The sequence below is a fragment of the Microbulbifer mixtoriginis (SeqCode) genome (genome assembly GCF_052467945.1).
In genome coordinates this window covers 521,543-579,213 of record NZ_CP174328.1, presented here as the reverse complement: position 1 = coordinate 579,213, position 57,671 = coordinate 521,543, and the positions used below count along the sequence as shown (strand labels likewise).

The following is a 57,671-nucleotide window of genomic DNA, read 5'->3' as shown; positions in this document are numbered from 1 at the left end:
GGGCAATGACCTGATCAGTACCCCATTAGGGGAAGTAAATATGCCAACAGCTGCATACGAAAATGGAGATAGGCTCGAACTGTTTGTGCGCAGTGAGGATATTGCCGCAGGCGAACATCCCGGTGCGGTTATGGCCCAGGTTGTGGAAAAGAATTTTCTCGGCAATCAGGTGAGCTATCGCTTCCAGTTAGCCGCAGGGGAAACTGTCGAGGCCGCTTTGAATGCCAATGTTCAAGCCGCTCCCGGTGATAAACTTCCCCTACGTCTCTCCTCTGCGCTGGTGTTTGACCAGGCCCGATAGCAGCTATCAAGACAGGGCGGGCGCTTCAGAGCTCGCCAGGGCTGTGCGCTCCTCACCTCTGCGCCACCCAATGGAACGACTCAGCAAAATCACCGGGATTAATCCCACCAGGACAATCAATAAAGCCCCCAGGGCTGAGCGTTCCAGCATCTCATCAGAAGCAAACTGGTAAACATAAGTCGCCAGGGTGTCAAAGCCGAAGGGGCGCAGAAGCAAAGTCGCCGGCAGTTCTTTCATACAATCCACAAAGACCACCAAACCACCCGTTAGCAACCCTGTACGCACCAAGGGGAGGTGCACGGCCCACAGGGTTTGCCAGCTATTGCGCCCCAGAGAGCGGGCAGCCCTATCCATTGATGGGGTTACCTTCTCCAGGCTGGATTCTATGGCTCCCGTAGATACCGCCAGGAAGCGCACCGTGTAGGCAAAAATAATGGCAAAAATACTACCGCTTAACAGTAGCCCTATGGAGATATCGAAGTGCTCACGTAAAAAAGCGTCGACGGCATTATCAAATGCGGCCAGTGGAATCAGGACTCCAATCGCCAATACCGCCCCGGGCATTGCATAACCCAGCTTGGAAAAGCCGACCAAGAGCCGTACGGACCTTTTGGGTTGCAGTCGCTTACCGTATGCCAATAGCAAGCCCAGCAGTACAGAGACCAGTGCTGCTGCAATAGACAGTAACAAGCTATTGCTGGCGATCTGTATAAAATCTTCGCTCCAATAGCTGGAAAAGTTACTAAGTGCGTATCCACCCAAAACCAGCAGGGGAATAATAAAACCGGCCACCAACAGTAGCCCACAGAACAACAGGGCTACACCAGCCCGCCAACCGCACAATACATAACGTTCACGCTGGGAATTTGGCGACTGTACAAAGTGCTTCTGCCTCGCCCGCCCCATTCGCTCCAACGAAATTAACAGAACAACAAAAATCAGAGTGCTACAGGCAATTTGTGCCGCCCCCCCTAAATTACCGCGGCTCAGCCAGGTATCGTAAATCCCAACACTCAAGGTGCGCACCGCAAAGAAGTCGACAGTGCCGAAGTCATTCAGGGTTTCCATCAGCACCAGTGACAAGCCCACCGCAATTGCCGGGCGTGCCATTGGCAGGGATACGCGCAAGAAGCTCTGCCAGGGCGTGCAGCCCAGTGACCGACTCGCGGCACGTATACTGCCGCACTGTTCGATAAACGCTGCGCGCGCGAGCATATACACATAGGGGAAGAGCACCAGTGACAGCATGGCAATCGCCCCACCCATACTGCGGATCTCAGGGAACCAGTAATCCCTGGCCGTCTGCCAACCAAACCAAGCCCGCAAGGACTTTTGCACTGGGCCCGCGTACTCCAGCAAATCTGTATAGACGTAGGCAATCACATAGGCGGGAACTGCAAACGGCAGTAGCAACGCCCACTCGAACAACCGGCGCCCGGGGAACTGGCACATACTCACCAGCCAAGCGCTGCCAACGCCAGCTATCAACGTTACTAAACCGACACCACCAGCCAGAATCAATGTGGAGGACACATAGTGAAACAGCACCGTGTCTAACAGGTGCGGCCAGATATTTTCTTCAGGGAAAAATGCCAACCAAAAGATAGATAGAACTGGCAGGGCTACCAGTAGGGAAATAGTAGCTACCAGTAGCAGCCAGCGGGACGCTGATAAATTCGCTCGGTTTAGCATGAATTAAGAAATCAAAAGCTCATTATAAAAGAACGGCCCTGGTCTCTCGACAGGGCCGTTCGAATAAGGCTGAGATAGTGCTGCCAATAGGCTGGGCAGCAACTCCCATTCAGTTAATCATTCTAAAAGTCAAAGCGTACTTCATCAACCATACGGGAAGCCGCCGGAACGTAGGAACCGATTTCCGTGAGGCTCAGATCGTCTTCTTTAAACTCACCCATATATTCCTTGATCAACTCAGAGCGAGCAGTACCGGGGCGTACAGGGAACTCAAAATTTTTCTCAGCGTAAGCGTATTGAGCATCGGCACCACTGAGGAATTCCAGCAGCTTAACGGCGTTTTCACGGTTGGGGGCATGCTTGGTCAGCGCCGCGCCGGAAATAAACATATGGGTACCGCGATCCTTCTGGTTAGGGAAGACCAGGTTTACAGACTTGGCCCAATCCACCTGCTCCGGCTGCTCCTTATTGGTAATCATTTTACCGAAGTAGTAGCTGTTACCCAGGGAGAGGTCGCAGACACCTTCGCTAATGGCTTTCACCTGTGCACGGTCATTGCCCTGCGGCTTACGCGCCAGATTCGCTTTCACGCCTTGCAACCACTCTTTGGTTTCTGCTTCACCGTGGTGGGCGATCATGGAGGCGATCAAGGACAGGGTGTAGGGGTGCTTGCCGCTGCGGGTACAGATTCGGCCCTTCCACTTAGGCTCTACCAGCTCTTCGTAGCGAGTGATCTCACCGGGCTTAACGCGGTCTTTGGAGGCGTAAATTAAACGCGCTCGGGTTGTCAGGCCGAACCAGTTACCGGCCTTATCACGGAATTGCGCCGGGATATTGTCTTCCAGGATTTCACTGCTTACCGGTTGGGTCAGCTGCTTATTAAGCAGGTCCATCAGACTACTGGTATTGGAAGTCAGAACCAGATCGGCAGGGCTGTTGCGCCCTTCCCTTTGCAGCCGCTCGTTCAAGCCTTTGCTGGCGTAGACCACTTTGGTCTCAATACCGGTTTTCTCGGTGAACTCCTGCAAGATCGGCTCAATCAGGAAAGGTTGTCGGTAGGAGTAAATATTTACTTGCTCAGCGGCATTGGCCCCAATGGCACCAATCAAACCAACAGTTGCAATCGCTTTTTGAAATAGAGATCTGGTAAACATGGGAGTCCTATCACCCTGGGGTTAATTTGAGAAGCATTCTCATTTGGAAAGGTATTAATGTCAACCTGGAACTTCTCTACCCAGCAAAGTCGCAAAATCCCTCCTATGCTTAGATTCAAACCAGTCACCTGCAGAGGCTCTATGCATTACCTTATTCTGCCACTCGCTCTGGTTTTTGCCTTATCCGGCTGCGACCGCAAGGGTGAGCCACATAAGGCCCAACCATCGAGTAGTGAAGTAACCGCTGGTCAAACAGCCAGCGAGGCAATGAAACAGCCGATTAAGCGAAACGCGAGCAGCACGGCGGAAGACCCCACCAATCAGCTACAGGCTACCGCTTCGGGTAGTGAAACCATTTGTACACCGGGCTGGTTTACCTGGGTACAGCGGCAAGTGATGGCCCAACAAGATGGCGACCTGAAAAAAATGTACCCATCAGGTCTACCCCCCATTGGCAGTGCAGAGTGGTTTGATGCAATCACCAAGCTGACGGGCGGCAACCTGGCCGATGTAAAGCCCGGCAGCCCGGAGTGGTGTCTAGCAGTTCAGAAACGTCTCAGTCACCCCGGTGACCAGGGCCTGTAAGGCAATCAAAAGGCCAAGTATCTTGCTGAGTAAAAGCGAGATGTAAACCTTCTATTACCCGGTCAATTTTTCAACCGGGTCCGCAAGCGAGGTAGTGAAAAATGAAGTTCTTCAGCAGAATGTTGCTGGCACTAATCGCCGCAACCACGCTACAAGTCGCCATCGCCGACGAGAAACCCCCTCCCGGGGCTATGGCACTCTCTATGGTGCTCACAAAGTTAGAGCAACAGGGTTACACCCCTATTGTGGAGGTAGACCTGGAAAGAGGACGCTGGAAAGTGGAGGCCTACAAGGGCGATCAGAAATACGACCTGATTGTGGATCCTAATTCAGCAGAGGTCCAATCCGAAAAACCCGATAACAGCTGACTCGCATAGTCTGCGATCATTCCTACCAGCCCTCCCCGGATTAGGGATACTCTAGGGAGGGCCTGAATTCATCACAGTTTTTACCAATGTGGTGGCAACTCACGTAACCACAGTGATTATGTCTATTCACTGACGTAATTGGTCAAGCAACGCGAGGATGAATGCGTTAGTCTGGTCTAAGACAAACGCCAAAGGATAATAAAATGACCATCCAGACGCTTACTCGGCAGGATGCAGACAAGGCGCTACTCCAGAACCAGCTAGACAACCAGCGCCGAGCCCATCACGCCAACCCTGTTCCCAGCTATCAGCAGCGTGTTCAAGATCTAAAAACCCTGGCACGAATGCTGCGTGAACAGCAGGAAGCCATCATTGAAGCCATATGCTGTGACTACGGTAATCGCTCGCGGGAAGAAACCCTGCTATTGGAGATATATCCTGCCCTTTCCGGCATCAAGGATGCCATAAAGAATATCAAGAAATGGATGAAGCCCAGGCGGCGCCATATCGACTTCAAAGCCTACCCCCTGTCAAAAAATACTGTAGTACCTCAACCCCTGGGAGTAGTTGGGGTAATCGTGCCGTGGAACTTCCCCATTAACCTTAGCTTTTCACCTCTAACCAATATCTTTGCCGCAGGCAATCACGCAATGGTAAAGATGTCTACCAACTCCTGTCGGCTTGCTGAGTTGTTAAAAGAGGTTAGCCCCAAGTATTTTCCAGAGGAGAAACTCTCTTTTATTGCTGACTATGGTGAAATAGGTCCACTATTTTCCAGCCTAAAATTTGACCACCTGATTTTCACCGGCTCCAGCACTACCGGGCGGGCCGTGATGCGCTCCGCTGCAGAAAACCTGACTCCAGTTACGCTAGAGCTTGGAGGGAAGTCCCCCGCGATCATCGCCCCCGATTTTCCCATCGAAAAAGCTGCGGAGCGTCTGATCCACTGGAAAATGGTCAATGCCGGGCAAATATGTGTCAATGTAGATTATCTCTTCATCCCTGAGAACCAACTGGATACCTTTATTGAGCATGCCAAGCGGGTAATAAAAAAGCACTTCCCCAATTGGCAGAGCCCTGACTATACCTCCATTATTGACAACGCAGCCTACCAGCGACTGTGGAAAACACTGGATGATGCCGTCGATAAGGGGGCTAAGGTTTACGACCTGAGTGCCGGAGAACTCAAACGAAATGACAGCCTGCGAAAGTTCCCTCCCCATCTATTAATCAACGTAAATCGGGACATGCTGGCAATGCAGCGGGAAATTTTTGGCCCTCTTCTGCCAATTATGACCTACTCAAGGCCTGAAGAAGTCATTGACTATATCAATGCTCAGCCACGACCACTGGCAATTTATCCCTACACGAACGATAAGAACCTGCAAAATCGCTATATTGAGCAAATTATGTCTGGTGGTGTGTCGATAAATAACTGTGTATTACATGTTGGACAGCACGATATTCCATTTGGAGGGGTTGGGGAAAGTGGCATGGGTCATTACCACGGTTACGAAGGCTTCCTTACCTTCTCCAAATTGCGCCCCATCTACCAACAGGGACCAATCGACCTATTGAAATTAATGCGCCCCCCCTATGGAAAACTTTCCAATAAACTATTGAACCTTATGCTCAAGATGACCCGATAAAATTGGGTACTGGAAAGCATAACCGCATGTAAAAATAATAACCCGGCGAACCCATACGCCGGGTTATTATTTTCGATTCATTCAAACATTTAATTAAAATCACTGGCGTAATGATCATCCACTGTCCACACTAAAAACATGGCTTGGTTGTAGTGTGGAGCCTCGTGTGAGTTTTATTGTAACGGTCATGCTCGTTAGTAATTTGACAAACCCCATTCCCCCAGGGATAGACCCTAACAAACCCGCCCCAATCTACGATAGCCCCGATCTTTACGGAGCAACGCCTTCGGTTATTGCTCTAGATCCATCGACTATTAGGGCAAAACTCTACAGTCTTGGATTTAAGCCTATAACCAGTATGCGCTTCGTGGGGGGGCGCTGGAAGATTCAAGCAGTTTACCAGGGCGAGCTCCGAGCCTTGGAAGTAAACCCAGATAATGGGATTATTTTTGCAGATCGACCAGCCAAATAGGTAACAAGAAAATCCTGAACGAACTTTATGAAAAAAGGAAAAATATTAATACTCGGAGCAGGCTCCATTGGATCATACCTAGCGGCAAAATTTCTTCGGGCAAACTATCATGTAGATGTCATAGGTAGAAAAGCGGATAGAATTGGAGAACACCTCCTCATCAACTCTAAGAGATATGACTTCCCGCCCACCTCAAAAGAGATCAGCACTCAATCAACCTATGACTTTGTTTTTTTAACATGCAAAATCTATGACCTAAAGAAAAACCTCATCAATTTAAGCAAGACAAGCCCAAAATCAAAAATTATTATTCTGTTACAAAACTGCCTTTTTGATATCTCAGAGTTTAAACACACTTATCAGAAAAACTTCACGAGCGTTTTGGTATATGACGGCTTCAATCTGAGCAACAACAAACTGAAGCATACTAAAGGCTCTGGATTCCTCGTTGGAAATGACAAATATTCAGAAAGCTTACTGCAGCTGTTCAAAGACTCACTTATCGAGACCAAAACAACCAGTAACATAGTACAGCATCGTGTTGAAAAGACTATTTTCAATTGCACAACAAATATATTTTCAGCCACCTATTCAAGAACCCTCAGGGAGCTTTTTGCAGACGACAAAATAACCAAGCACATGAAAAATGTACTTTATGAATCCTACGAAGTTCTCTCAAAAGAGATTGAGATCAATCAAGACAAACAAGATATGTGGAAAAAACTCACCCAACAAGCCAAAAATTTGGATCATTATACTTCAACCTACCAGGATGCTAGAGAAAATAAAGTTACTGAGCTTTCCTATTTGAATGGTTTTATTATTAAATTAGGCCGTAAAGTAGGAGTTGCCACTCCTTACACCATTGAGGCCGTGAACAATTTTAAGAGTAAGTATCCTAACTTATATTGAGATTATCCAGCTGTCCGCCCCAAACTCCCAACTGGCCTTATAGTAGAGTATTTAAATAGACCTACGACTTTATACTGACCATGAAGAAGCATATTTAACTACACCGCTAGGGCCCAGTTTAATTTACCTTCAACCTAGTAGCAGCACTAAAACCAAAGATAAATCTGATCAATAAATCGAATTCCGATATTGAAGAGGTGTCACCCCTTTCCACCCTCGGTAAGCGCGTATAAATGAATTAGGCTCCTTAAACCCTAGCATAAAGGAAATTTCTCCCAGATGGAGATTAGACTTAGAGAGATAGTGATCAGCCAAGCTTACCCTAATCTCCTGTAAGACAGACTGAAAAGTGTGATTTTCCTCCCCAAGTTTTCTCTGTAAAGTTCTTTTGCTGATCATTAAACGTTCAGATACAGCCTCGATAGAGCTCTCACCAGCCGGCAATAACTCCATTAACACGGACCCGACCCGCTCTCCCATTGTGGCTTCGCTGCCCAGATCCTTTAGCTGTTGACTCAATTTACCTTCAAAGAAATCCCACATAGGGGCATTGGCAGTCAGAAACGGTTTTTGTGCATCTTGTGCTGAGAAGCAAATTCTCACCCGGTCTGATTTCTTAATTGAGCAACCAAAGAACATCTGATAAGGCGTTTGATCTTCCGGTAACTGCGGTAGAGCCAATTCCAAAGGTTGAATTTTATCCCGGGTTCCCAATCGAGCCAGGCGGATATAGAAAATTAATTCACTCAATCCCAAAGCTGTGGGGATAATTTCATCACTGCCATAGCACTCTAAATTAAGCCTTGTGTACTTATCAGTAATATCCAAGTGCAATTCCATTGGTCCAATCAATGGTTTGTACTGCTGTATCCGCAATAAAGCTTGATTCAGGTTTTCACTGCAAAGGCTCGCAAACACAGGGGGATCAAATGTTTCAGCCGTAAGATGCTCTGCCAACAAGAGCGGCAGTGGCTTATCCTTCGAAGCCTGGTCAATACCACACCAGAAGCGGAAATATTCCACCGGAGTCAGTGTCACAGACTCCCGCTGTAATAAATCCGCAGGTAACCCGGCATAGGCCAGAGCCAGCGCTGTATCGATATTCATATCGTGTAATATCAACTTCCAGCTGGGAGGTACCAAAAATTTAGCTGCACGCCTGATCATTACCGGGCCTTCCTACAATTAAGACTTTTCCATCGTCTGACGGGAAAACTTCAGTAGCATTTTACGAGGCAATAAAGGCATTATCCAATTCAGAAACAACTTTAGCCGCGTCTCATTGAAAGCAACCAGATCTCCACGCTCCATAGCCTGATAACCACATCTGGCAACAGACTCAGCTGAGCGGGCATTCTTCCAAATATCGACACCCTGAAGATCACCTGCCGCGACGAATCCTGTTGCAACAGCGCCGGGGCACAAAGCGGTTACTGTCACACCTGTGCCATTCAGCTCCTCAGCCAATGCCTGGCTGAATGAAGTTACATAGGCTTTAGTTGCGTAGTAAACCGCCTGTAAAGGGCCGGGAATAAAAGAGGCTGTAGATGAGACATTAAGGATATGCCCGCTATTTCGGGCAACCATACCCTTTAAATACAGATGGGTGAGATTGGTAAGGGAAATCATATTTACCTGCATCATACTCTGCTCAGCTTCCAAGTCCCGCTGATGAAAAAGGCCATGACCACCAAAACCCGCATTGTTGATCAGGGTACCAACCTCCACATTCTCACCTTGGGTTCGCTCAAAAATTCTCTGTGCGGACAACGGGTCAGATAGATCTTCAGCAATTACCATTGCTTGGACACCAAACTCTTTCTCCAACTGCTGCTTGAGTGATAAAAGCTTCCCCTCAGACCGAGCAACCAGAACCAGGTTGCCACCTTTAGCCGCATGTATCTTGGCCAACTCCAGGCCAATACCACCAGAGGCTCCTGTGATAAGTGCCGCTTCCATCAAATTGTCTCCCAAGTGTTAATCTTAGAATCAGTATATATACTAAAGACGCCAACCAAGAATCCGATTGTGCCGGTTGGCTATCCAAACATGCCATCGCTCAAAGGGATAGTTTCAACTTATCTAAGATTTTTTCAGAAACGATGAAATAAGCTCGAGATCTCGTTTCTCGTATTAAGGGTATTGAAATCGCAACCCCAGAACTTGAGAGACGCTACTTTTGGGTAAAGACGGAATAATTTCCTAGGGTAGCTTTCACTAGCGGTGACCATTGCCCTCGTATATACCATACCCATTAAAATTCAGTGTATTCAGACTACCGTTACTTATTATTTTTGATGCTGTGACTTTATGGTCGCGTCACTGTCCACTCTGGAGAGTAAGAACCTCTACCTCAATTGAGTCATATACTGTGACTCCGTGAAACCAACGCTCTAACATTCATACACTGATTACACCAGCCTGGGCTTAAACAACAGGGTATTCTCTTGGTACTTGATTTATATAGCATTGATATTACAAGGGGCATGAAGCACACTTAACACACAATTTAAGACGCAGTTTTAGCCTAACAACTGTTTTTTTGCTAGTGTTCTCCACATGCAAAAATCTAGAAAGGCTTCACTACTCCCACCCCTTCAGTAAGGTGTAAAAATAGCATTTATCACTTTTAAATTAATTATGTTCATGTCTAAAAGGCTGAAAGTTCCTGGCAACATTTAGTTACCCTTTAATATTCACCATGCACACATGACTTAGCCTGAGATAAATCAAAAACTTAAAAAATCAATTTAAAGAACTCGATCAACAAGTAACTGGCAACCAAAACTATTTACCAGCTAAAGATATATGCGAATCTTTATAATAGAAGACGACATCAAATTAAGCCATTACCTTCACAAGGGCCTCAACCAGGAAGGGCATAGTGTAGAGCTATGCCATGATGGAAAAACAGGATTAATTCAAGCTAGCACCGAAAATTTTGATGCAATCATCCTTGACCGAATGCTTCCTGGTATGGATGGGCTAAAGCTATTAAGGTCCCTGAGGGGAATGGAAATCAGTACACCGGTTTTAATGCTAAGTAACCTCGGAGACGTTGACCATCGCGTTGAAGGTTTACGTAGTGGATGTGATGACTACCTTTCCAAACCTTTTTCTTTTGCGGAGCTTTTAGCCAGAGTCGAAGTCATTGGTAGGCGCCAACCTCAGTCCAATACCTATGAATCCCTTATTGTTTCAGACCTTGAGCTCAATCTCTTAACAAGAAAGGCACAACGCAGAGGCCGTAGTATTGAGCTATTAACCCAAGAATTCAAACTCCTAGAATATCTTATGAGACATGAAGGTCAAATTATTACAAAAACAATGCTTTTGGAGCAAGTCTGGGACCTTCATTTTGACCCCAAGACCAATGTAGTAGAAGTACACGTAAGCAGACTGAGAAAGAAAGTTGACCAATCCCAGGATAGGCCTCTTATTCACACAGTAAGGGGGGCCGGTTATGTCCTTCATGAAAAAAATTAAGCTACATAAAAGCTCTAGTTTCAGACTGGCAATTATTACATTCAGCTGCGTCTGCCTTAGCTCCAGTATTTCACTGGCAAGCATCTATTTACTCACAAAGCAATCCTTGACAAATCCAACATTTCATAAAGTTGAAAATATAACAAAAGAATCTATTGCGGCAATCAATGAACTAGAGTTTTTTCACCCCGACCTTTTCCCAAACTTCCAAAATGTAAAACCTAGAAATTTTATTAACAACCACGCTTCACCATCAAAATTTACTAGCGATTACACACACCATTTCAAACACCTTTTAAGTAAAAGCAGCTTAAGTCAGCAAGAGAAACTTGCTATTCAAGGGCGATTATTCGCACTGGGAGAGGACATAAATCCCCCTCTAGAAAAGATTCCGGCCAACTTAATCTGGTATCTGCTTAACAGCGAATTTCCCGAAGATTTTCACGATTATGTAGACCAGATTACTGATGAACGATTTAGCCATTGGCCCCAATATCATAAAAAACGTCACATAGATACAACACTACTTACAAAATATTATATTGAAACTGAGTATTTTTTAGATACAGAGGACCTCTGTGTACAGCTTCAAGATAGAAAGGGAAATATTATACTCAGCAATATCGAAGGAACTTCCCCACAAAGCACTAATTATAAGTCTACATACACAGCAACCTACAATCCAGACTCTACATTTTCTCAAGAACATGAACAACACATATGCCTAGCAAAATCCTCTCAACTTAGTGATGGAGGAGAACTCATACTGGGAAGGGATTTCACCCAAGAATTTCACTTATTGAAAAACCTTAACTCAGCTATTTTTTATGGGCTTTTGATCACTACAATTATTAGTCTAATTTGTGGATATCTTGTATCTAGGCAATCAGTCAGAAGAATAAGCGAGATCAACAAAGTGTGCCGCCAAATTATGTCTGGCGATCTGGACAGACGGATCCCATATAATAGTAATGGCGGAGACTATGATCAATTATCTATACATATCAATACAATGCTGGACAAAATTCAACAGTTGATGATGGGGATAAAGCAGGTTTCCGACAACATTGCCCATGACCTAAAGTCCCCACTTTCTCGGCTACGAGGCCAGCTAGAACTATTATTGCATATAGAAAAACCAGATAAAGATACCATCGAAGCCATTATTAATGAAAATGACAAGATCATAGAGTGCTTTAATGCATTACTCAGGATCTCACAAATTGAGCAAGGAACGAAAAGGTCAGAATTTCGACACTTTTCACTACACAAACTCCTTAAAACCCTAATAGAAGTCTATGAACCGACTTTTCATGATCAGGGAATATTTCCATCCATCACTTTAGATGATGAGCAGCATATGATTTTTGGGGATAAAAACCAATGGTCTCAGTCTATTGCAAATCTATTTGATAATATAATTAAGTACGCACCAGGAAGTGGCAATCTGGATATTAGGCTTTCAGCCCAATCTCAGCAGGGTAGAGATTATCTTCGTCTGCAGCTACACGATAGCGGTTCAGGAATTCCAGAAGATGATCAAAAAAAGGTCTTTGAACGATTCTACCGGTTGGAATCCCATAGGCATACAAAAGGCAACGGACTTGGATTAAGTCTTGTTTTAGCTGTTTGTAATTTACACAAAGCCAAGATTCATTTAGCTAACTGCAATGGATTAAAGATACAGATAGATATCCCATCAATCACAGAACCACATTCCGCCCATCCTTTAAATTCTCAAGAAAGCAAGCCCACTGAATTATATTGAGTGTTTATCTGCAAGAGGAAAAAAATTATTTATAGTTAATTTCCACTTACAAAATAGAATTGCCATACTATGGTATGGCAATTCTGCTTATTCTTAAAATATAACAACCAACAATAAGGTTAACGCTCACCAACAGAATCACGAATAATTTCAATGGATGAATCCATGGTCGCCGTTACGGGCAACCATACAATCAAAGTCTGAGATCCATCAGTATCTCTGATAATACCCAATTTTACATCGGATAGTGCTTTGCCATTGAATTTTACTTTCGGAGTTTTACTTGTTCCCCATTGGCGAATAATGAGTGATGGGTTTACCAAAGGACTACTATCATTAGCTTTCACTAGCAAAGAAATATCTCCTGATACCCCATCTGATGTCAGGCTATAGGCTCTTTCATCTGTGATAAAAGTAATTGCATTGTCCTTAACACCTTGAACCGCATCTATCACAGGTGGAGAAATCCATGAACCTGCCAAGTCTTGTAAATCAACCGGTGTTCCCTGAGTAAATCCATACATCATAGATCCAGAACCATATTCAAAGGCCTCTAGATTACCAACCGCAAAGTGAGAAACTCTATCATTGGCAACGGAGAATCGACCATCGGAAGGAATTTGAGCTATTGGCCAATGATTCCAAGGGCCTGCAAACGGAAAAATACCTCCCAGGAAATCTATATGCTCTGAACTCTCCTCATTAGCAGAGGGAAAAAAACCACCTGCCTGACTTACTCCAAAGACCTTCCAGTTTGTTTGGCTATTGAGCACCGCAATATTACCGGGCAAAGGGCTGGGGTCCGCTCCATCACTAGGTCTGTCTAAGGATATAGGATAAATTATATCAGAGGAGTCCCCCTTAAGCCCCGCAATCGAAACTGCATTATAATTCAGGAAGTCCTCAGCCTTTTGACCAGGTCCTAGTAACCATTGGAAGTCCTGGTAAAATTCTACTCCACCTTCATCAGCTGCAGGATGGTAAAAAACATCCCGGATTGCCACCCCATCGGGATAAATTGTGTGCACCTCATCAATATAAGCAGTATCCATAACGAGTAAATCAAATACATCTGCAGCAGCATAACGCCAGTGAACCTTAACCCGCGCAGGAGTATTTTCAATCATGCGAACATGGGTTCGTAGAGCCGCCTTATCAGACATGTGTTCAGCCAAAGAAACAATCGGATTGACTGAAACTGGAGTTTCAGGATCATCTGGATCTGGAATCACTAACTCCACACTTTGATCAGACATCCACCGATTATCCGTCACCAAGTTCATGCCGTGTGATGTTCCTCGCCAATATACATAGCTAATCGGCTTATTATCGAACCGGACTACAATATCTTCGTTGTCCGTAACCCTCCATAGGTTATCCCAAGCATCATGAAAGTCTAACTTTGTATAAATCCCACCAAACTTCTGAGGGTATTTTTCCAAGTCTGGCAATTGCCGCTTTGTAAAACTAGGATCTGGGGCTTTCTTTTGTGCTAATAAAAAACCATTGTAACTATCATAAAAATCCTTAGATGTCAGAGAGTGCTTATAAATGGCAACTTCGTCTATTGCCCCCTCAATACCGAATATACTGGAGAAGTGATTGAATTCATTTAATTCACTCTCCCGAACCCCATCGGTTGCCGGTAAAGGTGAATTATTCATCCCCACAATCATTGGCATATCTGGAGTCGAAAGATTGACATCATAAGATTGACTTTTATCTAAAACACCATTGATATAGAGTGATAAATTCTTTTCTGCAGAAACACCAACATGAACCCACTGATTAACTGGGATTACGCTATCAGAGATTAAAGTTTTTCCATTTACCGTAAAAAGGAGTTTACCGTCAGAACTTACTCCAAAATAATACCCCTCATTTCCCATATTATCTGACTGGTGAATGATAGGGGCATTATTCCATGGATAAGCGGCTAGATTAATCCAGGCTTCAATAGAAAGAGCCTCCTTAAATATGGGTACCTCATCCTGCGCGACCACCACTGCTGATCTATAACCGTCAAAAAAAAGGGCCGAACCAGACACACCAGCGATCCAATCACCTCCGTGGCTGTCAATATATCCAGTCGCTGATTTCAAGCTCTCAACAGTACTCGTGCCCTTACCCTCATCAAACTTCCAATGAGCCACTGGCAAGCCAGGGGGAGTATAATTGACTATCGCATTTCCATTACTCTGAGACACACCTGCCTGTAGCTCTCCAGACTTATTTTGTACATCAGCTATGCCATTTTCCGTGAGACGCATAGTCTGAATAATGGCCCCTCTACGCACATCCCAGTCTGTGATGGTATCAGTGCCTGGCCGGTATAACCTGGTTACATTGCCATCTCGAGTAATCGTATAAATCTCATGGACTACCCCTTCGGGATCTCGCCCCATTGTCGCATTAGCTTTCGGGAAGTAACGCCAATGAATAACAACCTTTTCATCTGACTGCTCTAAGATACGAACATAAGAAAAGTCATTTGATTTATCAAAGCGAGTATTGGCATCACTCGAAATATCAGCCAAATGTGCTACAGGATTAGAATTGTTTCCAAAATGCCAGACAGGCCGGTAACTATGATCACGAGCAAAAACAAGCTTACCTTTCCCTTCAAGGTTCACAATGATGTCAGCATAAGGCCCTGTGATCTTTTCCGGAATATCTACTGAGTTGACACGGGTATAGTGCGCAAAAAAACCAGCCGACGCTTGGCTTAAGTCTACTTGCGAACTCCTGGATTCTAACGCCTGCCCCTCTCCAGAGCCCCCCGAATCCTTGCAGCCTAGTACTGCAAGACAGGCAGCTAGTACAAGATTACCTTTTGATAGCAACATATCTGCTCTTTCCTCCCATTTACTGAAAGGGAAGTCTAAAAGGGCATGCTAACCCTTTGCTGGACTGAACATTAAATATATGTAATGTTTCTCCTCCAAATTAGTATCAATTACTTATATATCGAGTCCTTGCCGACCTATATCATCATCCTTGTTACAATCCAGAAAGTAATAAACAAAAACAATCAGAGAATTATTTTCAAAAGAAAGGGCTATCTCCTCAATTACCTATTTCACCAAATAAGGATATAGATCTTAAACACACTGCACAGAAATAAGCCGAGAGTTAACCTAACCTAAGCGGCAATTGGCCCATTTGAAAGTCTGAAACAATGAATAAACCCGAAAGTTATTTAAAACTAAAAATACTTTTTCTTATCTCTCTATTAGTAGTAGGAACTTTTTTATTAGTAGCGCAAAAGACGCAAACTGATCAAGAACACCAGAAAATTCTCTCCGTGCTTTTTATCGGCAATAGCTACACTCGCCCGCTTCCTACAATGATCCAGTCAATCGCTGAAATTAATGGGACACAAATCACCTATAGATCCTTAACCCCAGGTGGATGGACCTTGCGAAAACATTCTGAGTCTGAAGAGACATTAGAAGCTATTCATGAGAGAAAATGGGACTTCAGGAACAGAGCCAGCTTCCATCTTTTCCTGAAGAACAGAGACGAAAAGAGATTTACCCTTACGCGAAAAAACTGACGGATGAGGTTCGAAAAGCCGGAGCCACCCCTCTGCTCTTTCTAACCTGGGGACGCAAACATGGAGATATTCAAAATATTCCTGACGATACTCGCAGCAAAATGCAAACTCGTCTGCTAGAAGGCTACCAAAATATGGCTAAAACAACATTCTCAGAAATCGTTCCAGTCGGCCTTGCGTGGGAGGCAATTCAATCTTTAGATAAAAACATCGACCTTTACACTCATGATGGAAGCCATCCCAACCGTAAGGGTGTCTATCTATCTTCTCTAGTCTTTGCTTTCCATCTAGTAGGCTTATCGCAGTTAAATACTCCTCCCATCACGGGTATTCCCGAAGAAACAGCAGAGTTACTTGCACAACAAGCTAAGGCACTCACATTGAGTCCATAAACTTTTCCCAAGTCTAACCATCATTGGGAATATCCAGGCATGCTTCGACTCGTCACAGCAGCTATCTAGCATTTTGTTCTGGACAAAAAAAAGCCCCGCAATTGCGGGGCTTTTTAGATAGGCTGTTAGGCCGGCTTACATCATGCCGCCCATACCGCCCATGCCACCCATACCGCTCATGTCAGGAGCAGCCGGCTTGTCTTCCGGGATCTCAGCAACCATAGCTTCGGTGGTGATCATCAGACCAGCAATAGAAGCTGCCGCTTGCAGTGCAGAACGGGTTACTTTAGCAGGGTCCAGGATGCCCATTTCCAGCATGTCACCGTACTCGCCGGTAGCAGCGTTGTAACCGAAGTTGCCTTCGCCTTGCTTGATCTTATCAACAACTACAGAAGCTTCATCACCAGCGTTGGCAACGATTTGACGCAGAGGCATTTCCATAGCGCGCAGGGCTGCAGCGATACCGTGGTTCTGGTCTTCGTTGTCGCCAGTTACAGAGATAGCCTGAGTAGCGCGAACCAAAGCGGTACCACCGCCAGGTACTACACCTTCCTCTACTGCAGCGCGGGTAGCGTGCAGAGCGTCTTCTACGCGAGCTTTCTTCTCTTTCATTTCCACTTCAGTAGCGGCGCCTACTTTGATTACTGCAACACCGCCAGCCAGTTTGGCTACGCGCTCTTGCAGCTTCTCTTTGTCGTAGTCGGAAGAGGACTCTTCGATCTGTGCACGGATCTGGCCAACGCGAGCTTCGATGTCTTTAACATCACCAGCGCCATCAACGATTACAGTGTTTTCTTTGGACAGGGTTACGCGCTTAGCAGTACCCAGGTGCTCCAGAGTAGTACCTTCCAGCTCCAGACCAACTTCTTCAGAAATTACGGTGCCGCCAGTCAGGATAGCGATGTCCTGCAGCATGGCTTTACGACGGTCGCCGAAGCCAGGAGCTTTAACAGCAGCAACTTTAACGATGCCGCGCATGCTGTTTACAACCAGAGTTGCCAGCGCTTCGCCTTCTACGTCTTCAGCGATGATCAGCAGCGGCTTGGAAGCCTTAGCTACTTGCTCCAGCAGGGGCAGCAGGTCGCGGATGTTGGAGATTTTCTTGTCTACCAGCAGGATGAAAGGGCTATCCAGCTCAGCAGTCATGTTTTCTTGGTTGGTGATGAAGTAAGGAGACAGGTAGCCGCGGTCGAACTGCATACCTTCTACTACGTCCAGCTCGTTTTCCAGGCCAGAACCTTCTTCAACAGTGATAACGCCTTCTTTGCCCACTTTTTCCATGGCTTCGGCGATGATGGTACCAACGCTCTCGTCGCTGTTAGCGGAGATAGTACCTACCTGAGCGATAGACTTGGTGTCTGCACAAGGAGTGGACAGACCAGCGATGTGGTTGACCGCTGCGGTTACCGCTTTGTCGATACCGCGCTTCAGATCCATCGGGTTAAAGCCAGCGGCTACGGATTTCAGACCTTCGGTTACGATAGCCTGGGCCAGAACGGTAGCGGTGGTGGTGCCGTCACCGGCAGTGTCAGAAGCTTTGGAAGCAACTTCCTTCACCATCTGCGCGCCCATGTTTTCGAACTTGTCTTTCAGTTCGATTTCTTTTGCTACGGAAACACCGTCTTTGGTTACGGTAGGAGCGCCGAAGGACTTGTCCAGAACTACGTTGCGGCCTTTAGGCCCCAGGGTAGTTTTAACGGCGTCTGCCAGGATGTTTACGCCTTTCAGCATTTTCTGACGAGCGTCGTCACCAAAAATTACGTCTTTAGCTGCCATGATTCTTATTCCTCAAATTCTTTTTGCGAGTAAAGTTAAAGACTTTTCTTAGCCTTCCAACACGCCGTAGATGTCACCTTCGCTCATGATGATCAGCTCTTCGCCGTCCACCTTGAGGGTATTGCTGTCGGCATAGCGACCGAAAACAACAGTGTCACCCACCTTCACAGACAGTGCGCGAACATCGCCATTGTCCAGCTGCTTGCCCTCACCCACGGCTACCACTTCACCTTGGTTCGGCTTTTCTTTGGCAGCGCCTGGCAGCACGATACCGCCAGCTGACATCGCTTCTTCTTCCTTACGGCGTACTACGACGCGGTCGTGTAAAGGACGAATTTTCATGGATAAGTTCTCCATTGAGTCGTTTTTTTAAGGTTTTCAACATCGGCGGCACTGGCTTTATGGGCCGGTAACCTCACCCCTCCCTGATTCCCAGAGGCGGGGCTTAATTCTCAGTTGAACCCTATCTATGGGCGCGAGAATGGATTTCAACACTCTTCAATAAAAAAACTACAAAAGTGCCGGGTGAAGCACAAAATAGTGCACTATTTAACCAGTTCAATCTTTATGATGCTTATGATCTACCTGATCCATAGGTTTTCGCTCATCTCGAGAAAATTCCCCCTCGATAATATCTGGACCGCGTTGGTTGGGGTCCGAGCTGCGGGGGTCACCAGGCCGCACAATGGTGATATGACGCACCAGTCTCCCCAGTAGCAGTTGGCGTAAACCAGGTATTAGGCAGGCAAATCCGAGGGCATCGGTGATAAATCCAGGAGTGAGCAACAATGCCCCGCCCACGGCAAGAAAGATTCCTTCAACCATCTCCTGGGCAGGTATATCGCCTGTTCGCATCTTCTCCTGAGCCCGCATTAGGGTCGATATGCCCTGCCGCCGCAACAGGGTTACGCCAACAATAGCGGTTAAAAATACCAATCCAATCGTGGGCAAGGCGCCGATTTCTCTCCCTACGGTGATTAAAACCCACATTTCAAGTACAGGTAGGACTATAAATAGAAGCAGTAATGGGCGCATTGAGGGAATTCCTAATAAACCAGCTCTACGAAGCTGGGACGATCAAGGTTTTTCAATATGCTGAAGTAAATGGAGTGGGGAGGCAAATTATTCAAGGGCGCCTCAATCAACCCACAGCAACTAGGAGAGAGGGAGGCTTTGATGGCAAGCGAGCAGCAGGACACCATAGAAGTGCCGGCCATTGGCCGCAGTCGCCACTTGGTAGACGAAATATTAGCCGAGGCCGACATCCAGGTGAATGGTGATAGGCCCTGGGATATACAAGTCCACCGCGAGGAGGCCCTAGACGAGATTGTCGCTCGTCACAGTATGGGGCTCGGTGAGACTTATATGCGCGGAGATTGGGATGTCCAAGCGCTGGACCAATTTGTGTACAAAATTCTGGAAGCCGACCTTGGCCGCCATGCCAAGACCTGGCGCTATGCTTGGCGCTACCTGCGCAGTTTCTTAATCAACCTGCAAAGCCGCCGTCGCGCCTTCGAGGTTGGTGAGCACCATTACGATCTCGGAAACGAGTTTTATACAGGTATGCTCGATAACCGCCTTACCTATAGTTGCGGTTATTGGAAGGATGCTCAAACCCTGGACGAAGCTCAAGAAGCCAAGCTCGACCTTATCTGCCGTAAGCTGCAACTAGAACCTGGGATGCGTCTATTGGATATCGGTTGTGGCTGGGGGAGCCTGATCGGCTATGCCGCCCAGAAATACCAGGTAGAGTGTGTCGGAGTAACGATCTCCCGCGAACAAAGAGCCTATGTTTCCGAACGCTATGCCAACCTACCGATTACCGTCTCCCTACAGGATTACCGAATGCTTGATGAGCCTTTCGACCGTATTGCCAGTGTCGGAATGTTTGAACATGTTGGGCGTAAAAATCATCGAGCTTTTATGGAAGTGGCTAAACGCTGCCTAAAGAAAGATGGAACTTTACTGCTCCATACTATCGGTAAAGCAAGACCGGCCAATACCGATCCATGGATTGAAAAATACATTTTCCCCAATGGAGAAATTCCGGCTGCAACGCAGATAACCAAGGCAGCCCAGGACCTTCTCACACTTGAAGATCTGCATAACTTTGGGCCTGACTACGATAAAACCCTGATGGCATGGCATAAAAATTTCGAGGAAAATTGGCCGCGCTTTGCCGATCGTTACGGCAGACGCTTTTATCGTATGTGGCGCTATTACCTGTTGTTCTGCGCCGCTACATTTAGAGTTCGCAGAGTACAGCTCTGGCAATGGATGCTCTCAAAAAATAGGGTTGGCGGTGTGGAGAGAATTTGCTAGATCAAGAAACTTTTGATTAAAGACTTCAAATTCTTCCAACATTGAGAGTTCCAAAAGTCTGGGGGAGCAATTGGTAGCAGCAATTTAGCTTTACTTCTATCAAAGCTTCACCCAGACCATTCTCCTGATAATCAAATCCATTAACTATCGCCATTTGCCTGTAAGCCTTATTAATACTTGCTGCCGCCAGGTCTTTACTAAATGCATTATCTATTCACAACCCCTGAAGGACTAAATCTATTTATAGAGGTTCATACGGTTGCAGCCATCATCTTAACGTTTATTACTATCCCATTAACTCTTCTGATGAAGAAGGGCAGCCGTTACCATCGGATCGGTGGCCTCAGCTCATTGTTGATTGCCATTATCTTTTCCATCAGTGCCCTGCTGATGCTATTCAACCCTTACATCATCCCGCATCTCAAGGCAGATATTCCTAAGTACCAGATCGATATTGCCTATGTCTACAATACCCACCCAGACCTTTTATTACTGGGATTGATCAGTATATTCAGCTACTCCATATTTTCTGCTTACCGAATATGGCCGAGAATCAAGCACTCTAATGATGGCAGAATCACTTCCAATATTATCGATTGGGTATTGGCTGCTATAGCTGCCTGGGTCGCAGTCTTCTATTTCCAGGTTTTTCTTTACGATATTGGTAAACACCCCAATTATGCCAACATTTACTTGGCTCCATCCGCGTTAATGCTGTTTTTTGTTGGACTCGATGTCTATACGTTTTTTTTCCGACCGCAAATAACAGGCCGACCATGGTGGGCCCTGCATATGTGCAAGATGCTGTATGCCTGGTCGGCACTAATCAAAGGTTTTGTGATGCGGGATTTTCACTTATCTTTAGAGCAAACCGTATTTCACGAAGTGGCATCCATCCTGGCCTGGCTCATTATTTCCTTATTTGTATACCTGTTTTATCGAGAGACTCTCAACACGCGATATGCAAGGAAGGGATAGATAAACCTTAGAGTCATTACTGAAAGGCAAATAAAAAAGGGCGAACAAAGTTCACCCTCTTCTGATCGCGCACTGCTTAATTATTAAATACGTGCACCACCATCGATATCCAAAACTCGACCAGTTAGATAATCATTCTCCAGAATAAACGCCACGGTTGAGGCAATTTCCTCTTGCTCACCCAGGCGTCTCAATGGCACTTGCTTAACCAGACTTTCCAGGATTTCCGGGCGCATCTGCGCAACCATATCAGTGCCAATAAAACCTGGAGCAATTGCAGCTACCCGCACACCGTAGCGAGCCAGTTCACGGGCCCAGGTTACGGTCATAGCGGCAACGCCCGCCTTGCTGGCAGAGTAGTTGGTCTGCCCCATATTACCTGCTCGGGAAAGGCTGGAGATATTAACCATCACCCCGCCCTTGCCACTCTCCGCCATAATGCCCGCTGCCGCTCGGCCACAAAGAAAGACACCTGTCAGATTCACATCAATAACAGACTGCCACTGGGCCAGAGACATACGATCGGTAACTTTGCCCTCTTTGCATTTCAACAACATGCCATCGCGCATAATTCCGGCATTATTGATCAGCACCTGCAGGCCACCAAAATCTTCGGCAATTTGCAGAAAGCCCTTATCTACCTCTTCTTCACTGGCTACATTGATAATATAGCTACGAACCTCGGCGCCATGCTTTTCACAAGCGGCAACGCTCTGCTTGAGGCCTTCCTCATTGACATCAATCAATGCCAGCCGTGCTCCGCGTGCAGCCAGGTATTCCCCCATTGCTCGCCCCAAACCCTGGCCTGCGCCAGTAATCGCCACTATGCTGCCGGCAATCTGCATGATGAACTCCTTATTTTTAAATTTTATTGCTGCTGTGCCTTGGCAACCTTCTTAAAAGCAGGTTGCCAGCAAGATACTACCATTCATAACCGACACCCACGGTTACCTTGGTATCCTCTTTTTCACTCTCGAGTGATGGTGTGTTGTCGTACTGCCACTGGTAGCCGATTTCCATCAATATGCCTTCAACCAATGGTGTGCGTACACCCAATTCGGCATTTGTCTGATAATCATCACTGCGGTCAAAAGACTGTAAGATTTCCTGTTTGAAGTAAATTTCCGGGCCAAAAGAAAATTTATAGTCATAATCTAATTTAAGCCGGCCTGCCACATATTGGTCATCCTGGTCTTCACTCAACTCGGTATCGATAAAATCTTCCTGAAGACTACTGACACCACCTGCCAGTGAAAATGCTGTTTTATCTGTATTGTAAAATAGGTAACCGAGACCGAGACCCATAGTGGTCCCCAAATCCAAGTTGCGCGCCTCTTCATGCTCCCACTCAGTGTTAGCCTCGGCAAACCACTTTTCTGCGAAGATCCAGCGCAAGTCATAGGTCAGCTGGTATTTTTCCAGGGCACCATCATCTTCACTATCTTGGTTCTGGTAGAGAGCTCCTATCAGATGATGAAAATCCCCATGACGTACATCCAAATTGAGTTTGGTATCCAGGTCTTTTCGCTCACGGTTACCAGATTCAAAGACACCCCCAGCACTCACGTTGCCTTTGAAAGTCAGTGGGTTACTGACAAAGTGCGGATACGGCTCTGCCCGCTCGACTCCAGGGAAATCAATTAACCAACCATCTCCCTCTGCGCAATAGACTTCCCACTGCTCCTGCCGGTGCCCCGCCAGGGTACAGGGCTCATCGCGCCCGGCAATCTTCAAGTCGGTATCAACGTCCATAGAGACGACTTTGGACTTATCGACTTTGACCTGGCCAAAAGTTTCTGACTTCCAAATTACCTGTTCGCTATCAACCAGCACCAACTCTCCCTGAATACGGTCACCATTCTCAAGGGTGAGCACACCAGCATGGAGTGGCAAAGACGCCAGACAGAGAAGAGTTTGCGTGAAAAACCTAGACAAGCGTGTCGATAGAACCACAGGAGGACCTTAAAGTTTCTGGGTGAACCAACAGTGAAAACCGTTCTAAAAAAACAAAACAAGCTGCAATAATGCCATAACTGTCATTAATCTGGCACGCCGTTACTACCCAACTACTTATGGCAATACATGGGCAAGACTCCTTTAGATGCTCATTTATAGCCTATTCGGCATCAATTGCGGCAAACTGAAGCTAACTTCCGGTAAATGGTTTAGCAGAGAAATTTTGTGAGCAAAGAACAAGCCAGCGATACACTTGCCAGAATATGCCGCGTTCTGGCCTCAATCCCATGTGGCCATGTAGTCACCTATGGGGATCTGGCGGAAATGGCCGGCTTCCCCAGAGCAGCACGACTTGCGGGCCAACAATTGAGGAAGTTACCCAAAGACACAACCCTCCCCTGGCACAGGGTGATTAATGCCCAGGGCCGTATCTCCCTGCCAGAGCCAGGAGCCTCTCGCCAGCGGGAGCGGCTGGAGAGTGAAGGAGTTAGTTTTCTTAGGGGGCGGGTAGATATGGCGAAATATCGCTGGAAACCCTAAATCAGGCATCCTCTGCACAGTCATGGAATGATCTTGCCACTATTAAGCCTCTTCGCCCTCGCCTCGCCAGGGGGCTACGACAAAGAGTAACAGCATCCCCGGCACCGCAAGCGCTGCGCACAACAGGAAGAAGTTGGTCCATCCCATAGACTCTACCAAGTACCCCGTGGAGGCATTGGCAAAAGTTCTGGGCAGGGACGTCAATGCTGTAAAAAGTGCCAGTTGTGTCGCAGTGTGTAATTTACTGGTTGTTCGAGCAATAAAGGCAATAAACACCGCTGTCCCGAGCCCCACCCCTAAGTATTCAAAAGCAATCACCACTGCCAGTAACCAGAGGCTGGGCTTAAAGCCCGGGGTGCCAACCAAGCCCTCATTGGCTTGGGCCAGAATCATAAAGCCGAAGATCGAAACAAGCTGAATAACCCCAAAAATCCACAGGCACTTATTAATACCGATGCGTACGATTAACAGACCGCCTAGAAAGCCGCCAATTACCGCCGGCCAAAGTCCAGCATTTTTAGCGACAATACCAATATCCGTATTGGAGTAGCCCATATCCAGATAGTAGGGCGTCGCCAGGGCTGTTGCCATACTGTCGCCCAGCTTGTAAAGAAACATAAATGCCAATACTAAAATGGCATGCTTAACACCGTTACGAGTGAAGAACTCTACAAATGGCAGGACAATTGCTTCGCGCAAGGACCTAGGCCGCTCCGCTGGATGTTGCGGCTCAGCTACCATCAAAGTCATAAAAACTGCGATCAGCATAAAAGCTGCCGTCACCCAGAAAACCTGTCCCCAGGCCAGATGATCAGAGAGAATCAAGCTGAGAGAGCCCGGCACCAAGCCGGAAATCCGGTATGCGTTGGCATGAAAAGAGTTACCGAGCCCCAACTCCCAGTCCGGTAGAATTTCCCGGCGAAAAGCATCCAGGACAATATCCTGACTTGCACTAAAGAAGGCTACGCCAAAACACAGGGCCGCGATCGTCCAAATATTAAACTGGGGATTGAACATGCCCAATGCGCCAATAAAAAGGATCAGCAGCAGCTGCATCACCAACATCCACCCCCGGCGGCGCCCCAGTATTGGAAACGCGTAGCGCTCCATAAGCGGCGCCCAGATAAACTTCCAGGTATAGGGCAATCCCAACAGGGAGAAGATGCCTATCGTCGCCAGGTCCACCCCTTCAGTTCTCAGCCAGGCAGGTACCAGCTGAATCAGCACAAACAGCGGCATCCCCGAGGAAAAGCCGGTACCGATACAGATCAGCATTCTCCGGTTAAATACCGCTTCCCTGACTGTTTCGTGGGACATAGTTTGTCGCGTTTATTTGTTAACTCTGCAATTGAAAATGTGCGCTCTCCAATTAACACAGCGATAAACCCAAATGCGGGGGGAGTATTAGCGGCGCACAGGAGAGGTAGTGGTTTCCCCTCCACCAACATAGACACAAGCTGACAAAAATGCTCGGTGACTACCGTCACCCAATTCACAAATAGCTGGTAACCAAAAACGCTAAAGGCCACGTTCAGTGGCCAAAAGGAAAATCGATAAGCCTTCGATAGGAAAAACGAAAAGAGAGGGGGCACCCTATGGCCGCGATAAGCCCTTAACCCGGCTGGGGCTGTTCTTCACTCCAGCCGCGTCTCTCCCGCCGCCAAAAATAGATAGAAAGGAATATGGCCGGCAGCCCCATTAGTGCCGCATAAATAAAGAACTGGGCGTAGCCCTGAGCATCCACCACGATACCGGAGAAGCCACTGATAAATTTACCCGGCAGTGTCATGAGTGAGCTGAACAGTGCATATTGGGTGGCTGTATAGGCCTTATTGGCCAGGCTGGAAAGGTAAGCAACGAGCACAGCATTAGCCATACCACCACTGATATTGTCGGCACTAATCACCAGCGCGAGCCATGCCTTGTCCGGTCCTATCAGTGCAAGCTGAGCAAACAAGAGATTGGTACACGCCACCATCACTGCACCGAGTATTAATGGGCGCAGCACACCATAGCGAACAACTAAAACCCCGCCGAGAAAAGAACCGATAATGGTACAGAAAAACCCAAATAGTTTACTGATTTCCGCGATTTCAGTCTTGGTGAAACCCAAATCCAGATAAAACGGATTCGCCATTATCCCCATCGCAATATCGCTGAGACGGAAAATACCGATAAAAACCAATAAAACGAGGGCAAAGCGACCATTGCGCTGAAAGAATTCAACAAAAGGGCACACTACAGCTCGAATAAACCACTGTTTCAGGCGGCCGTGCTCCCCCTTCCCCAACAGGCGTTCTTCCCACTCACTTTGCAGCTTATCTGCCTCTTTGTTCACCTTGCTGTGATCAGGCTCGGAGACAACCAAGCATGTAATCACCCCCACCCCCATGAGGGCTGCCATCACAAGATAAGCACCTGACCAGCTGAAAGCATCCGCAATAAATAACGCCCCGGCTCCGGCAATCAGCATTGCTACTCGGTAACCGAATACGTAGTTAGCCGCCATAGCACCCTGGTAATCTTCATCCATGGCCTCTATTCGGTATGCGTCAATTGCCACATCCTGCGAAGCCGAACAGAAGGCAACCCATAAAGCGAGCAGGGCTACTTCCATCAGTGATTGCTGCGGGTTAACGCTGGCCATACCCACTAGCCCGATAGCAATCCCCACTTGAGATACCAACATCCAACCGCGGCGTTTACCCAACTTATCAGTGAAAAAAGGCAATCGTAGTTGGTCAATAATTGGGGCCCAAAGCACTTTTATCGAAAAGGTAATTCCCACCCAAGCGAAGAAACCAATAGCTGTGCGGCTTACACCAAAATCTCTCAGCCAGGCGGTCAGGGTAGAGAAGACCAATAAGAGCGGAAGGCCGGCAGAAAAGCCAAGAAAAAACATGGTGAGTACACGAGGCTTAAGGTAAGCACCGAGGGCTTGCCCCCATGTCAGTTGCTGCTGCGACATATTCAACCTTTCCCCTTAAACCCCATAATTGGCCTTGGTAAAATAATGCGGGCAACTAGCCCGCACTTGGCCATCAATTTAGAACTGATGCGCTCAGTGACCCCACAGAACCTCGAGCTCGGCCTCCGCCAATTTATTGGCATTTACATTGAAACCCACTTTAGCGGGGGAGGAGTTCTCATCCAATGGCAGCGAGTCTACTTTCAGGGCATAGACTCGAAAACGGTAGCGATGATCGCCGTGCCCCTTTGGTGGACAGGCGCCACCATAACCGGGGTTGCCGTAATCATTGCGCCCCTGAACGGCCTCTGGTACCAAACCATTTTTCAGATCGCCCGCGCCCTCTGGCAAACTGGTTACCTCAGCGGGAATATTGAACATCACCCAGTGCCACCAGCCACTGCCAGTTGGCGCATCGGGGTCGTAAACCATTACCGCATAGCTTTTAGTTCCTTCAGGGGCGCCGCTCCAGCTCAGTTCGGGGGAGAGGTTTTCTCCGCCACATCCACTGTACACATGGGCCAGAGGCATTTTGCCACCGGGTTTTAATGAGCTGGAAGTGAGCGTCAGCTGCCCAGCTTGTGCAGCCATTGCCGCCAGGAAAAGGGCCGATGCCACCAGGCCCGAACTGAGTTTGCAGTAAATAAAGCGGCCAAATCCTAAATTCATATTCAATCGTCCTGTAGTTATTTTTCGGCTCCGGCCAACAAGCTCGAAGCCCGGTCCAAATCCATATTGCCGCCGGTGAGGACAATCGCAACATTCTTATTGCGAAAGCGCGCGCTGTGCTCTAGCACAGCTGCCAGGCCAACTGCCGCAGAGGGCTCAACCAATTGCTTGGTACGCGTCCACAACAGCTCCATTGCCCGCACGATACCATTTTCTGAAACTGTCACAATATCTCGCACCGTGCGCCGAATTACAGAGTAATTTCTGCGCCCCAGTGTGGTGCGTAGGCCATCTGCGATAGTTTGCGGCTGCTGGGTGGTGACATGCACACCACCACGTAGTGATCTCTGAGCGTCATCTGCGCCAGCGGGTTCCGCACCAATTACCAAGACATCTGGTGCCAGGGCTGCCATGGCCAAACCAATTCCGGCGAGTAGCCCTCCGCCCCCCACGGGTGCCAGGAGCACATCCGGAGTAAAACCCTGATCGCGGCATTGCTGTACCACTTCCAGGGCAACGGTACCCTGCCCGGCGATAATACGACTATCGTCAAAAGGCGGAACCACATGGGCTCCCGTCTCCTCTACTACGGCTTGCAGTGCGGTCTCGCGCTCCAATTGAGTAGGACCACAAATAATTATTTGTGCGCCATAACTCTGTACAGCCTCACGCTTAGCCCTGGGCGCCGTCTCGGGCATCACCACAATGCAGGGTAGGCCCAGCTCAGCAGCAGCCCAGGCCAAAGCAGCACCATGATTTCCCGAGGAGTGAGTCGCTACCACTTCAGCTCCAGCGGGCAGATTGGCAAGGGCATTGGTGGCACCGCGGGCTTTGAAGGCACCTACTTTCTGTAGATGTTCACACTTGAACCAGAGGTTAGCGCCCCCCACTTGGTCGAGTAATTGGGAGCGAATTAGCGGTGTTCGGTGGACAGAGTCAGCAATGGTTTGCGCGGCACAAAAAACATCCGCACTGGTGGGTAGGTCATTACGATCCGAGGGCATAGCATTTTTATCTAAATAATTTTTGCTGAATGTACCAATTCAGCCCCCCAAAAAACCAGTAAAATCCCCGCTGCTGGTCACACTTCTCAGTATTTCTACTTCTGCAGCATTCTCAACAAACTGAATTTGCGTTTGCTGTAAGGGGCGTAACGTAAATTAACATCCAAAATATTTTTGCGCTTCATTACCGCTTTATAGTGGCTAAAAGTTTTAAAGCCATGTTCACCGTGATAACAACCCATACCGCTGGCTCCCACCCCACCAAATGGCAGATCTTGGGCCAGCATAAACATCATGCAGTCATTCACACAAGCGTTACCGGAGCTGCAGCTGGAAAGAATCCGTTCGGCCAAGCTATCGCTTTTAGTAAAAATATACAGGGCCAGCGGTTTTTCCCGCTGATTGACAAATCCCTCCACTTTTCCGAAGTCATCCAGTTCGACTACCGGCAGGATTGGCCCGAAGATCTCATCCTGCATCACTGAAGCTTCGAGATCGACGCAGCGCATCAGTGTCGGCGCTATATAGCGGTTGTCGGCATCTACCTCACCGCCATAAATAACATCTCCACCACTGAGAAGATCCGCCAGGCGCAGGGTATGCCGGCTATTGACGATACGTCCATAGTCCGAGCTCTTTTGCGGGTCCTCTCCGAACATTTTTGTCACCGCCTGCTGAATAGCAGGCACCAGGAGATCGGCGGTGTGACGGGTGCACAGCACATAATCCGGTGCGATACAGGTCTGCCCTGCATTGGTAAACTTTCCCCAAGCAATGCGGCGGGCGGCGAGTTCAATATCGGCATCGTCAGCCACAATACAGGGGCTCTTGCCCCCCAGCTCCAATGTAACCGGGGTCAGGTGCTCAACTGCAGCCGCCATAACAATCCTGCCGACTCTAGCACCACCGGTGTACATAATATGATCCCAGCGCTGCTCCAGTAACTTAGAGGTCTCAGCCGCAGCGCCTTCAACACAGGCAAAAGCGTCGTGGTCGAGGTAACGTGGCAGCAGTTCAGCAATCAATTGGGAGATACTGGGAGCCAGCTCCGAGGGTTTCACAACTGCGCAGTTACCCGCAGCAATCGCGGGAACCAATGGCGACAACAACAACTGCAAAGGGTAATTCCAGGCACCAATAATCAGAACCACCCCAAGCGGTTCCGGCTGGATGTAACTGTTTGCGGGCTGGGTCAAAAGTGGTGAGGATACTTTGCGAGGGCGAACCCAGCGCTTCAAGTGTTTCAGAGTATGTTCGATATCAGCGTAGAGGAAAGCAATCTCGGTCAGATAAGCTTCTTGTGGCGCCTTATGTAAATCTTCACCCAAGGCCTGAATAAAGCGGGATTCATTTTCACTGAGCATCTTGCGCAGTTGATTCAACTGCCGGCGTCTCCAGCTCAGTTCCACAGTGGCACCACTACGGAAATAAGCCCTAAGGCCAGCAACCAAAGCTGCGGTATTGCCACCACTTGCCACACTGAGATCTGACAGCATTTGTGCTTCCAGTAATGAAACCTTCAACCCCTACATCCTCCACTAAGTATATGTCGCCCGCAGCCAGGCAAAGAACCTGGATTTTGTAGCGGGCGCAATCTTCTTGGATACTGGTGTTAAGTCAAGTAACTGTTAGCAAATTAATCCCACTTTATAATTTTTTGTGGAACTTTGATTCCAATGGGTGCGAGTGTTCACATTTAGAAAAACAAGACAGTAAGTGCCAGTGCGGTAATCCACAGCAGTAGGGACCTGGATAGTAACGCCTGCAAACCTTCGATCTCCGCACCACTCTGGCGCTGGATATGGGAGAAATCTGCAGAGGCACTGCACTCACTGGCATCAATCCCTCCCAGGGCCCCCTCCAAATAGGATTCGAGAACCTGATCAGTATCCCGTTCCCGGCACATCAGGCACTGCCTCCAGGCCCTGTAACAGCCGGCAAAGTTACCGACAATGGCGAAACTTAGCCCCATCAACCTTACTGGCACCCACTCCAGCAACCACAGCCAGCGCGCGGCCACAGCCTCTCGTTCGGTTCCCCGAGCACGCTCCGCGTAAAGAGCGCTCAGGCGAAACAGCAGCGCCCCCGGAATACCCAGCAGGATAAACCAAAACAAAACGGCAAAAAGTCGCTCGAAAGCGGAATAGGCCGCTCCGCGAAATACCTGCTCATGCAAACGTCCGCCCTCGGCGGCACTCTCGTGAATTTCCCGCAACAGGGGGCGTGCCGCTTCGGCGGCCCCGTTAAAATCACCCCGATACCAGTTGCGCAGATAAGCACTCAAAGTCTCATTAAAATTTCCACGCCCCAGGCAATAGAGCAATAGAGGGACCCCTAGCAAAAGCCCCCCCAAAGCCCCAGCGAAAGATTGGGCAAAAGCCATTGCCAGCGCCGCCACCAGAACCGGCGGCAGGACGCTAAATCCGATTAGCAAGCCTTCTTTTCTCTGTAGCAGGGAAAGCCCCTCGATGTGGGTACTCCAGCGATCGAACCAGTGATCGCGATGTAAAGGCGCGCCCGATCCCCAAATTTGTACCAAACCTAAGGTCAATAAAATAATCAGCAAGGTCATAACGTTGCCGTGATAGTGCGTAAAGAAATTCAGTTACCGGCACAAAAGTGCCGAGATTCGATTGTAAGACTCTATTGATAAATATGCGCCAATAATACCGCTCACAATTACTCGGCGACTTTTTTTACGTGCCCCAGATAGCGCTGCCAGTCAAAGCCTGGGCCCGGGTCTAATTTGCGCCCAGGAGCTATATCAGAATGCCCGGTAATTTTATCGACTCCTATCCCTGGATAAGCCTGCATAATCGCTCGGGTAACTTCTGCCAGCGCCAGATACTGAGCATCGGTATAAATATCCGTATCCAGGCCCTCCAGCTCAATACCAATGGAAAAATCATTGCAGTTGCTGCGCCCCCTAAACTCCGACTTGCCCGCGTGCCAGGCTCGCCGGTCCAAAGGCACATATTGAGTGACGATGCCGTCGCGATCGATAAGCAAGTGGGCAGAAACCTGTAAAGCGGCAATTTCCGTGAAGTAAGGGTGGGCATCAATGTCCAACTGCCCAAGGAAAAACGTATCAATATAAGGGCCACCGTACTGACCAGGGGGCAGGCTTATGCTGTGAATCACCAGTAGGTCTACAGGGCAGTTATCCGGCCGGCTGTTGCAGTGTGGGCTGGGAACACGACGCACCCCTGATAACCAGCCGGAATCCACTTGATATTTCAATCTGCGATCTCCGCTCCAAAAAAACTACCAACCCGAGTAGCCCGGGATTTCAGCAGTAACCATTTTATGGAAGCGTTGATCGATATGCCAATCCGTTTGGAACTGTCTGACGACAGAAGTGGAAACCCGGTCTAGACTGCCGGGTATATGAAATTGCCTTTTTATTCCCTAACGCTGTTCACTGCGTTTTTTACGTACATTACCAATTACTGACTGCAAGGCGCGCTCGAACAGCATGCCGTCATCTAGGGGTAACAACTGTGCTGAGCGCAGGGCATGGGCCAGTTCCAGGCGGGCAAATTCCGCTACTTTGGCACCATTGCGATTTACAAAAATAAACTGGTCGATATCCCGGATCACCGCCGCCAAACGACAGCGGAACTGTTCCTCTTCGGATCGCTTCAGCTCGAACCAGCTTCCCTGAGCCAGGCGGAAGGTCATCTGCCAGTGGGGATCGTCTTCATCGAGTTGTGCCAGTCCCTGCTGCTCCTCAGTAACCGGGGCGACTTCAGCTTGGGCCACCGCCTGCTCTATCTCTTCCATAGGCGGCAGAGCAATTTCCTCCTTGGCTTCGGCACTATCAACCGCTACCCGATCCTCAGCCAAGGCCACTTCAGCTTCTGGCGATTCTGCAACTGCTTCAATCTTGGCTGTTTCAGCCGGTGTTTCCGCCACCACCTCTACGGCAGTAGCCGCTTGAACTTCCCTGGCTACCTGCTCTTTGACTAAGCGCTCGCGCTCCTCTGTTAAGCGTTGTGCCAAGGCGAAGCGCTCGCGATAAATTTCCTTAAGGCCGGCAAACAGACTACGGGCCTCAAAGGCATTGTAGGAAAGCGCCTCAATACCTTCCCTCAGGCGCTCCTGCAAAGTTGGCAGAAGGCTCAAAAGCTGCTTGCGTGCTTCCGGCATCGGCGCCTGCACACTCCAGACCAGGTCTCGAGCGGTGCGCACATCGCGACTCCAGGCCTCACTGTCAGTACCCTCTTTAACGCAGGTGAGGAATAAAACGTTATTCCAAACCTTATTGAGCCAGTCCTGCACAACCGGCGGCAGATCGCGCTCCGCCACCAACGCATCCATAACAGCGGCAACGCGCGCTCGTGCGGCCTGGGTTTTTGCACGGCCATCGGCCTCATCCACCACCCGGCGTTCTAGCATCTCGGCGCGTTTGCGCTCGCGGGCTATAAACTCACGCAGGGACTCCAACAAGGCTGAAAAGATATGAATATCCTGATCAAACTCATTCAGGGCACGCTCAACAATCTGGGAGATTTCCCGGTAAAGAGGGTCGGACTCATAGTTTTCCGGAGCCTGCCAACCCGTGGCTGCATCGGCGAGTTCGTTGAGCAGCTTACGTGCGGGGTGCCCCCCTTTACTAAAGAATGATTTATCGGCGATAGCCACCTTTAGCAAGGGCAGCTGTAAACGACCCAACAAGGATTTAATGGGCGTTGCCAGGCTGCGATCTTCCAGGATAAAGGAGAACAGCATCTCCACCAGCTTGATAACATCACTGTCCACTTTCGCCAGCGATGCCGCTTGGTTTGCCTCTACCAAACGCTGCTGTAATAGCTCACCCACATTGAGCAATTGGGCCGTACCACCGCCCTGGTAATGAGCTCCGCTCTGTAAGGCGCCCAGGTGGCTGAGCAGATCTCCCGCCGGCATGGGGGTCATAGCAGCTGTAGCAGGTACTAGGCCCGGAGCAACGTGGCCGCTAACTGGAACGCCTGAAGCAACCGGCCCCTGCCCCTCAGCCGCAGCATGGCCGGTACCCACTGTAGTCTGGGCACCACCTGACACCGGCGTAGAATGTGCAGCAGGCCGTTGGCGCGCCGCACGCTGTTGCTCCCTCAGAGAGGGCAATACTCCCTGCTCCACCAACAACTGGTTACAAAAATCATAAAACCCCCGCAGCTGTTGCATAACAAGCTGCTCAAACTTTTTCAACAGGGTGAGGCGGGCGCGAATATGTAGATCGAGGGGTTGGATTGCCTCCACAAAGGCGTCGCAAATAACATCGGGCCCCAAGGGGTTGTTCTTGTCGTAAATCTTAACCGAATAAAGGGTATCCAGGCGCAGACACAATTCCGTTAAAGGTTCTGCAAAATCGCGTTTTGCAGAAGCCACCATGGTATCTGCAGCCACCAACTGCTCTAGATCATCGTTGTGGACCAGTGACAGGTTATCTGGAGCAAAGCTGGGTGTGTCCTGAGCCTCCTGGCGAATCTGAAAAGCCTGTTGGACATTGCCGATGAAGTTTTCTGCAATATTGCGGCGCTCAACCCGCAACAGGCGCAAGGCTTGGAACAATCCATCTTGCTCTTCCTGACCATGGGCACGCTCGGCCATGGCAAAAAGTGAGTCATCCACTTTGCCAAACAGTGACTTGACCCGCTCGAATAACTCGGCGCAAGCCTTCTCCTTCAACATTGCAACGGCCGATGGAAGCACCATGGCTTTACCTGCAAGCGCCGTAGATCGCTCTGCGCTTTTCTCTGAAAGGGAAACTACCTTGCTGGATTCACTCATTTCCAAGAGGTCCTTCAAATACCATCCGGCTATTACGTATTTGCTGGCTTAAATCTTGTTGGCCGCACAAGTCGCGGTAAATAACCAAGCCTTACTTTTTACCCACACCACTTCTATCAATCAGTGGCAATAGGTTGGGATACACATCGCCACCACTAATTAAAATTAATCGACATCTTGCTTGAGAAAAACCAATAACCTCTTGATTTTGCTCAGATTTCAAGCTTTTTAATGCAGGTAAATTGAATAGTGAAGACAGGGATAACGTGCACCTACGCCGATACCCATCCGCCTTGGATTTTACCCATGATAACTGCCCTATTGACACAGTTTCGCGACACATTTGAGACACTTGTCACAGCGAAATGTTGGGGCAGCTGCTATCGGGAAAAATACATGCAAAGGAGTGGCATGGACCCCCAGGCAATCCAAATCCCATGGGTTTTGGTAAACTGCCCGCGCGTTTATTTCGAGGTTTGCCAATGCACCCTAAAGACTCCACCATCCCAAACATCATGACCGACCTGCAAAGGGCTGTGCGAACGGCACTGGAGGAGGATATTGGCGATGGCGATATCACCGCCCAGCTGATCCCCGCTGATCGCAGTGCCCGTGCCCGCGTGATCACCCGTGAGGACTGCACCCTGAGCGGGCGCGCCTGGGTTGAGGAGATCTTTCGACAACTAGATCCCGACCTGCAATTAACCTGGCATTTTACTGATGGCGATAGAGTTTCCGCCAATAGCGTGATTTTTGAACTCGAGGGCAATGCCCGCACAATCCTCACCGGCGAGCGCACCGCACTTAACTTTCTGCAAACCCTGTCCGGCACAGCAACCACTGCCGCAGAGTTCGCCGCACGCGCCACCGGTACCGAGGTGAAAATCCTCGACACCCGCAAAACCATTCCAGGCCTACGCAGCGCGCAAAAATATGCCGTACTGTGCGGCGGCTGCCACAATCACCGCATCGGCCTCTACGACGCTTTTCTTATCAAGGAAAATCATATCGCCGCTGCCGGTGGTATCGACAAGGCCGTAGCCCAGGCGAGAACGATTAAACCGGGGGCACTGGTAGAGGTTGAGGTGGAAACTCTCGAAGAACTCCAGCAAGCGCTAGATAGCGGTGCAGATGTAATAATGCTCGATGAATTCAACGATGCGGACACCCGCAGTGCTCTGGATATGGCCAAGGGGCGCGCGCGAATTGAAATTTCTGGCAGTGTAGATCGGGAGCGCATCGCACAGCTGGCGGAACTGGAAGTCGACTACATATCCTCTGGCAGTTTGACCAAGCACCTGCGTGCTGTCGACCTATCGCTGCGTATCGAATTTTAGATTTGATGGGGCACAGTGCTGCTACTGCCGTGCCCCACAAGCCCGCCAACAACAATCAGTGATGATGGTGGTGGCTTTCTTCCTGTGGCTTCTCCTCAACAGATTCCACGGCATTCATAGCACCGTGATTGCTGTGATCTCCGTGCCCCCCATGGCCGAGAGCGCCCCACAATGTCCAAAAGCCAAACAGCATAATCGCGGCGGCAAACCCCAGACGCACCCCTGGCTTCTGCACGAAATTACGCACCTGTACGGCGGCGGCGCCAGTGGCCAACATGGCTGGCAAGGTGCCTAGGCCGAAAGCAAGCATCGCCAACGCTGAGCGTTCCGCACTGCCCTGGGCCAAAGCAAAAGTCAGGGCGCTGTAGACTAAACCGCAGGGCAACCAACCCCACAGAGAACCCAGTGCAATAGCCTGTCCCGCGGAGCGCACCGGCAACAACTTAGCGGAAAGCGGCTGAACATAGCGCCAGAGGTAGCTACCGCCCTTCTCAAGCCACACCAGGCCGCGCCAGATACCCGCTACATAGAGCGCCATCACAATCAACATTATTCCTGCAGCAAACCGCAACGGTGTCAGTGCCGGAATAACGGCAGCCCCCAGGGCACCGGCCAGGCCACCCATCAATGTGTAACTGGCAACGCGCCCCAACTGGTAGGAACCCAGTTGCACCCAGGCGGTCTGCCTACCTGGCACCGCCATGCCCAGCGCGCCAGAAATCCCTCCACACATACCAATACAGTGACTACTACCGAGAAAACCGATGGCGAGCGCAGCCGCCAAAAAACCCCAATCCCCCACGAACTACTACTCCTTTTCCTCAGTCTTTGTGGATGATGCCTGCAGATCATCTTCAAACAAGATTCGTCGTCCCTCCGTCTCCAGATCGTCATATTGGCCGTTATTTACGGCCCAGAAGAAGACTTTTATGGCGAGAGCAACAAATACCACCGCAATAGGAATCAGGAAATAGAGACTGTCCACGCTTCACTCCTCTGTATTAATCCGCCAATCTGGGGCGAATATTGGGCTCTACACGGGTGGTGTCCTCTGTAGAAGGTGCGGCTCGAGACAAGCGCAGTGCATTGATGACCACTACCAGAGAGCTCAGAGACATACCAATAGCGGCGGCCCATGGAGGCACCAGGCCGCACACCGCCAGGGGTAGTGCTATGACGTTATACCCCAGGGCCCAGGCCAGATTTTGACGTACCACCCGGCGACACTTACGCGCCAGAGCGACAGACTGCGCCAACACCCGCAGGTCACCGTTGAGCAGAATTGCATCCGCGCGGGATTGGGCCAGGTCAGCGGCAGACATCATCGCCACCGACGCGTCAGCACCTGACAATACCGGCACATCATTGAGGCCATCACCCACCATCAGGACTTTCTCCCCCGCGTCCTGCCGCTGCTTCATATGGGAGAGCTTGTCTTCGGGCGATGCACCAGCGCGGAAACCTTCGATGCCCGCCTGGGCAGCCAACCGTTTTACTTCAGCGGATTGGTCGCCGCTCAACAATTCAACTGACAGGCCCATTTGGCCCAGCTGCTCAACCGCCTGTGCAGCGGAGTCCCGCAATTTATCGCCAAGCGCGATCCAGGCGATGGCGCCAACCTCATCGGCCAGCAACAGCCACTGCCCCTCTCCCTGTGGAGCTGTAATAGATTGCATGATGACAAAATCGGCTCGGCCCAGGCGGTAGCGGTTGCCCTCTATCTGCCCCTCCAGGCCGCGGCCTGTATGTACCTTGAGCTGGCTTGCAGTCAGGTTGCCACGCCAGGCACGAAATGCCCGTGCCAGTGGATGGTGAGTTTGGGACTCGAGTGCTGCAGCCACATCTTTGACTTTCTGTTCGGTCCAGCCATCACGCAGTAAATCAATATGCAGGATGCGTGGTTCGCCACGGGTCAAGGTACCGGTTTTATCGAACACCACACGACTGATGCGGGGCAAGGTCTCTAAAAGACTGCCGCCAGCAACCAACAAGCCCAGCTCCTGCAGACGCAGAGTTGCTGAGGCCAATGCCGCGGGAGTCGCCAAAGACAAAGCACAGGGACAGGTCACCACCAACACGGACAAGGCCACCCAAAATGCCCTACTCGGGTCCAGTTGCCACCAGACCGCGAAAGCACTCAGGGCTGCAACCAGTACGACTCCGACAAAAATGCCGGCAACCCGATCCGCCAGGGCTACCTGAGCTGGCTTCTCCAGCTGGGCGCGCTCCACAAGACGCTCAATTGCCGACAAGCGCGTGGATTTTCCGGCGGCAGTGACACGCACGGTAAGACTGGAATCGCCGTTGACGCTGCCTGCATACACAGGACTGCCCACGGTCTTTTGCTGTAGCGCGGATTCACCACTGAGTAGCGATTCATCTACGCCACTCTCACCTTCGAGTACCTCACCATCAGCGGGAATCGTATCGCCGGGGCGCAGTAAAATCCGGTCGCCAGCCGCCAGGGCTGCTACGGGGACGTGGGCAACCTCAGTGCCGTCATATCTTGCCGCGGTCATGGGCAACAGCTGCGCGAGCCCACCGCTGGCTAGCCCCGCTCGGTGGCGCGCGCGCATCTCAACAGTGCGCCCCAACAGCAAAAAGAAGGTAAACATGGAGATGGATTCAAAATATACCTCGCCGGTACCGAATACGGTGGCATAGAAACTGGCCCCATAGGCCAGGCCAATAGCGAGGGAAACCGGCACATCCATACTCAAGTGGCGCGTGCGCAGACTGCGCAGGGCCGCGCTAAAGAAAGGCCGCGCGGCATAGAACACTACAGGAGTGGCTACCAGCAGAGAGACCCAGCGGAAGTAACGTTCGAACTCACCCACATCACCGCTGCCGGCACCAAAATAGAGGGCGATGGCGAACATCATCACCTGCATGGTACCGAGACCAGCGACCCCGAGGCGGCGCAGGGCAGCGCGATGCTCACTCTGGATCACACTTTCACGATTGGCAGCAGTCGCCGGCGCAGGGCGGTAGCCGATCTGCTCCAGGGCCTCAAACAGGGCGCTGGGTTGAATCTGCTCTGGATCGAAAACAATTTGCGCGCGCTGGGTACTGGCGTTGACCGAGACTTTCTCGATACCGGCCAATTGCCCCAGATGTTTTTCTATCAACCAGACACAGGCGGCACAAGTAATACCACCGATCAGCAGCGCCGCCATTTGGCGTCCACCGTCCCAGTCGTGCACAAACTGCTGCTGCACTTCGGGAAGATCATAAGCACTCCAGCGATCCTGTGGCTGGTTCTGCTCCGGGCGATCACTTTGTTTTTCCCGATAACGGTAAAAGCCGTCCAATCCCCCGGAGACAATTGCACTCGCCACAGCCTCACACCCCGGGCAGCACATGCTGCGCGGGACACCTTCGATCACAACTGAGTGATTACTGCCAGCGGGAACCGGTAGCCCACAGTGATAACAGGGTGACTTCATTGACTGCCGGGATTCATGGGCGCCGCGTTGCCCAGGTCGAAGTTGATCTCGCCTTTCAAGCGCCACTCGGCTTGCTGGTGTGCACTTGGGTCAAGTTCAGGCATCAGACGCAGGTACCAGCGGCTTTTTAAGGCGCCCGGTACTTCACCGGAATAGCGCCCCACAGAGAGCTGTGACAACTCAATATGCTGGTCCAGATCCTCTTCCATCGGGTGGCTCAGAGTGAGCAGCAGTTTTTCCGGGTAGTCGGTATTGCCATTCAATTCGACAGTAACGCCACCTTCAGTGCGCTGGAACTGCACCAAGGCCGCCAGCCCCAGAGCTTTGGCACGTTGGTCTTGCTCCGCGGAAAAATGGTACATGCGGCTGTCTTTGTAGTAGGTATCGCTGACCTGATCATCAGCAAAACGCACGGCAATGGAGACCGTAATAGAGGAGACTACAACCACCGTAATCAACGGTGCCAAGACCATCCAGGCCCAGAATTCCCGATACCAGGGTTTCGACGTTGGTTCATTCATCGCGTTACCAAAATTACCGTTTTGTGCAGAAAAGCAGAGCCCGCCTGAGCGGGCCCGTACTTTGCAACGGGAACGGCTTCCCGTCTACTGCTTGGGACCAATAAATACCGCTCGATGCTTATTGACCAGCTCCGGGTCATCGACAGCCTGCACCACGATATCAATATCGTGCTTGGTGTCCTTCAGCTGGGTCTCGGGCACACTCACCCGAATCGGTACCGGGTAGATCTCCCCGGCCTTCAGGTAAATATTGCGCGGTTTGCGCACCGAATAGTCATAATTCGGATTGCCCTCAACACGGATCGTGAACTCATGAGCTGCCTGATCCATATTGCTGATCTTCACGGTATACACATTCTGCACCAACCCTTGTGAAACCCGATACATACGGGCACCGCGGTCACGGGTGACTTCCGCCTCGATAGGACTGCGAGTTGCCACCTGATGCGAAAACAATCCTATCATGGCCAGCAAAACGACTGCGTAGCCAAACAGTCGCGGACGTAAAAAGTTCGTCTTGCCAGTCTGTAGCTCGTCTTCAGAGGTGAAGCGAATTAAGCCCTGCTCATAGCCCATCTTATCCATGACGCTGTTACAAGCATCGACACAGAGACCGCAGTTGATACACTCAAACTGCAAGCCATCGCGAATGTCGATATCCACCGGGCAAACCTGTACACACCAATAGCAGTCGATACAGTCACCCATACCTTCGGCTTTGTAGTCCACGTTCTTTTTACGCGGCCCGCGAGTCTCACCACGCTTGGCATCGTAGTAGACCGCAAGGGTATCCTCGTCGTACATCACCGACTGGAAGCGTGCGTAGGGGCACATGTATTTACATACCTGTTCCCGCAAGAAGCCCGCGTTCATGTAAGTGGCAAAGGTAAAGAAGGCTACCCAGAAGACACCTTGCGGATGAGCTTGGAAGGTGGCGAGGTCTACAACCAGCTCACGAATGCCATAGAAGTAGCCAACGAAAGCCAGAGCTGTAGCCAGGGAAATCAACAGCCATAAAGCGTGCGTGCCGCCCTTGCGCAGGACCTTTTCCGCGTTCCACGGGGCCTTATCCAGCTTCATGCGCTTGTTGCGATCACCCTCGCAGATACGCTCTGCCCACATAAACATCATGGTCCATACGGTCTGAGGGCAAGTGAAGCCACACCAGACCCGCCCCATCCAGGTGGTAACAGCAAACAGGGCGAAGGCGGCAATAATCAGCAGCCAAGCCAGTAGGAAGCCGTCCTGGGGGCCAAAGGTTGTCCAGAAAATATGGAATTGTCGGGTGGGGAGATCAAAAAAGACTGACTGGCGCCCGTCGATATTGATCCAGGGAAGAAAGAAGAAAGCCAGCAACAACGGCAGGCCGGTATATTTGCGGATACGGGTGAAAACACCCTTGATATGTCGGATATAAATTTTATCGTCCGACTCATACAGCATGCGATAGCGAACCTCGCCATCACCTTCCTGTTCCTCACGGGTTGGAATTAAATCACTCACACAAACCTCACTCTCGCACGGACACATCTTGTACGCGGGCCAGGTAGCCACTTATTTTGAGGCTTTTTTCTCCGTCCCTGCAGCGCCCGGAGTCCCTTGAAAAAACAAGGCCCAGCAAATGCCGGGCCTCAATAGTAAATTACTGCTGTTCTTCGTCCTGCTGGGACAGGCTGTAGACATAGGCCGCTACCAGGCGGATTTTGTCTTCACGCAGTTTATCTCTCTGCGCGGGCATCATATTGGATCGCCCACTGCGAATGGTGTGCTGGATCTGCTCCCGGCTGCTGCCGTAGAGCCACAGATCGTCGGTCAGGTTGGGAGCACCCAGGGCTTGATTACCCTTGGCGTCCATTCCGTGACAGGCCATACATACAGTGTTAAACACCTTCTGGCCTTCAGCAGCCATCGCCTTGTCGTGGTTTAGGCCATTGAGGGAGAGCACATACTCGGTGGCATTACGCACACCCTCTTCACCAATAATCGGACCCTGTGGAGGCATCATACCCTGACGCCCATTGTATAGGGTCTCAAGGATTTTCTCCGGGGTACCACCATACAGCCAGGCATTATCGGTCAGGTTGGGGAAGCCAAAGTTACCGCCGGCATCGGCACCGTGACACACCGCACAGTTGTTAGCGAAGATTCGAGAACCCATTTTTAGGGCTTCCGGGCTCTGCGCAATCTGCTCAATAGGCATATCGAGGTATTTGCCAAACTGCTCGTCGAACTTTTCCTGGGCCTTAGCCTGGGAAGCTTCCAACGCGCCGACAGATGACCAACCACCAAGACCTTTGAAGTTACCCAGGCCTGGGTAGATCACCAGGTAAACTGCTGAGAACACCAGTGTGGCGATAAACAGCAAGAACCACCACTTAGGCAGAGGATTGTCGTACTCCTCAATACCGTCGTAGACGTGGCCGGTTGTTTTGTTTTCCGGTTCAGCCTGGTCGTCAACCGCTACTTTTCGGTTGGCGAACAACACCCAGGTAATCAACGCCAGATTGGCGAGGGTGAGTACAATTACCCACACACTCCAGAATGTACTCATTACTTATCCTGCCCCTGTTTTCGTTCAGTCCCGGGCTTTTGCCCGGATTTGGATTCGTCCTTCTGAGCAGCCGACGAATCGTCCTTATCGGCTTGCTGCTCATCATCGGCAAATGGCAAATTGGCATCTTCTTCGAAGCGCTTCTTGCGCTTCGGAGAGAAAGCCCACCAGCAAATAGCCAGAAAGGCCAGTGATCCCAGAACCAGTCCGATTTCCCGCAAAGTTTCGATAGTCACGAGTTTCCTTCCTCGCTATTAGCGTTTTTGGGTAACCAGGGTACCCAGCTGTTGCAAGTAAGCGACCAGCGCATCAATTTCTTTCACCTTGCCACCTTTGAAAGGCTCGGCGGCATTGGCGATATCCTCATCGGTGTAGGGCACACCGACCAGGCGCAGCGCTTCCATCTTACGCGCGGTGTAATTACCAGTAACCACATTGTCGAACAACCAGGGGTAGGCCGGCATGATGGATTCAGGCACTACACTGCGCGGGTTGTACAGGTGAGCACGCTGCCATTCATCGGAATAGCGGCCGCCCACACGGGCCAGGTCAGGACCAGTACGCTTGGAGCCCCACAGGAAGGGATGCTCGTACACGGATTCCTGTGCCATGGAATAGTGGCCGTAACGCTCCACCTCGGCGCGCAGCGGGCGCACCATCTGGGTGTGGCATACGTGACAGCCTTCGCGAATATAGATATCGCGGCCTTCCAGCTCTATTGCGGTCAGCGGCTTCTGACCCGGCAGCGGAGTGTAGTTCGCCTTGGTAAAGAACTGCGGGACAATCTCTACCAGAGCACCAAAGCTGATGGCGATAATGGTGAAAAAGATCATCCAGCCGATATTTTTTTCTACGATGTCATGATTCTTCACGATCTAAACTCCTATGCCGCAGGCACTGCGCGAACGGTGTTATCGGCTTCGGCATCATTTACTTTCTCAGTAATCGTGCGGTAGACGTTGTAAGCCATCAGCAGCATACCTACCAGGAACATGGCACCGCCCAACCAGCGCACCACATAGCCTGGGTGGCTCGCAACAACACTTTCCACGAAGCTGTAAGTCAGGGTGCCGTCGGCGTTGAAGGCGCGCCACATCAGACCTTGGGTAATACCGTTTACCCACATCGCAGCGATGTACAGAACCGTACCTACAGTGGCCAACCAGAAGTGCGCGTTGATCAGCTTGGTGCTGTACATTTCGCGACGCTTCCACAGAACCGGAACCAGGTGGTACAGAGCACCGATAGAGATCATCGCAACCCAGCCCAATGCGCCGGAGTGTACGTGACCGATAGTCCAGTCGGTGTTGTGAGACAGAGCGTTCACCGTCTTGATAGACATCATGGGGCCTTCGAAGGTGGACATACCGTAGAAGGACAGGGATACCACCAGGAAGCGCAGGGTAGGATCGGTGCGCAGCTTATGCCAAGCGCCAGACAGGGTCATGATGCCGTTGATCATACCGCCCCAGGAAGGCGCCAACAGGATCAGGGACATTACCATCGCCAGGCTCTGCGCCCAGTCGGGCAGCGCTGAGTAGTGCAGGTGGTGACCACCGGCCCAAACGTACAGGGAAATCAGTGCCCAGAAGTGCACGATAGACAACTGGTAGGAGTAAACCGGACGACCAGCTTGCTTAGGTACGAAGTAGTACATGATGCCGAGGAAGGCTGCAGTCAGGAAGAAGCCTACCGCGTTGTGGCCGTACCACCACTGGATCATCGCATCCTTGGTACCGGAGTAGATGGAGTAAGACTTGAACGGAGCAACCGGAATTTCCAAATTATTAATAATATGGAGTACGGCAATGGTGATGATGTAAGCACCGAAGAACCAGTTGGCAACGTAGATGTGGGAAGTCTTGCGCTTCATGATGGTGCCGAAGAACACCAGTGCGTAAGCCACCCAAACTACGGCGATCAGGATATCGATCGGCCATTCCAGCTCAGCGTATTCCTTGGTGGAGGTGAAGCCCATCGGCAGGGTAATAGCCGCTGCCACGATAACGACCTGCCATCCCCAGAAGGTGAAGGGAATCAGCCAGCCGCCCCAAAGGCGAACCTGGCAGGTGCGCTGCACCACATAGTAGGAGGTGGCAAACAGAACACTACCACCGAATGCGAAGATAACCGCATTCGTGTGCAGTGGCCTCAATCGCCCAAAGTGCGAGAAGGGCTGCCAGAAATCGTTCAGCTCGGGCCAGGCCAGCTGAGCCGCGATCAATACGCCCATGCCCATACCAAAGATGCCCCAGACCACGGACATGATGGTGAACTGGCGCACGATATTGTAGTCATAGTCCGGCACAGGGCCGGTCTTTGCCACCGTTGTCGTCATGTTTTTACTTCCGTTGCTTTTAAAATTCGGTTCCACTGAGCGGGCCTGGCCCACCACTGGGTCTGCAGCAGTCATGTATGAACCCGCTTATAACGTCGAAGGCATACACATAACTGTCACTGTTGGCCAGAAAAGGATTTAAGCGCATCCATTTCCAGCCTTGACTGATCTAAATCAACTAAGCCGACTAAATCAATTTTCTTCCTTTACCGGCGGCGATGCGCAGGCGCAGGGCATTGAGCTTGATAAAGCCCTCTGCATCTTTTTGGTTGTAGGCTCCAGCATCATCCTCGAAGGTTGCGATACGCTCATCGAAGAGGCTATCTACAGAGCGGCGGCCTACTGCACTGACACTACCCTTGTAGAGTTTCAGGCGTACTTCACCATTCACCACTTCCTGGGATTCATCGATAGCGGCCTGCAACATACGGCGCTCAGGCGACCACCAGTAACCGTTGTACACAAGATCCGCGTAGCGCGGCATCAAGGAATCTTTCATATGAGCCACTTCGCGATCCAGCGTAATAGACTCGATAGCACGGTGCGCCTTCATCAAAATTGTTCCACCGGGAGTTTCGTAACAACCGCGGGATTTCATTCCCACGTAGCGGTTTTCCACGATATCCAGACGACCGATACCGTTAGCTCCACCCAACTTGTTCAGTTTTTCCAACAGGGTGGCCGGGCTCAAACGCTCACCGTCGATTGAGACTGGATCACCTTTCTCAAAGCCGATGGTGATGTAAGTCGGCTCTTCTGGTGCGGCCTCCGGGCTCACACTCCAGCGCCACATATCTTCCTCGGCTTCCGCCCAGGGATCTTCGAGGATGCCGCCCTCGTAGGAAATGTGCAGCAGGTTGGCATCCATCGAGTAAGGGGATTTTTTCTTCGTAGAAGAGAAATCCACTGGAATCTTGTGCTGTTCGCAGTACTGCATCAGCTTTTCGCGGGAATTTAAGTCCCATTCGCGCCAGGGCGCGATTACCTGAATACCCGGCTTCAGTGCGTAGGCACCCAGCTCAAAGCGCACCTGGTCGTTGCCTTTACCGGTGGCACCATGGGAAATAGCATCGGCACCAGTTTCGTTGGCAATTTCAATCAAGCGCTTGGCGATCAGCGGACGCGCGATAGAGGTGCCCAGCAGATACTCGCCCTCGTAAATCGCATTGGCACGGAACATCGGGAAAACGAAGTCCCGCACATATTCCTCGCGCAGATCGTCGATATAAATCTCTTTCACACCGAGCGCCTCGGCCTTGGCCCGCGCCGGTTCAACTTCCTCACCCTGGCCAATATCCGCAGTGAACGTCACTACTTCACAGCCGTAAGTATCCTGCAGCCATCGCACAATCACTGAAGTATCCAGTCCGCCGGAATATGCCAGTACTACCTTCTCGATTTTGCTCATTGCTGTCCTCTGCTGCTGGATTTTTGCCGCCACGATCAAAGTGCGGCGATTGGAATCACCTATCTGTGAAGTTTGTTTCGTTCTGGGGGAGGTTATTCTTGGAGGTATGCCCAGGCTCGGTATTTATGGGCACAATTAATACCCACACACTTTATCGGGGCGCGATTGTAGCGCCTCTGCTCGCAATCGACTAGCGCCAAGGTGAGAGTCTATACAATTGATTAACTTTTAACCGGACCGCGCATCGCATTTTGACCCTGCATCGGGTAGCATGCGCGCCGCACAGAGACACTTCTACAGCAATTGATATCCTGGAGTACCATGACGGAGCAAATCACTCTTCGCGCCCCCGACGACTGGCATATTCACCTGCGTGACGGCACTGCCCTGGAACGCACCGTTGGCGATGCCGCCCGACAATTTCACCGCGCAATTGTGATGCCAAACCTGGTACCGCCCGTCACCACCGGTGAAGGCGCAGACGCATATCGCGAGCGCATTCTCGCGCATATCCCAGCCGGCCGAACTTTTGAACCGCTGATGGTGATTTACCTCACCGACAAGACCGATGCCGAAGTGATTCGCCAGGCCCACGCCAGCGGCGTAATCGCAGCAAAACTCTACCCGGCTGGTGCCACCACCAACTCCGATTCCGGCGTAACTGACATCGCCAATATTTACCCGGCTTTGGAAGAAATGCAGTCCTGCGGCATGAAGCTGTTGGTACACGGTGAGGTCACCACCAGCGATATCGATATTTTCGACCGCGAGCAGGTATTTATCGAGAAGACCCTAGCGCGCCTGGTAGAAGATTTCCCCACTCTGAAAGTGGTTTTTGAGCACATCACTACCGCCAATGCCGCTGAGTTTGTGCAAAATGCCCGCGAAGGCGTCGCCGCGACAATTACCGCGCACCACCTGCTGTACAACCGCAACCATATGCTGGTTGGCGGTATTCGCCCGCACTTCTACTGCCTGCCAATTCTCAAACGCGGCGATCATCAGTCGGCACTGATTGAAGCCGCCACCAGTGGCAGCCCGAAATTTTTCCTCGGCACCGACTCGGCCCCCCACGCGCACCACAAGAAGGAGCACGAGTGCGGCTGTGCCGGTTGCTACACCGCTTACTCCGCTATCGAGCTGTACGCCGAAGCCTTTGAGCGCGCCGGCAAGCTGGATAAGCTCGAGGGCTTCGCCAGCAATTTCGGGCCGGATTTCTACGGCCTGCCGCGCAATCAGGACACCATCACTCTGGTGAAGCAGCCCTGGGCACTTCCCGAAGCGTTGGATATGGGCGGCGAAAAGCTGATCCCCCTGGCCGCCGGTGAAACCCTGAACTGGAAGCTCGTATAATTCCAGTTCAAACCCTCGCGGGCCCAAGCCCGCGAATCCCCTACGCCGGATTTATCCCGGCACAACTGAGATTTACAAGGACCCAAAGTGACCCCGGCCGAAGAACCCACAGGACCAAAGAGCTCCCTTGCCCAGCGATTTCGCGGCTTCCTGCCGGTTGTGATCGATCTGGAAACCGGCGGCTTTAATGCGCGCACCGATGCCCTGCTGGAAATTTCGGCGGTAATCCTGGATATGGATGAAGAGGGGAAACTTTTCCCGCTGGAAACCCACAGCTTTCACCTGGAACCATTCGATGGCGCCAATGTGGAGCAATCAGCGCTCGACTTTATCGGCATCGATCTGGAATCCCCCGAGCGCGAGGCCTGGCCCGAGGAAATCGCCCTGCCGGAAATGTTCCGCAAGATCCGCAGTGCCGTGAAGAAACACAGCTGCACCCGTGCCATTATGGTTGCCCACAACGCCCACTTCGACCTGGGCTTTGTGAATGCCGCGGTTGAACGGACCGGGATCAAGCGCAATCCCTTCCACCCCTTCTCCTGCTTTGACACCGCTACCCTCGCCGGACTCGCCTACGGCCAAACCGTGTTGGCCAAAGCCTGCCAGGTAGCCGGCATTGAGTTCGACAATAGCTGCGCCCACTCCGCCGAATACGACGCGGAAAAAACCGCAACCCTGTTCTGCGGTATCGTCAACAAATGGCGGGAACTAGGTGGCTGGCCAGTGGCCAATACCGAACTCCTGGAGCAGGAGACCGAGTAATCCTCGTTCGGGCCAGTGCAACTGGCCCTCTCCCACAAAGCGCCCTTTAGTGACAGTACAACCTCTGTATATGGCGGCAAACTGTGCACTATGAGTGCCACTTAGGCAGTTGGATGCTTTTTTATCCAATTTGCTGTATGATGACTGGCCAACCCAAAACACCGGACAGTCACCGTGGCCAAAAAAGCATCCTCCTCTTCCAGTCGTAAGCAGACCGCCCCCTTAGAGACCAGCGAGAGTATTGAGGCGCAAGTGCAAGCCTTTTTGGAGAAGGGTGGCGAGATCGAGCAGGTCCCCAAGGGTGTCAGCGGCCAGACCAACACTTCCGGCCCCAAACATATCACTCTGGGCAAAAAACCTCGCAGCTAACTGATTGCCACTAGCTAGGCAAATCACCCCACAGTGAAAACCCCGATTGCAGTGCTTACTTATCAGTAACTGAATAATCGGGACAAAAAAAGGCCGCTAAACAGCGGCCTTTTTTATTTGGAAGCTCTTCCTGATTAGGGCATTTCTTCCAGCTCTGCGCCTTCCTTCACCGGCGGCATCAGATCCTCTTTGCTGATCTTCAATGCCATCAGCACGTTCGCTGCGACGTAAACAGACGAGTAAGTACCCACAACCACACCGACGATCAACGCCAGGGAGAAGTTGTGGATCAGCTCACCACCAAAGAACTGCAGTGCCCAAAGCACTAACAAGGTGGTGAAAGAGGTCATAAAGGTACGGCCCAGGGTCTGACTGATGGAGATGTTAATAATCTCCTCCGACTCTGCCTTGCGCACTTTACGGAAATTCTCGCGGATACGGTCAGATACCACGATAGTATCGTTCAACGAGTAACCGATCACCGCCAGCACCGCCGCCAACACGGTCAGATCGAAGTCCAACCCCATCAGAGCAAAGAAGCCCAGCACAATAATGACGTCGTGCCCCAGTGCCGCTACCGCGCCAACCGAGAACTTGTACTGGAAGCGCAAAGCCACGTACATCATCACCAGTGCCAGCGCTACCAGCATACCCAGGCCGCCGTCGTCACGCAGCTCGGCACCCACTTGCGGGCCGACCAATTCGACCCTGCGCAGGGTAACGGTGCCCTCACTACCGGCACGTAGAACCTCTACCACCTTGTCGCCAATAGGCGTGGTGGTCTCCTGATCGGTGGCGCTAATACGAGTCTCTTCTTCGGCTACCTCTGGGGGCAACTTGATCATCAGCTCGTTATCGGAACCGTAGTTAACAACCGTGGCGCCCTCGAAGCCGGCATCTTCCAACTGAGTGCGCACGTCGTTAATAAACGGAGTAACTTCGTAACCCACTTCTACCTGGGTACCGCCGGTAAAATCCAGACCGAACTTCAGGCCCTTGGCCGCCAGTATTCCGATCGAAGCCAGCACCAGCACAACGGATAGTACGGTGGCAAACTTGCGCCAGCGCATAAAGTCGTACACGCGCTTGCCCATGTACTCGGTAATCTTTCCGCTTTCCACTTTGGTCTCACTCATGGCCAGCCTCCTTAAATCCAGAGTTTCTGTACACGGCGACCGCCGTAGAACAAGTTGATGATTGCGCGCGTGCCCATAATGGCACTAAACATAGAGGTGAGAATACCGATAGACAGGGTCACCGCGAAGCCCTGTACAGGGCCGGAGCCGATAGCGTAGAGGATCACCGCCACAATCAGGGTAGTGATATTCGCATCCACAATGGTGCTGTAGGCGTTATCGAAACCGGCACTAATCGCTGTTTGGGGAGGCATCCCATTCCTGAGCTCCTCCCGTATTCGCGAGAAGATCAGCACGTTGGCATCCACCGCCATACCCACAGTCAATACGATACCGGCGATACCGGGTAGCGTCAGGGTGGCGCCGAGAATCGACATCACCGCCACCAGCAGAATCATATTGACCGCCAGGGCAATATTGGCGGCGAGGCCAAATACCCGGTAGGAGATCAGCATACAAATAATGACTGCGAGCAGACCGATCTGTACCGATTGCACACCCACCTTGATGTTATCCGCACCCAAGGACGGGCCGATCACACGCTCTTCCACAAAGTACATGGGAGCGGCCAGCGCACCGGCGCGCAGCAGCAGGGCCAGTTCCTGGGCTTCTGCCGGGCTGTCCAGTCCGGTTACACGGAACTGTTTGCCCAGAGCGCTCTGCACGGTGGCCAGGCTGATAATCTTTTTATCTTCGGTTCTAACCTGCTCGACAATCTCATTGCCCTCGGCATCCATTTTGGTCTGCGGGGTAAAACGGGTCTCGATAAACAGGGTGCCCATACGGCGGCCGACATTCTTCCAGGTGGCGCGGTGCATCAGCTCACCACCACGGGAATCCAGGGTGATATTCACCTGGGGAAGACCGCTCTCATCGTAGCCGACACGCGCATTGGTTACGCTGTCACCCTTGATGATGATCTTGCGCTCCAGCCAGGCGCCGCCGTACATCTGCTGTTGGCGCTCGCTGCGGTATTCGAAGTACTCCTTGTTGGTGACCAGCTCATCGGGGCGGGCCTCCATACGGTATTCCAGGTTGGCGGTCTTACCGATAATCCGCTTGGCTTCGGCGGTGTCTTGAACACCGGGCAGCTCCACCACAATACGGTTGCGCCCCTGGCGCTGTACGATCGGCTCGGCCACACCCAGCTCATTCACCCGGTTGCGCAGGGTGGTGAGGTTCTGGGAAACCGCATAATCCTCAAGCTGTTTGATCTCTTGCTCAGACAAGGTGGCCCGGATTTCCAGGTTCTCGCCACTGCCGGTCTCGCGCAGTTGCAACTGCGGGAATTCCTTACGCATGGTGGAAAGGGCCAGGCTGCGCAGCTCCTCGTTGCGGAAACGCGCCACAATCTCGCGATCGTCGATCAGGTTAACGCTACGGTAACGGGCCTTGGCCGCGCGCAGTTTGGTTTTCACATCCTGCACATAGCCTTCCATATTGGTTTTTACGATGGTGTTGGTATCCACCTCCATCAGGAAGTGCACACCACCGGCCAGGTCGAGGCCCAGCTTCATGGGGCTGGCGCCGATATCACTGAGCCACTGGGGGGTAGTAGACGCCAGGTTTAGAGCAACCACGTAATCGCTGTGCCCCAGCGCCTCCTGAATCGCGCGCTTGGCAGGCAGCTGCTGATCGATGGATTCGAGGCGAATCAAAATCGCCTTATCACCCACCTCGCCACCGAAGTGGGCAATACCCGCGTCATCCAGAGCTTTGCGCGCCTTGGTGAGGACATTTTCATCCATCTCCATGGCACTGGACTGCCCGGAAATCTGCACCGCAGGGTCCGGCTTGTAGAGGTTGGGCGCGGCGTAGATCAGGCCGAAGGCCACAACCGCGAGAATCAGAAAGTACTTCCAGATCGGGTAGCGATTCATGCTGTTCTCATTGTTCTAGTGTGACCCCGAGGGCCGGTAAATCTTGGCAATCTGCCACGATATGTGGGCGCAGTACACAGATTGCAAGGTGCACAGCCGCCGACAAAAGTGGGAGCGATTATACGGGGATCGAATGAACGGACAAATGACAGGGGCACAATCGTGCGATCGACTGTGCCCCAGATAGGATAAAAGTGCGGCGCTATCAAGCCTGCAGCGCTGGAACCTCGCGGCCCAGACCTCGGTAGAACTCCGCGACATAAGCCTCCAGCGCATTGGCGGCAATAGCATCGCGCAGCTTTTGCATCAGGCGCTGGTAGTGACGCAGATTGTGAATCGTATTCAGCTGCGCACCGAGAATTTCACCACAGCGATCCAGGTGATGCAGGTAAGCGCGGGAGAAATTCTCGCAGGTATAGCAATCGCACTCTTCCTCCAAGGGGCCCGTATCGTGACGGTGTTTGGCATTGCGGATTTTCACCACACCCTCGAAGGTAAACAGGTGGCCGTTACGCGCATTACGGGTGGGCATGACGCAGTCGAACATATCCACACCGCGGCGAACAGCTTCGACAATATCTTCCGGCTTACCCACACCCATCAGGTAGCGCGGTTTATCTTCCGGCATCTTGTGTGCCAGGTGATCCAATACCTTGATCATCTCCTCTTTCGGCTCACCCACAGACAGGCCGCCAATGGCATAGCCATCGAAACCAATCTCGGTGAGGCCGCGCAGGGACACATCGCGCAACTCCGGGTACATACCGCCCTGCACAATACCGAACAGCGCCGACGGGCTATCGCCGTGAGCCTTCTTGGAGCGCTCCGCCCAACGCAGGGACAACTCCATAGATTTGCGCGCTTCGTCAGTGGTGGCCGGATAAGGCGTACACTCATCGAAGATCATGACGATATCGGAACCCAGGTCCCGCTGAACGCGCATGGATTCTTCCGGGTCCAGAAATACCGGACTGCCATCGATAGGCGAGCGGAAAGAAACCCCCTCTTCCGTAATCTTGCGCAGCTCACCCAGACTAAACACCTGGAAACCGCCGGAGTCGGTAAGGATCGGGCCGGACCACTGGGTGAAATCGTGCAGATCGCCGTGGGCTTTAACCACTTCAGTACCTGGGCGCAGCATCAGGTGGAAGGTGTTGCCCAGAATAATCTGTGCACCGATCCCTTCGATATCCCTCGGCAACATGCCTTTCACGGTGCCGTAAGTGCCCACCGGCATAAACGCCGGGGTTTCCACCACACCGCGAGGGAAGCGCAAGCGGCCGCGACGGGCCTTGCCATCAGTGGTATCCACTTCAAACTGCATAAAACATTCGCGGCTCACTGGGTATCTCCTTTCGCTGGTGCGACTTCTTCTTTTTTGGCATTGGGATCGCGGGTAATAAACATGGCATCGCCGTAACTAAAGAAGCGGTAACGCTCCTCAACTGCGGCCTTATAGGCGGCCATCGTATGCTGGTACCCGGCAAAGGCGCTCACCAGCATCAATAAGGTGGATTCTGGTAGATGGAAGTTGGTGACCAACTTATCCACAACCTGGAATTCATAACCGGGATAAATAAAGATATCTGTCTCTCCCACGGTGGCCTGTAACTGGCCACTGCGCGCCGCACTTTCCAGCGCGCGCACGCTGGTGGTACCCACCGCAATCACGCTGCCATTGCGCGCGCGGCAAGCGGTTACCGCATCCACCACTTCCTGGGAGACATCCAGCACTTCGCTGTGCATCTGGTGCTCGTAAATATTGTCCACGCGCACCGGCTGGAAGGTACCGGCACCCACATGCAGGGTAACGAAGACAACCTCGACACCTTTATCCCGCAGCGCACCGATCATTTCATCATCAAAGTGCAGCCCCGCCGTCGGCGCCGCCACTGCACCGGCATTGCGGCCGTATACGGTTTGGTAGCGCTCGCGATCACTGGCATCGTCTTCACGATCAATATAAGGAGGCAGCGGCATATGGCCGAGGCGATCCAGAATCGCCAGCACACCCTCTTCTTTGGGGAAGGACAATTCAAACAGTGCATCCTTGCGGCCGGTCACCTCTATACGGGTGCCGTCTTCAAGGACGATGGTGGAACCGGGCTTGGGCGACTTACTAGAGCGCACATGGGCCCAGATATCCGTCTCATTGAGCACCCGCTCCACCAGGATTTCCAACTTACCGCCAGTCTCCTTCTGCGCGAACAAACGCGCCGGGATCACCCGGGTATCGTTAAAGACTATCAGGTCACCAGCTTGGACCTGATCGAGAATATCTGGGAACTGCCGATGTACAATGGCCCCACTGGGCCCATCCAGACACAAAAGACGGCTGCCGCGGCGCTCTTCAGTAGGCGCGCGGGCGATCAGCTCATCGGGCAGATGAAAGTCAAAGTCCTGACGCTGCATGGAATCCTGGAAATCTAGAAACTATGGAGAGGTCGCGAAGGTTATAGGAAATTTTAGGAGCTGTTAACTTTGAAGCAAAAAAATTGTCAGCCATGCCAGCCTTTACACCTATTGACACTACCGCCTAAATAAGATAAGCAATCATCAATTCGTAAAAAACTTGCTAGATTCAAAACATTTGCCGTAAACGGTATGCAAGACATCCGAGCTAAAAACCCACCTATACGCACTAGCCTTTCCTCTAGGTATATGGAAAATACTCCTTCACATTTTTTCAGCTTGAGTAGAGAACTTTGCCATTTCGAGCCGATATTAATGGCCTTCGAGCCATTGCAATAATTGCAGTTTTATTTTTCCATTTTAAATCGTCATGGCTTCCAGGCGGGTTTATAGGTGTGGATATATTCTTTGTCATTTCAGGGTTCTTAATGACAAGAATAATTTATAATGGATTGGAAAGGGGCGACTTTTCCCTAATAATATTCTATGCCGCACGTGCCAACAGGATTATTCCTCCTTTATTTACCCTTTGCATAATATTACTTATCATCTGCTGGGTTCTACTAACACCAACTGACTATGAAAACCTAGGAAAACACTCAATAGGTAGCGCAGGCTTCTTTTCTAATATTATTTATTGGCGGGAGTCCGGCTATTTTGATACAGCCTCTCACGAGAAGTGGCTTCTACACACTTGGTCGTTATCAGTAGAATGGCAATTTTATTTACTATACCCAATAGCCTTGCTGACCATAAGGAAACTCACATCGCAAAACACTCTTAAGGCAATTATATTAGCAAGCACCATTATGGGTTTTGGAGCTTCAATAATAGCAACAAATATCGCGCCCGTAGCCTCCTTCTACCTCCTCCCCACAAGGGCCTGGGAAATGATGCTTGGTGGACTAGCCTACCTCTACCCACTACAAATAAAAACAGAAAACACAAAAAGAATTATAGAGGGCGCGGGATTAACAACAATTATCGCATCATGCTTCTTCATCTCCGATGAAGCAGCATGGCCAGGGCTCTTAACAGCTCTCCCCACTATTGGTACATACCTAATAATTCAGGCGAACCGAGACTCTAGCGTTATCACAAATAACTTCGCGCTACAGAAAATTGGAACCTGGTCTTATTCAATATATTTATGGCACTGGCCATTAGCTGTAGCTATTTCTTATTTCTCTCTCGACCAGAAATTTATTTACATTGGCTTAGTCTGCTCAATAATACTTGGATATATTAGCTATAACACTATCGAAAAAAGAAAGTCCAACATTAAACCCTCCACATCCATCTTGAGGCACTACCCGCTTTACATGGTGTTAACTACTACAATTTTAGGAACAATTGTATACAAGTTTTCACCGAATAAGGACTTTAAAAACATCCCTGAAAAAGTCCTAGATACCGTAACAAGAAAGCAATACGAATGCTTCAACAAGAAATACCTTCATGAAGACCATCAAGAATTTTGTACTTTAGGAAAAGGCGATAAAAAAGTATTTGCATTTGGCGACTCCCACTTATTTTCTGCCCTTCCATCTATTGAACAAGTGGCACAACAAAATAACTTATCTGTAACATATGCAAGCTTTATGGGCTGCCCCCCACTGGCTGGAATTTATCCAATCCGCAAGGATCAAGATGAGAGGAATTGCCATCTATTAAATGAAAAAATAATAGATCACATCACTAAAGAAAACTATGACATTGTACTTTTAGCCGCAAGATGGACCTACTACACAGAAGGCTTATATTCTGGAAAAAGCCCCCAATATTTATCTCTAAAACCTACAGGCATAAAAAATAGAACTGAATCAGTTAGAGCTTTTCGTCATGGAATATCCTCCACCCTAAAGCGCCTTAACAATGAAAAAACCAACATTTTAATAATGCTGCAGGTTCCAATGCAAAAAGATTTCCCAGAAAAGATTTATATGAAATCCATTCTCACAGAAGGAATATCAAAAGAATTACTCGCTATAAATTCCATTAAAAAAATTACACATGAAAACTTCCAGAGAAAAACAAACGAAATACTTGCCAAAGAATCAAACAAATACAGCAAGGTTCACATTCTAAATCCAACAACAGCTTTCTGTAGTGAAACTCATTGCCCTGTAGGAAGTTTAAGCGCCTCCTATTATTTTGACGACGACCATCTCTCTACGACAGGCAGTAAAAAGCTAAACGATCTTCTAACTTATCATTTCTTACGGCTGGCCCAATAACATACATATGATCGAAGAGAGTAGCTATCTCTTGGGACTACTCTCTTTCCCCCTTGTAAAATGAAGAAGCTCATAATCAACCAATAATTCACAGGCCAGATAAGCTTAATTTTTTCTTGACATAGCTCTTAAGCCTGATATTATGCGTGCAAATTCTGCCAGAGTGGTGAAATTGGTAGACACAGGGGATTCAAAATCCCCCGCCCTTAAAAGCGTGCCGGTTCGAGTCCGGCCTCTGGTACCATCTCTCAAACCCGCGTCAGCTCTAGCTTTCGCGGGTTTTTTAATTCTGCGCAGGCAACTTTGTAAAAGATTCATTTGTTGGTTTCAGCGCCAAAGTGTCAACAAAGTGTCAACGCAAAATCACGTTGACACTTTGCTATCCCGTAAGCCTTCCGGCTGTGCAATATCCTTTCACTTCTCTTCGCAACTCTTCAAAGTGTGAAACCCCCACCGACCCCAAACCCCGCACCAGCTCAAGCCCTGGCCGCCAATCTCATTTCATCAACCAAAAGAACGCCCAAAATCGGCACGCGTGGGGAGGAGTGACCCGCAGTCATTTTTGCTGCGCAATTATTGATCACAAAAAGTCGGAGGGAACTGATGATGCAAGTTTTTAAGGGTTTTTTGAAAGTTTGAGTCTACTTGGCAGCTTCATCTGGCTGCCAGGAGGCAATGAAAGGAAGTGAAATCTATGCAAGAGCGCGGTGAATTTAACCAGTAGATTAACGCTAACCACTAGCTTTTCAATTTTATAAGCCAAGATCAACTGAAGAATTAAAGTTACTACCTTTCTGGCACATGAAGTGCCAGAATAAAAATAGAGTCAAAAACTTATTTCCTAATAAATTAGTGCTTGATTCTTAGTGAAAAATGCAAGAAACCAGCCAACACTTGTAACCATTCAGCACCTTCACACAAAGATCTTAGCCATATTGTCGACCAGTATTTAACAATAAAGCTAGTGAAGCTCACTATCATTCAAGAAATTCTATTGAGGCAAAAAATCTACATTAATCACCAGTAGATTCATAAGGAAACTAATGATGAAAAAAATAGGCTACATCACTACTTGTATTATTTTAGCGATTTCCAATAATGATGTTACCGCCAGCAACAATACCTTAACAGTTATTCAGGCAGGGGCTAATAACTCAGCAACTGCCGATCAAAATAATCCAACAGCCACAAATAATACCATTGAGATATTTCAGCTTGGTAACAACAACTCTAGCCACACCAAACAATCAACAAAGAGCGAGTCAGGAACCATTATTCATAGCCAGAGCGGCGAGATGAATACCGCAGTATCGCATCAGGACAACTCAATAAACTCCTCTGTCACGATTCAACAAGTCTTGAATAAGCAAAACATAGAAACAAAACAATCATTCACGAACAATAGTAGTGCATTAGTCCTTCAAACCGGAGTAAGCCATAGTGGAATGTTGGATCAATTTATTAGCGTCAACGACATAATTGTTGTCAGTCAATTCGGCCAAAATCACTCTTTAAATGCAGCCCAACATCTAACAGAAAATAGTGTAGTTGAAATACATCAACTCGGTGATTCCAACAACGCCATGCACACCCAACTGAAT

Annotated in this window: 50 protein-coding genes and 1 tRNA gene (2 of these 51 running past the window's edge); 19 read left to right on the top strand and 32 right to left on the bottom strand. The window is 50.2% G+C overall.

The genetic code is table 11. The features are described from left to right. A protein-coding gene (locus ACJJIJ_RS02425; protein ID WP_444938545.1) for an ABC transporter ATP-binding protein crosses the window boundary here: on the top strand, positions 1-301 show its final stretch. 806 nt of this gene lie to the left of the window's left edge; only the last 301 of its 1,107 coding nucleotides appear in the window; its start codon lies beyond the left edge, outside the window; its stop codon occupies positions 299-301. Positions 302-307: 6 nt separating this feature from the next. Here the strand turns inward: ACJJIJ_RS02425 and ACJJIJ_RS02420 are convergent, their stop codons facing one another. Continuing rightward, positions 308-1,993 (bottom strand): ABC transporter permease, encoded by a 1,686-nt coding sequence (locus ACJJIJ_RS02420; RefSeq protein WP_444938544.1) that lies wholly within the window; start codon positions 1,991-1,993, stop codon positions 308-310. 122 nt (positions 1,994-2,115) lie between these two features. After that, complete coding sequence (locus tag ACJJIJ_RS02415; protein WP_444888310.1) at positions 2,116-3,147, bottom strand: Fe(3+) ABC transporter substrate-binding protein; 1,032 nt, start codon at positions 3,145-3,147, stop codon at positions 2,116-2,118. A gap of 141 nt (positions 3,148-3,288) precedes the next feature. Between ACJJIJ_RS02415 and ACJJIJ_RS02410 the strand changes: the two genes are divergently transcribed. The 5 genes from ACJJIJ_RS02410 to ACJJIJ_RS02390 all read left to right on the top strand — a co-directional run bounded on the left by ACJJIJ_RS02410 (position 3,289) and on the right by ACJJIJ_RS02390 (position 7,133). Beyond that, positions 3,289-3,732, top strand: coding sequence for a hypothetical protein (locus ACJJIJ_RS02410; protein WP_444898832.1), 444 nt, complete (start codon positions 3,289-3,291; stop codon positions 3,730-3,732). 101 nt (positions 3,733-3,833) lie between these two features. Then, the gene (locus ACJJIJ_RS02405; protein WP_252084977.1) at positions 3,834-4,100 is read left to right on the top strand and encodes a PepSY domain-containing protein; all 267 of its coding nucleotides are present in this window, start codon (positions 3,834-3,836) and stop codon (positions 4,098-4,100) included. A 203-nt stretch (positions 4,101-4,303) separates the two neighbouring features. Continuing rightward, positions 4,304-5,749, top strand: a complete 1,446-nt coding sequence (locus ACJJIJ_RS02400) for a coniferyl aldehyde dehydrogenase (RefSeq protein WP_252084976.1) — start codon at positions 4,304-4,306, stop codon at positions 5,747-5,749. A 166-nt stretch (positions 5,750-5,915) separates the two neighbouring features. Continuing rightward, on the top strand, positions 5,916-6,221 hold the full coding sequence (locus tag ACJJIJ_RS02395) for a hypothetical protein (protein WP_252084975.1): 306 nt from the start codon (positions 5,916-5,918) through the stop codon (positions 6,219-6,221). Positions 6,222-6,248: 27 nt separating this feature from the next. Then, on the top strand, positions 6,249-7,133 hold the full coding sequence (locus ACJJIJ_RS02390) for a ketopantoate reductase family protein (RefSeq protein ID WP_444938543.1): 885 nt from the start codon (positions 6,249-6,251) through the stop codon (positions 7,131-7,133). Between the two features lie 168 nt (positions 7,134-7,301). On the opposite strand, the gene ACJJIJ_RS02385 is transcribed toward ACJJIJ_RS02390, so the two are convergent. Together ACJJIJ_RS02385 and ACJJIJ_RS02380 are read right to left on the bottom strand one after the other, a co-directional pair. Next, positions 7,302-8,300, bottom strand: coding sequence for a helix-turn-helix transcriptional regulator (locus ACJJIJ_RS02385; RefSeq protein WP_252084973.1), 999 nt, complete (start codon positions 8,298-8,300; stop codon positions 7,302-7,304). An 18-nt stretch (positions 8,301-8,318) separates the two neighbouring features. Further along, positions 8,319-9,092 carry an SDR family NAD(P)-dependent oxidoreductase gene (locus tag ACJJIJ_RS02380; protein WP_444898836.1) on the bottom strand — a complete coding sequence of 258 codons (774 nt, stop codon included), beginning with the start codon at positions 9,090-9,092 and terminating at the stop codon, positions 8,319-8,321. A gap of 849 nt (positions 9,093-9,941) precedes the next feature. Between ACJJIJ_RS02380 and ACJJIJ_RS02375 the strand changes: the two genes are divergently transcribed. Beyond that, positions 9,942-10,619 (top strand): winged helix-turn-helix domain-containing protein, encoded by a 678-nt coding sequence (locus ACJJIJ_RS02375; protein WP_444885759.1) that lies wholly within the window; start codon positions 9,942-9,944, stop codon positions 10,617-10,619. Then, positions 10,597-12,387: a sensor histidine kinase gene (locus ACJJIJ_RS02370; RefSeq protein WP_444938542.1), complete on the top strand. Its 1,791-nt coding sequence runs from the start codon at positions 10,597-10,599 to the stop codon at positions 12,385-12,387. The genes ACJJIJ_RS02375 and ACJJIJ_RS02370 overlap by 23 nt, the downstream gene beginning before the upstream one ends. A gap of 119 nt (positions 12,388-12,506) precedes the next feature. On the opposite strand, the gene ACJJIJ_RS02365 is transcribed toward ACJJIJ_RS02370, so the two are convergent. After that, on the bottom strand, positions 12,507-15,233 hold the full coding sequence (locus tag ACJJIJ_RS02365) for a LamG domain-containing protein (protein WP_252084969.1): 2,727 nt from the start codon (positions 15,231-15,233) through the stop codon (positions 12,507-12,509). A gap of 625 nt (positions 15,234-15,858) precedes the next feature. Between ACJJIJ_RS02365 and ACJJIJ_RS02360 the strand changes: the two genes are divergently transcribed. Beyond that, the gene (locus ACJJIJ_RS02360) at positions 15,859-16,335 is read left to right on the top strand and encodes a hypothetical protein (RefSeq protein ID WP_252084968.1); all 477 of its coding nucleotides are present in this window, start codon (positions 15,859-15,861) and stop codon (positions 16,333-16,335) included. Positions 16,336-16,470: 135 nt separating this feature from the next. On the opposite strand, the gene groL is transcribed toward ACJJIJ_RS02360, so the two are convergent. From groL to ACJJIJ_RS02345, 3 genes are all read right to left on the bottom strand, one after another. Next, positions 16,471-18,111: a chaperonin GroEL gene (gene groL, locus ACJJIJ_RS02355; RefSeq protein WP_252084967.1), complete on the bottom strand. Its 1,641-nt coding sequence runs from the start codon at positions 18,109-18,111 to the stop codon at positions 16,471-16,473. Between the two features lie 48 nt (positions 18,112-18,159). Further along, positions 18,160-18,453 carry a co-chaperone GroES gene (locus ACJJIJ_RS02350; protein WP_152452204.1) on the bottom strand — a complete coding sequence of 98 codons (294 nt, stop codon included), beginning with the start codon at positions 18,451-18,453 and terminating at the stop codon, positions 18,160-18,162. 216 nt (positions 18,454-18,669) lie between these two features. Continuing rightward, positions 18,670-19,146, bottom strand: coding sequence for an FxsA family protein (locus tag ACJJIJ_RS02345; RefSeq protein ID WP_444885763.1), 477 nt, complete (start codon positions 19,144-19,146; stop codon positions 18,670-18,672). 141 nt (positions 19,147-19,287) lie between these two features. On the opposite strand from ACJJIJ_RS02345, the gene cfa reads away from it, so the two are divergent. Together cfa and ACJJIJ_RS02335 are read left to right on the top strand one after the other, a co-directional pair. Then, positions 19,288-20,433 carry a cyclopropane fatty acyl phospholipid synthase gene (gene cfa / locus ACJJIJ_RS02340; RefSeq protein ID WP_252084965.1) on the top strand — a complete coding sequence of 382 codons (1,146 nt, stop codon included), beginning with the start codon at positions 19,288-19,290 and terminating at the stop codon, positions 20,431-20,433. 201 nt (positions 20,434-20,634) lie between these two features. After that, a complete protein-coding gene (locus ACJJIJ_RS02335) occupies positions 20,635-21,411 on the top strand; it encodes a hypothetical protein (RefSeq protein ID WP_252084964.1) in 777 nt (258 codons plus the stop codon). Positions 21,412-21,494: 83 nt separating this feature from the next. Here ACJJIJ_RS02335 and ACJJIJ_RS02330 read toward each other — a convergent pair whose 3' ends face one another. Both ACJJIJ_RS02330 and ACJJIJ_RS02325 read right to left on the bottom strand, forming a co-directional pair. Further along, positions 21,495-22,256: an SDR family oxidoreductase gene (locus ACJJIJ_RS02330; protein ID WP_252084963.1), complete on the bottom strand. Its 762-nt coding sequence runs from the start codon at positions 22,254-22,256 to the stop codon at positions 21,495-21,497. Positions 22,257-22,332: 76 nt separating this feature from the next. Beyond that, on the bottom strand, positions 22,333-23,304 hold the full coding sequence (locus tag ACJJIJ_RS02325) for a DUF481 domain-containing protein (protein WP_252084962.1): 972 nt from the start codon (positions 23,302-23,304) through the stop codon (positions 22,333-22,335). Between the two features lie 288 nt (positions 23,305-23,592). Between ACJJIJ_RS02325 and ACJJIJ_RS02320 the strand changes: the two genes are divergently transcribed. Continuing rightward, positions 23,593-23,907 (top strand): MGMT family protein, encoded by a 315-nt coding sequence (locus ACJJIJ_RS02320; protein WP_444885767.1) that lies wholly within the window; start codon positions 23,593-23,595, stop codon positions 23,905-23,907. Positions 23,908-23,949: 42 nt separating this feature from the next. On the opposite strand, the gene ACJJIJ_RS02315 is transcribed toward ACJJIJ_RS02320, so the two are convergent. The 8 genes from ACJJIJ_RS02315 to ACJJIJ_RS02280 form a co-directional block, all read right to left on the bottom strand. Beyond that, entirely contained in the window at positions 23,950-25,224 is a 1,275-nt protein-coding gene (locus ACJJIJ_RS02315; RefSeq protein WP_444885768.1) for an AmpG family muropeptide MFS transporter, read from the bottom strand. A 295-nt stretch (positions 25,225-25,519) separates the two neighbouring features. Next, the gene (locus ACJJIJ_RS02310; protein ID WP_444885769.1) at positions 25,520-26,875 is read right to left on the bottom strand and encodes an AmpG family muropeptide MFS transporter; all 1,356 of its coding nucleotides are present in this window, start codon (positions 26,873-26,875) and stop codon (positions 25,520-25,522) included. A gap of 93 nt (positions 26,876-26,968) precedes the next feature. Continuing rightward, on the bottom strand, positions 26,969-27,544 hold the full coding sequence (locus ACJJIJ_RS02305; protein ID WP_286037008.1) for a YbhB/YbcL family Raf kinase inhibitor-like protein: 576 nt from the start codon (positions 27,542-27,544) through the stop codon (positions 26,969-26,971). 17 nt (positions 27,545-27,561) lie between these two features. After that, a complete protein-coding gene (locus tag ACJJIJ_RS02300; RefSeq protein WP_252084958.1) occupies positions 27,562-28,548 on the bottom strand; it encodes a threonine ammonia-lyase in 987 nt (328 codons plus the stop codon). A gap of 95 nt (positions 28,549-28,643) precedes the next feature. Further along, on the bottom strand, positions 28,644-30,071 hold the full coding sequence (locus tag ACJJIJ_RS02295; protein WP_252084957.1) for an aldehyde dehydrogenase family protein: 1,428 nt from the start codon (positions 30,069-30,071) through the stop codon (positions 28,644-28,646). 173 nt (positions 30,072-30,244) lie between these two features. Beyond that, positions 30,245-31,120: a regulatory signaling modulator protein AmpE gene (gene ampE / locus ACJJIJ_RS02290; protein WP_444938541.1), complete on the bottom strand. Its 876-nt coding sequence runs from the start codon at positions 31,118-31,120 to the stop codon at positions 30,245-30,247. A 107-nt stretch (positions 31,121-31,227) separates the two neighbouring features. After that, positions 31,228-31,788, bottom strand: a complete 561-nt coding sequence (ampD, locus tag ACJJIJ_RS02285; RefSeq protein WP_252084955.1) for a 1,6-anhydro-N-acetylmuramyl-L-alanine amidase AmpD — start codon at positions 31,786-31,788, stop codon at positions 31,228-31,230. A gap of 168 nt (positions 31,789-31,956) precedes the next feature. After that, complete coding sequence (locus tag ACJJIJ_RS02280; protein WP_444938540.1) at positions 31,957-34,320, bottom strand: DUF1631 domain-containing protein; 2,364 nt, start codon at positions 34,318-34,320, stop codon at positions 31,957-31,959. A 515-nt stretch (positions 34,321-34,835) separates the two neighbouring features. Between ACJJIJ_RS02280 and nadC the strand changes: the two genes are divergently transcribed. Next, the gene (gene nadC / locus ACJJIJ_RS02275; protein WP_444939556.1) at positions 34,836-35,657 is read left to right on the top strand and encodes a carboxylating nicotinate-nucleotide diphosphorylase; all 822 of its coding nucleotides are present in this window, start codon (positions 34,836-34,838) and stop codon (positions 35,655-35,657) included. A gap of 55 nt (positions 35,658-35,712) precedes the next feature. Here nadC and ACJJIJ_RS02270 read toward each other — a convergent pair whose 3' ends face one another. The 10 genes from ACJJIJ_RS02270 to ACJJIJ_RS02225 all read right to left on the bottom strand — a co-directional run bounded on the left by ACJJIJ_RS02270 (position 35,713) and on the right by ACJJIJ_RS02225 (position 45,921). Continuing rightward, on the bottom strand, positions 35,713-36,459 hold the full coding sequence (locus tag ACJJIJ_RS02270) for a sulfite exporter TauE/SafE family protein (protein ID WP_252084952.1): 747 nt from the start codon (positions 36,457-36,459) through the stop codon (positions 35,713-35,715). 6 nt (positions 36,460-36,465) lie between these two features. Next, positions 36,466-36,642, bottom strand: coding sequence for a cbb3-type cytochrome oxidase assembly protein CcoS (gene ccoS, locus ACJJIJ_RS02265; protein ID WP_252084951.1), 177 nt, complete (start codon positions 36,640-36,642; stop codon positions 36,466-36,468). A gap of 16 nt (positions 36,643-36,658) precedes the next feature. Continuing rightward, positions 36,659-39,103 (bottom strand): heavy metal translocating P-type ATPase, encoded by a 2,445-nt coding sequence (locus ACJJIJ_RS02260; protein WP_444891025.1) that lies wholly within the window; start codon positions 39,101-39,103, stop codon positions 36,659-36,661. Then, entirely contained in the window at positions 39,100-39,624 is a 525-nt protein-coding gene (locus ACJJIJ_RS02255) for a FixH family protein (RefSeq protein WP_252084949.1), read from the bottom strand. Before ACJJIJ_RS02255 ends, ACJJIJ_RS02260 begins: the two co-directional genes overlap by 4 nt. Before the next feature lie 84 nt (positions 39,625-39,708). Beyond that, positions 39,709-41,127 carry a cytochrome c oxidase accessory protein CcoG gene (ccoG, locus tag ACJJIJ_RS02250; protein WP_444904089.1) on the bottom strand — a complete coding sequence of 473 codons (1,419 nt, stop codon included), beginning with the start codon at positions 41,125-41,127 and terminating at the stop codon, positions 39,709-39,711. Positions 41,128-41,266: 139 nt separating this feature from the next. Beyond that, the gene (gene ccoP / locus ACJJIJ_RS02245; RefSeq protein ID WP_252084947.1) at positions 41,267-42,175 is read right to left on the bottom strand and encodes a cytochrome-c oxidase, cbb3-type subunit III; all 909 of its coding nucleotides are present in this window, start codon (positions 42,173-42,175) and stop codon (positions 41,267-41,269) included. Next, the gene (locus tag ACJJIJ_RS02240; protein ID WP_252084946.1) at positions 42,175-42,411 is read right to left on the bottom strand and encodes a cbb3-type cytochrome oxidase subunit 3; all 237 of its coding nucleotides are present in this window, start codon (positions 42,409-42,411) and stop codon (positions 42,175-42,177) included. Before ACJJIJ_RS02240 ends, ccoP begins: the two co-directional genes overlap by 1 nt. Before the next feature lie 18 nt (positions 42,412-42,429). Continuing rightward, the gene (gene ccoO, locus ACJJIJ_RS02235) at positions 42,430-43,047 is read right to left on the bottom strand and encodes a cytochrome-c oxidase, cbb3-type subunit II (protein WP_252084945.1); all 618 of its coding nucleotides are present in this window, start codon (positions 43,045-43,047) and stop codon (positions 42,430-42,432) included. Between the two features lie 11 nt (positions 43,048-43,058). Continuing rightward, entirely contained in the window at positions 43,059-44,513 is a 1,455-nt protein-coding gene (gene ccoN / locus ACJJIJ_RS02230; RefSeq protein ID WP_252085974.1) for a cytochrome-c oxidase, cbb3-type subunit I, read from the bottom strand. Between the two features lie 187 nt (positions 44,514-44,700). Further along, complete coding sequence (locus ACJJIJ_RS02225; RefSeq protein WP_252084944.1) at positions 44,701-45,921, bottom strand: argininosuccinate synthase; 1,221 nt, start codon at positions 45,919-45,921, stop codon at positions 44,701-44,703. A 321-nt stretch (positions 45,922-46,242) separates the two neighbouring features. On the opposite strand from ACJJIJ_RS02225, the gene pyrC reads away from it, so the two are divergent. From pyrC to ACJJIJ_RS02210, 3 genes are all read left to right on the top strand, one after another. Continuing rightward, on the top strand, positions 46,243-47,274 hold the full coding sequence (gene pyrC / locus ACJJIJ_RS02220) for a dihydroorotase (protein ID WP_444938539.1): 1,032 nt from the start codon (positions 46,243-46,245) through the stop codon (positions 47,272-47,274). A gap of 87 nt (positions 47,275-47,361) precedes the next feature. Beyond that, positions 47,362-48,036 carry a ribonuclease T gene (gene rnt, locus ACJJIJ_RS02215; RefSeq protein ID WP_252084942.1) on the top strand — a complete coding sequence of 225 codons (675 nt, stop codon included), beginning with the start codon at positions 47,362-47,364 and terminating at the stop codon, positions 48,034-48,036. A gap of 174 nt (positions 48,037-48,210) precedes the next feature. After that, positions 48,211-48,405 carry a PFL_1563 family small protein gene (locus tag ACJJIJ_RS02210; protein ID WP_252084941.1) on the top strand — a complete coding sequence of 65 codons (195 nt, stop codon included), beginning with the start codon at positions 48,211-48,213 and terminating at the stop codon, positions 48,403-48,405. Positions 48,406-48,539: 134 nt separating this feature from the next. On the opposite strand, the gene secF is transcribed toward ACJJIJ_RS02210, so the two are convergent. From secF to queA, 4 genes are all read right to left on the bottom strand, one after another. Beyond that, entirely contained in the window at positions 48,540-49,541 is a 1,002-nt protein-coding gene (gene secF / locus ACJJIJ_RS02205; RefSeq protein WP_252084940.1) for a protein translocase subunit SecF, read from the bottom strand. 11 nt (positions 49,542-49,552) lie between these two features. Continuing rightward, a complete protein-coding gene (secD, locus tag ACJJIJ_RS02200; RefSeq protein WP_444938538.1) occupies positions 49,553-51,421 on the bottom strand; it encodes a protein translocase subunit SecD in 1,869 nt (622 codons plus the stop codon). Between the two features lie 205 nt (positions 51,422-51,626). Continuing rightward, on the bottom strand, positions 51,627-52,745 hold the full coding sequence (gene tgt, locus ACJJIJ_RS02195) for a tRNA guanosine(34) transglycosylase Tgt (RefSeq protein WP_444939555.1): 1,119 nt from the start codon (positions 52,743-52,745) through the stop codon (positions 51,627-51,629). Positions 52,746-52,759: 14 nt separating this feature from the next. Beyond that, positions 52,760-53,833 carry a tRNA preQ1(34) S-adenosylmethionine ribosyltransferase-isomerase QueA gene (gene queA, locus ACJJIJ_RS02190; protein ID WP_444938537.1) on the bottom strand — a complete coding sequence of 358 codons (1,074 nt, stop codon included), beginning with the start codon at positions 53,831-53,833 and terminating at the stop codon, positions 52,760-52,762. A gap of 293 nt (positions 53,834-54,126) precedes the next feature. Here queA and ACJJIJ_RS02185 point away from each other — a divergent pair, with 293 nt between their 5' ends. The 3 genes from ACJJIJ_RS02185 to ACJJIJ_RS02175 all read left to right on the top strand — a co-directional run. Continuing rightward, positions 54,127-56,070, top strand: coding sequence for an acyltransferase family protein (locus tag ACJJIJ_RS02185; protein WP_444938536.1), 1,944 nt, complete (start codon positions 54,127-54,129; stop codon positions 56,068-56,070). A 157-nt stretch (positions 56,071-56,227) separates the two neighbouring features. Beyond that, positions 56,228-56,314: transfer RNA gene (locus tag ACJJIJ_RS02180), tRNA-Leu, on the top strand. A gap of 799 nt (positions 56,315-57,113) precedes the next feature. Beyond that, positions 57,114-57,671: the 5' portion of a hypothetical protein gene (locus ACJJIJ_RS02175; protein WP_444938535.1), read on the top strand. It continues 330 nt past the right edge of the window; only the first 558 of its 888 coding nucleotides appear in the window; its start codon is at positions 57,114-57,116; its stop codon lies beyond the right edge, outside the window.

What these genes read in the sequence shown, in the direction of transcription:
- ACJJIJ_RS02420 (WP_444938544.1), bottom strand. Translation starts at nt 1,993, where the DNA reads ATGCTAAACCGAGCGAATTTATCAGCGTCCCGCTGGCTGCTACTGGTA.
- ACJJIJ_RS02415 (WP_444888310.1), bottom strand. Translation starts at nt 3,147, where the DNA reads ATGTTTACCAGATCTCTATTTCAAAAAGCGATTGCAACTGTTGGTTTG.
- ACJJIJ_RS02410 (WP_444898832.1), top strand. Translation starts at nt 3,289, where the DNA reads ATGCATTACCTTATTCTGCCACTCGCTCTGGTTTTTGCCTTATCCGGC.
- ACJJIJ_RS02405 (WP_252084977.1), top strand. Translation starts at nt 3,834, where the DNA reads ATGAAGTTCTTCAGCAGAATGTTGCTGGCACTAATCGCCGCAACCACG.
- ACJJIJ_RS02400 (WP_252084976.1), top strand. Translation starts at nt 4,304, where the DNA reads ATGACCATCCAGACGCTTACTCGGCAGGATGCAGACAAGGCGCTACTC.
- ACJJIJ_RS02390 (WP_444938543.1), top strand. Translation starts at nt 6,249, where the DNA reads ATGAAAAAAGGAAAAATATTAATACTCGGAGCAGGCTCCATTGGATCA.
- ACJJIJ_RS02385 (WP_252084973.1), bottom strand. Translation starts at nt 8,300, where the DNA reads ATGATCAGGCGTGCAGCTAAATTTTTGGTACCTCCCAGCTGGAAGTTG.
- ACJJIJ_RS02380 (WP_444898836.1), bottom strand. Translation starts at nt 9,092, where the DNA reads ATGGAAGCGGCACTTATCACAGGAGCCTCTGGTGGTATTGGCCTGGAG.
- ACJJIJ_RS02375 (WP_444885759.1), top strand. Translation starts at nt 9,942, where the DNA reads ATGCGAATCTTTATAATAGAAGACGACATCAAATTAAGCCATTACCTT.
- ACJJIJ_RS02370 (WP_444938542.1), top strand. Translation starts at nt 10,597, where the DNA reads ATGTCCTTCATGAAAAAAATTAAGCTACATAAAAGCTCTAGTTTCAGA.
- ACJJIJ_RS02365 (WP_252084969.1), bottom strand. Translation starts at nt 15,233, where the DNA reads ATGTTGCTATCAAAAGGTAATCTTGTACTAGCTGCCTGTCTTGCAGTA.
- ACJJIJ_RS02360 (WP_252084968.1), top strand. Translation starts at nt 15,859, where the DNA reads ATGGGACTTCAGGAACAGAGCCAGCTTCCATCTTTTCCTGAAGAACAG.
- groL (WP_252084967.1), bottom strand. Translation starts at nt 18,111, where the DNA reads ATGGCAGCTAAAGACGTAATTTTTGGTGACGACGCTCGTCAGAAAATG.
- ACJJIJ_RS02350 (WP_152452204.1), bottom strand. Translation starts at nt 18,453, where the DNA reads ATGAAAATTCGTCCTTTACACGACCGCGTCGTAGTACGCCGTAAGGAA.
- ACJJIJ_RS02345 (WP_444885763.1), bottom strand. Translation starts at nt 19,146, where the DNA reads ATGCGCCCATTACTGCTTCTATTTATAGTCCTACCTGTACTTGAAATG.
- cfa (WP_252084965.1), top strand. Translation starts at nt 19,288, where the DNA reads ATGGCAAGCGAGCAGCAGGACACCATAGAAGTGCCGGCCATTGGCCGC.
- ACJJIJ_RS02335 (WP_252084964.1), top strand. Translation starts at nt 20,635, where the DNA reads ATGCATTATCTATTCACAACCCCTGAAGGACTAAATCTATTTATAGAG.
- ACJJIJ_RS02330 (WP_252084963.1), bottom strand. Translation starts at nt 22,256, where the DNA reads ATGCAGATTGCCGGCAGCATAGTGGCGATTACTGGCGCAGGCCAGGGT.
- ACJJIJ_RS02315 (WP_444885768.1), bottom strand. Translation starts at nt 25,224, where the DNA reads ATGTCCCACGAAACAGTCAGGGAAGCGGTATTTAACCGGAGAATGCTG.
- ACJJIJ_RS02310 (WP_444885769.1), bottom strand. Translation starts at nt 26,875, where the DNA reads ATGTCGCAGCAGCAACTGACATGGGGGCAAGCCCTCGGTGCTTACCTT.
- ACJJIJ_RS02305 (WP_286037008.1), bottom strand. Translation starts at nt 27,544, where the DNA reads ATGAATTTAGGATTTGGCCGCTTTATTTACTGCAAACTCAGTTCGGGC.
- ACJJIJ_RS02300 (WP_252084958.1), bottom strand. Translation starts at nt 28,548, where the DNA reads ATGCCCTCGGATCGTAATGACCTACCCACCAGTGCGGATGTTTTTTGT.
- ampE (WP_444938541.1), bottom strand. Translation starts at nt 31,120, where the DNA reads ATGACCTTGCTGATTATTTTATTGACCTTAGGTTTGGTACAAATTTGG.
- ACJJIJ_RS02280 (WP_444938540.1), bottom strand. Translation starts at nt 34,320, where the DNA reads ATGAGTGAATCCAGCAAGGTAGTTTCCCTTTCAGAGAAAAGCGCAGAG.
- nadC (WP_444939556.1), top strand. Translation starts at nt 34,836, where the DNA reads ATGACCGACCTGCAAAGGGCTGTGCGAACGGCACTGGAGGAGGATATT.
- ACJJIJ_RS02260 (WP_444891025.1), bottom strand. Translation starts at nt 39,103, where the DNA reads ATGAAGTCACCCTGTTATCACTGTGGGCTACCGGTTCCCGCTGGCAGT.
- ACJJIJ_RS02255 (WP_252084949.1), bottom strand. Translation starts at nt 39,624, where the DNA reads ATGAATGAACCAACGTCGAAACCCTGGTATCGGGAATTCTGGGCCTGG.
- ccoP (WP_252084947.1), bottom strand. Translation starts at nt 42,175, where the DNA reads ATGAGTACATTCTGGAGTGTGTGGGTAATTGTACTCACCCTCGCCAAT.
- ccoN (WP_252085974.1), bottom strand. Translation starts at nt 44,513, where the DNA reads ATGACGACAACGGTGGCAAAGACCGGCCCTGTGCCGGACTATGACTAC.
- ACJJIJ_RS02225 (WP_252084944.1), bottom strand. Translation starts at nt 45,921, where the DNA reads ATGAGCAAAATCGAGAAGGTAGTACTGGCATATTCCGGCGGACTGGAT.
- pyrC (WP_444938539.1), top strand. Translation starts at nt 46,243, where the DNA reads ATGACGGAGCAAATCACTCTTCGCGCCCCCGACGACTGGCATATTCAC.
- secF (WP_252084940.1), bottom strand. Translation starts at nt 49,541, where the DNA reads ATGAGTGAGACCAAAGTGGAAAGCGGAAAGATTACCGAGTACATGGGC.
- secD (WP_444938538.1), bottom strand. Translation starts at nt 51,421, where the DNA reads ATGAATCGCTACCCGATCTGGAAGTACTTTCTGATTCTCGCGGTTGTG.
- tgt (WP_444939555.1), bottom strand. Translation starts at nt 52,745, where the DNA reads ATGCAGTTTGAAGTGGATACCACTGATGGCAAGGCCCGTCGCGGCCGC.
- queA (WP_444938537.1), bottom strand. Translation starts at nt 53,833, where the DNA reads ATGCAGCGTCAGGACTTTGACTTTCATCTGCCCGATGAGCTGATCGCC.